Origin of the sequence: Thauera butanivorans NBRC 103042 (assembly GCF_001591165.1) — a bacterium.
GTDB lineage: Bacteria > Pseudomonadota > Gammaproteobacteria > Burkholderiales > Rhodocyclaceae > Thauera > Thauera butanivorans.
The window spans coordinates 1-55,081 of the sequence record NZ_BCUG01000023.1; the positions used below are offsets into that span (position 1 = coordinate 1).

The 55,081-nt window shown below is 66.9% G+C and carries 54 protein-coding genes, 1 tRNA gene and 1 pseudogene (1 of these 56 cut by a window edge); 37 read left to right on the forward strand and 19 right to left on the reverse strand.

Annotated elements, in window-relative coordinates; translation table 11 throughout:
- Positions 1–313: 313 nt before the first annotated feature.
- Positions 314–856 carry a cytochrome b gene (locus TBU01S_RS10990; RefSeq protein ID WP_068636695.1) on the reverse strand — a complete coding sequence of 181 codons (543 nt, stop codon included), beginning with the start codon at positions 854–856 and terminating at the stop codon, positions 314–316.
- A gap of 100 nt (positions 857–956) precedes the next feature.
- Positions 957–1,403, reverse strand: coding sequence for a cytochrome c-550 PedF (pedF, locus tag TBU01S_RS10995; protein ID WP_068636696.1), 447 nt, complete (start codon positions 1,401–1,403; stop codon positions 957–959).
- A 241-nt stretch (positions 1,404–1,644) separates the two neighbouring features.
- On the opposite strand from pedF, the gene TBU01S_RS11000 reads away from it, so the two are divergent.
- Positions 1,645–3,681 carry a sigma-54-dependent Fis family transcriptional regulator gene (locus tag TBU01S_RS11000; protein WP_068636697.1) on the forward strand — a complete coding sequence of 679 codons (2,037 nt, stop codon included), beginning with the start codon at positions 1,645–1,647 and terminating at the stop codon, positions 3,679–3,681.
- Between the two features lie 75 nt (positions 3,682–3,756).
- On the opposite strand, the gene leuA is transcribed toward TBU01S_RS11000, so the two are convergent.
- Positions 3,757–5,469, reverse strand: coding sequence for a 2-isopropylmalate synthase (gene leuA, locus TBU01S_RS11005; RefSeq protein WP_068636698.1), 1,713 nt, complete (start codon positions 5,467–5,469; stop codon positions 3,757–3,759).
- A 170-nt stretch (positions 5,470–5,639) separates the two neighbouring features.
- Between leuA and TBU01S_RS11010 the strand changes: the two genes are divergently transcribed.
- The 19 genes from TBU01S_RS11010 to TBU01S_RS11100 all read left to right on the forward strand — a co-directional run bounded on the left by TBU01S_RS11010 (position 5,640) and on the right by TBU01S_RS11100 (position 22,546).
- Positions 5,640–6,110 (forward strand): Lrp/AsnC family transcriptional regulator, encoded by a 471-nt coding sequence (locus TBU01S_RS11010; protein WP_174524532.1) that lies wholly within the window; start codon positions 5,640–5,642, stop codon positions 6,108–6,110.
- A gap of 83 nt (positions 6,111–6,193) precedes the next feature.
- Positions 6,194–6,955 carry a molybdate ABC transporter substrate-binding protein gene (gene modA / locus TBU01S_RS11015; protein ID WP_068636699.1) on the forward strand — a complete coding sequence of 254 codons (762 nt, stop codon included), beginning with the start codon at positions 6,194–6,196 and terminating at the stop codon, positions 6,953–6,955.
- A gap of 2 nt (positions 6,956–6,957) precedes the next feature.
- Positions 6,958–7,644 (forward strand): molybdate ABC transporter permease subunit, encoded by a 687-nt coding sequence (gene modB / locus TBU01S_RS11020; RefSeq protein WP_068636700.1) that lies wholly within the window; start codon positions 6,958–6,960, stop codon positions 7,642–7,644.
- An 8-nt stretch (positions 7,645–7,652) separates the two neighbouring features.
- Positions 7,653–8,747: a molybdenum ABC transporter ATP-binding protein gene (gene modC / locus TBU01S_RS11025; protein WP_245650900.1), complete on the forward strand. Its 1,095-nt coding sequence runs from the start codon at positions 7,653–7,655 to the stop codon at positions 8,745–8,747.
- 74 nt (positions 8,748–8,821) lie between these two features.
- Complete coding sequence (locus TBU01S_RS11030; RefSeq protein WP_068636701.1) at positions 8,822–9,931, forward strand: substrate-binding domain-containing protein; 1,110 nt, start codon at positions 8,822–8,824, stop codon at positions 9,929–9,931.
- 75 nt (positions 9,932–10,006) lie between these two features.
- Positions 10,007–10,804, forward strand: a complete 798-nt coding sequence (locus tag TBU01S_RS11035; protein WP_068636702.1) for an enoyl-CoA hydratase-related protein — start codon at positions 10,007–10,009, stop codon at positions 10,802–10,804.
- A gap of 141 nt (positions 10,805–10,945) precedes the next feature.
- Entirely contained in the window at positions 10,946–12,871 is a 1,926-nt protein-coding gene (gene mnmG / locus TBU01S_RS11040; protein WP_068636774.1) for a tRNA uridine-5-carboxymethylaminomethyl(34) synthesis enzyme MnmG, read from the forward strand.
- A complete protein-coding gene (rsmG, locus tag TBU01S_RS11045; protein ID WP_068636703.1) occupies positions 12,868–13,536 on the forward strand; it encodes a 16S rRNA (guanine(527)-N(7))-methyltransferase RsmG in 669 nt (222 codons plus the stop codon). The genes mnmG and rsmG overlap by 4 nt, the downstream gene beginning before the upstream one ends.
- 78 nt (positions 13,537–13,614) lie before the next feature.
- A complete protein-coding gene (locus TBU01S_RS11050; RefSeq protein WP_068636704.1) occupies positions 13,615–14,385 on the forward strand; it encodes a ParA family protein in 771 nt (256 codons plus the stop codon).
- Positions 14,386–14,399: 14 nt separating this feature from the next.
- Complete coding sequence (locus TBU01S_RS11055; RefSeq protein WP_068636705.1) at positions 14,400–15,251, forward strand: ParB/RepB/Spo0J family partition protein; 852 nt, start codon at positions 14,400–14,402, stop codon at positions 15,249–15,251.
- A 382-nt stretch (positions 15,252–15,633) separates the two neighbouring features.
- Positions 15,634–15,975 carry an ATP synthase subunit I gene (locus tag TBU01S_RS11060; RefSeq protein WP_068636706.1) on the forward strand — a complete coding sequence of 114 codons (342 nt, stop codon included), beginning with the start codon at positions 15,634–15,636 and terminating at the stop codon, positions 15,973–15,975.
- A 1-nt stretch (position 15,976) separates the two neighbouring features.
- A complete protein-coding gene (atpB, locus tag TBU01S_RS11065; RefSeq protein WP_068636707.1) occupies positions 15,977–16,822 on the forward strand; it encodes a F0F1 ATP synthase subunit A in 846 nt (281 codons plus the stop codon).
- A gap of 71 nt (positions 16,823–16,893) precedes the next feature.
- Complete coding sequence (gene atpE / locus TBU01S_RS11070; RefSeq protein ID WP_002925444.1) at positions 16,894–17,139, forward strand: F0F1 ATP synthase subunit C; 246 nt, start codon at positions 16,894–16,896, stop codon at positions 17,137–17,139.
- Between the two features lie 47 nt (positions 17,140–17,186).
- Positions 17,187–17,660 (forward strand): F0F1 ATP synthase subunit B, encoded by a 474-nt coding sequence (locus TBU01S_RS11075; protein ID WP_068636708.1) that lies wholly within the window; start codon positions 17,187–17,189, stop codon positions 17,658–17,660.
- A gap of 3 nt (positions 17,661–17,663) precedes the next feature.
- Positions 17,664–18,197 (forward strand): F0F1 ATP synthase subunit delta, encoded by a 534-nt coding sequence (locus TBU01S_RS11080; protein WP_068636709.1) that lies wholly within the window; start codon positions 17,664–17,666, stop codon positions 18,195–18,197.
- A gap of 13 nt (positions 18,198–18,210) precedes the next feature.
- Complete coding sequence (gene atpA, locus TBU01S_RS11085) at positions 18,211–19,749, forward strand: F0F1 ATP synthase subunit alpha (RefSeq protein ID WP_068636710.1); 1,539 nt, start codon at positions 18,211–18,213, stop codon at positions 19,747–19,749.
- A 21-nt stretch (positions 19,750–19,770) separates the two neighbouring features.
- Positions 19,771–20,640: a F0F1 ATP synthase subunit gamma gene (atpG, locus tag TBU01S_RS11090; RefSeq protein WP_068636711.1), complete on the forward strand. Its 870-nt coding sequence runs from the start codon at positions 19,771–19,773 to the stop codon at positions 20,638–20,640.
- A gap of 26 nt (positions 20,641–20,666) precedes the next feature.
- Positions 20,667–22,067: a F0F1 ATP synthase subunit beta gene (gene atpD / locus TBU01S_RS11095; RefSeq protein ID WP_068636712.1), complete on the forward strand. Its 1,401-nt coding sequence runs from the start codon at positions 20,667–20,669 to the stop codon at positions 22,065–22,067.
- Positions 22,068–22,120: 53 nt separating this feature from the next.
- A complete protein-coding gene (locus tag TBU01S_RS11100; protein ID WP_068636713.1) occupies positions 22,121–22,546 on the forward strand; it encodes a F0F1 ATP synthase subunit epsilon in 426 nt (141 codons plus the stop codon).
- A 104-nt stretch (positions 22,547–22,650) separates the two neighbouring features.
- Here the strand turns inward: TBU01S_RS11100 and TBU01S_RS11105 are convergent, their stop codons facing one another.
- The 4 genes from TBU01S_RS11105 to TBU01S_RS11120 form a co-directional block, all read right to left on the reverse strand.
- Positions 22,651–23,232 (reverse strand): ubiquinone biosynthesis accessory factor UbiJ, encoded by a 582-nt coding sequence (locus TBU01S_RS11105; protein WP_068636714.1) that lies wholly within the window; start codon positions 23,230–23,232, stop codon positions 22,651–22,653.
- Between the two features lie 87 nt (positions 23,233–23,319).
- Entirely contained in the window at positions 23,320–24,189 is an 870-nt protein-coding gene (locus TBU01S_RS11110; RefSeq protein ID WP_068636715.1) for a Tim44 domain-containing protein, read from the reverse strand.
- A gap of 22 nt (positions 24,190–24,211) precedes the next feature.
- The gene (ubiE, locus tag TBU01S_RS11115) at positions 24,212–24,949 is read right to left on the reverse strand and encodes a bifunctional demethylmenaquinone methyltransferase/2-methoxy-6-polyprenyl-1,4-benzoquinol methylase UbiE (RefSeq protein ID WP_068636716.1); all 738 of its coding nucleotides are present in this window, start codon (positions 24,947–24,949) and stop codon (positions 24,212–24,214) included.
- A 7-nt stretch (positions 24,950–24,956) separates the two neighbouring features.
- Positions 24,957–25,379 (reverse strand): gamma-butyrobetaine hydroxylase family protein, encoded by a 423-nt coding sequence (locus TBU01S_RS11120; protein ID WP_068636775.1) that lies wholly within the window; start codon positions 25,377–25,379, stop codon positions 24,957–24,959.
- A gap of 157 nt (positions 25,380–25,536) precedes the next feature.
- On the opposite strand from TBU01S_RS11120, the gene phoB reads away from it, so the two are divergent.
- Both phoB and phoR read left to right on the forward strand, forming a co-directional pair.
- Positions 25,537–26,247 (forward strand): phosphate regulon transcriptional regulator PhoB, encoded by a 711-nt coding sequence (gene phoB, locus TBU01S_RS11125; protein WP_068636717.1) that lies wholly within the window; start codon positions 25,537–25,539, stop codon positions 26,245–26,247.
- A gap of 22 nt (positions 26,248–26,269) precedes the next feature.
- Positions 26,270–27,589 (forward strand): phosphate regulon sensor histidine kinase PhoR, encoded by a 1,320-nt coding sequence (gene phoR / locus TBU01S_RS11130; protein WP_068636718.1) that lies wholly within the window; start codon positions 26,270–26,272, stop codon positions 27,587–27,589.
- Here phoR and TBU01S_RS11135 read toward each other — a convergent pair.
- The 7 genes from TBU01S_RS11135 to gatC all read right to left on the reverse strand — a co-directional run bounded on the left by TBU01S_RS11135 (position 27,586) and on the right by gatC (position 34,484).
- Positions 27,586–29,208 carry a cyclic-di-GMP receptor FimW-related protein gene (locus tag TBU01S_RS11135; RefSeq protein WP_068636719.1) on the reverse strand — a complete coding sequence of 541 codons (1,623 nt, stop codon included), beginning with the start codon at positions 29,206–29,208 and terminating at the stop codon, positions 27,586–27,588. The two genes, phoR and TBU01S_RS11135, sit on opposite strands and share 4 nt — an antisense overlap.
- 25 nt (positions 29,209–29,233) lie before the next feature.
- A complete protein-coding gene (locus tag TBU01S_RS11140; RefSeq protein ID WP_068636720.1) occupies positions 29,234–29,647 on the reverse strand; it encodes an HIT family protein in 414 nt (137 codons plus the stop codon).
- 41 nt (positions 29,648–29,688) lie between these two features.
- On the reverse strand, positions 29,689–30,546 hold the full coding sequence (locus TBU01S_RS11145; protein WP_068636721.1) for a class II glutamine amidotransferase: 858 nt from the start codon (positions 30,544–30,546) through the stop codon (positions 29,689–29,691).
- Positions 30,547–30,674: 128 nt separating this feature from the next.
- Positions 30,675–32,132 (reverse strand): Asp-tRNA(Asn)/Glu-tRNA(Gln) amidotransferase subunit GatB, encoded by a 1,458-nt coding sequence (gatB, locus tag TBU01S_RS11150; protein WP_068636722.1) that lies wholly within the window; start codon positions 32,130–32,132, stop codon positions 30,675–30,677.
- 34 nt (positions 32,133–32,166) lie between these two features.
- The gene (locus TBU01S_RS11155; RefSeq protein ID WP_245650901.1) at positions 32,167–32,664 is read right to left on the reverse strand and encodes a hypothetical protein; all 498 of its coding nucleotides are present in this window, start codon (positions 32,662–32,664) and stop codon (positions 32,167–32,169) included.
- Between the two features lie 16 nt (positions 32,665–32,680).
- Complete coding sequence (gene gatA, locus TBU01S_RS11160) at positions 32,681–34,153, reverse strand: Asp-tRNA(Asn)/Glu-tRNA(Gln) amidotransferase subunit GatA (RefSeq protein ID WP_068636724.1); 1,473 nt, start codon at positions 34,151–34,153, stop codon at positions 32,681–32,683.
- A 43-nt stretch (positions 34,154–34,196) separates the two neighbouring features.
- Positions 34,197–34,484: an Asp-tRNA(Asn)/Glu-tRNA(Gln) amidotransferase subunit GatC gene (gene gatC, locus TBU01S_RS11165; protein ID WP_068636725.1), complete on the reverse strand. Its 288-nt coding sequence runs from the start codon at positions 34,482–34,484 to the stop codon at positions 34,197–34,199.
- A 173-nt stretch (positions 34,485–34,657) separates the two neighbouring features.
- On the opposite strand from gatC, the gene TBU01S_RS11170 reads away from it, so the two are divergent.
- From TBU01S_RS11170 to TBU01S_RS11225, 12 genes are all read left to right on the forward strand, one after another.
- The gene (locus TBU01S_RS11170; RefSeq protein ID WP_068636726.1) at positions 34,658–35,701 is read left to right on the forward strand and encodes a rod shape-determining protein; all 1,044 of its coding nucleotides are present in this window, start codon (positions 34,658–34,660) and stop codon (positions 35,699–35,701) included.
- A gap of 85 nt (positions 35,702–35,786) precedes the next feature.
- Positions 35,787–36,659 (forward strand): rod shape-determining protein MreC, encoded by an 873-nt coding sequence (gene mreC, locus TBU01S_RS11175; RefSeq protein WP_068636727.1) that lies wholly within the window; start codon positions 35,787–35,789, stop codon positions 36,657–36,659.
- A gap of 3 nt (positions 36,660–36,662) precedes the next feature.
- Positions 36,663–37,184, forward strand: a complete 522-nt coding sequence (mreD, locus tag TBU01S_RS11180; protein ID WP_068636728.1) for a rod shape-determining protein MreD — start codon at positions 36,663–36,665, stop codon at positions 37,182–37,184.
- Between the two features lie 12 nt (positions 37,185–37,196).
- A complete protein-coding gene (gene mrdA / locus TBU01S_RS11185) occupies positions 37,197–39,155 on the forward strand; it encodes a penicillin-binding protein 2 (protein WP_068636729.1) in 1,959 nt (652 codons plus the stop codon).
- Complete coding sequence (gene rodA / locus TBU01S_RS11190) at positions 39,152–40,297, forward strand: rod shape-determining protein RodA (RefSeq protein ID WP_068636730.1); 1,146 nt, start codon at positions 39,152–39,154, stop codon at positions 40,295–40,297. Before mrdA ends, rodA begins: the two co-directional genes overlap by 4 nt.
- Before the next feature lie 17 nt (positions 40,298–40,314).
- Complete coding sequence (locus tag TBU01S_RS11195; RefSeq protein ID WP_068636731.1) at positions 40,315–41,505, forward strand: septal ring lytic transglycosylase RlpA family protein; 1,191 nt, start codon at positions 40,315–40,317, stop codon at positions 41,503–41,505.
- A gap of 131 nt (positions 41,506–41,636) precedes the next feature.
- A complete protein-coding gene (locus TBU01S_RS11200; protein ID WP_068636732.1) occupies positions 41,637–42,764 on the forward strand; it encodes a D-alanyl-D-alanine carboxypeptidase family protein in 1,128 nt (375 codons plus the stop codon).
- 11 nt (positions 42,765–42,775) lie between these two features.
- Positions 42,776–43,060, forward strand: a complete 285-nt coding sequence (locus tag TBU01S_RS11205; protein ID WP_068636733.1) for a YbeD family protein — start codon at positions 42,776–42,778, stop codon at positions 43,058–43,060.
- The gene (gene lipB, locus TBU01S_RS11210) at positions 43,057–43,728 is read left to right on the forward strand and encodes a lipoyl(octanoyl) transferase LipB (protein ID WP_068636734.1); all 672 of its coding nucleotides are present in this window, start codon (positions 43,057–43,059) and stop codon (positions 43,726–43,728) included. Before TBU01S_RS11205 ends, lipB begins: the two co-directional genes overlap by 4 nt.
- 59 nt (positions 43,729–43,787) lie before the next feature.
- Entirely contained in the window at positions 43,788–44,735 is a 948-nt protein-coding gene (lipA, locus tag TBU01S_RS11215) for a lipoyl synthase (RefSeq protein ID WP_068636735.1), read from the forward strand.
- Positions 44,736–45,032: 297 nt separating this feature from the next.
- Positions 45,033–45,899 carry a CheR family methyltransferase gene (locus tag TBU01S_RS11220; RefSeq protein WP_068636736.1) on the forward strand — a complete coding sequence of 289 codons (867 nt, stop codon included), beginning with the start codon at positions 45,033–45,035 and terminating at the stop codon, positions 45,897–45,899.
- A gap of 13 nt (positions 45,900–45,912) precedes the next feature.
- Positions 45,913–46,518, forward strand: a complete 606-nt coding sequence (locus TBU01S_RS11225) for a chemotaxis protein CheB (protein ID WP_068636776.1) — start codon at positions 45,913–45,915, stop codon at positions 46,516–46,518.
- Between the two features lie 15 nt (positions 46,519–46,533).
- Here the strand turns inward: TBU01S_RS11225 and TBU01S_RS11230 are convergent, their stop codons facing one another.
- The 3 genes from TBU01S_RS11230 to TBU01S_RS11240 form a co-directional block, all read right to left on the reverse strand.
- Positions 46,534–47,226, reverse strand: a complete 693-nt coding sequence (locus TBU01S_RS11230) for a pentapeptide repeat-containing protein (RefSeq protein WP_083953574.1) — start codon at positions 47,224–47,226, stop codon at positions 46,534–46,536.
- Between the two features lie 75 nt (positions 47,227–47,301).
- Positions 47,302–48,378, reverse strand: coding sequence for a response regulator (locus tag TBU01S_RS11235; RefSeq protein ID WP_068636737.1), 1,077 nt, complete (start codon positions 48,376–48,378; stop codon positions 47,302–47,304).
- On the reverse strand, positions 48,375–51,680 hold the full coding sequence (locus TBU01S_RS11240) for a PAS domain-containing hybrid sensor histidine kinase/response regulator (protein ID WP_169802966.1): 3,306 nt from the start codon (positions 51,678–51,680) through the stop codon (positions 48,375–48,377). The genes TBU01S_RS11235 and TBU01S_RS11240 overlap by 4 nt, the downstream gene beginning before the upstream one ends.
- A gap of 230 nt (positions 51,681–51,910) precedes the next feature.
- Here TBU01S_RS11240 and TBU01S_RS11245 point away from each other — a divergent pair, with 230 nt between their 5' ends.
- Complete coding sequence (locus TBU01S_RS11245) at positions 51,911–53,902, forward strand: UvrD-helicase domain-containing protein (RefSeq protein ID WP_068636739.1); 1,992 nt, start codon at positions 51,911–51,913, stop codon at positions 53,900–53,902.
- Positions 53,903–53,996: 94 nt separating this feature from the next.
- Here TBU01S_RS11245 and TBU01S_RS11250 read toward each other — a convergent pair whose 3' ends face one another.
- Entirely contained in the window at positions 53,997–54,434 is a 438-nt protein-coding gene (locus TBU01S_RS11250) for a c-type cytochrome (RefSeq protein ID WP_068636740.1), read from the reverse strand.
- A gap of 149 nt (positions 54,435–54,583) precedes the next feature.
- Between TBU01S_RS11250 and TBU01S_RS11255 the strand changes: the two genes are divergently transcribed.
- Positions 54,584–54,660: transfer RNA gene (locus TBU01S_RS11255), tRNA-Arg, on the forward strand.
- A gap of 129 nt (positions 54,661–54,789) precedes the next feature.
- On the opposite strand, the pseudogene TBU01S_RS25090 reads toward TBU01S_RS11255, so the two are convergent.
- A pseudogene (locus TBU01S_RS25090) lies at positions 54,790–54,951 on the reverse strand (helix-turn-helix domain-containing protein); the annotation flags it as partial.
- A 117-nt stretch (positions 54,952–55,068) separates the two neighbouring features.
- Between TBU01S_RS25090 and TBU01S_RS11260 the strand changes: the two are divergent.
- A protein-coding gene (locus TBU01S_RS11260) for a hypothetical protein (RefSeq protein ID WP_068636741.1) crosses the window boundary here: on the forward strand, positions 55,069–55,081 show its 5' end (the start). It continues 335 nt past the right edge of the window; only the first 13 of its 348 coding nucleotides appear in the window; it begins with the start codon at positions 55,069–55,071; its stop codon lies off the right edge, out of view.

The following is a 55,081-nucleotide window of genomic DNA, read 5'->3' on the forward strand; positions in this document are numbered from 1 at the left end:
TGGATCAGGCCCCAAACGCCGCTTGCAGGGCGGCGCGGGGGCCAGGCGTTCTCCCCCATCTCACGGAAGTGAGTTCCGGGCGGCCTTCGGGCCGCCCCTTTTTTGCCTTGAAGCAAGTCCAGGTGATGTCGAACGGCACTGGCGGGACCGGCGGCGGGAACCCGAAAATGGCCAGCGAGTGGATTCCGGCCGGCGTGACGAACCGGGTGCGGCAGCGTGCGTGACGGAAAGCACCTGCTCCGCTTTGGAACAGGTGCTTCATCATGGGACAGTGGCAGGCTCATGCGCCATGCTGGCGGGCTGAAGCCCGGGTTCAGCGGCGGCCGCTGCCGTGGCGGCCCGGCAGCATTCTCGGCAACACCGGCACGCCTTGCAGCCAGTGCAGGATCACGGCGCCGACGTGCATCACGATCAGCACCAGCAGCGTCCACGCGAACAGGCTGTGGGCGGCGCCGAACAACGCGTTCAGGGCTTCGTCCGGCCAGCCTGCCTTTGGAATGACGTAGCCGAAGAAGCGCATCGGGTACTTGGTGAAGCTGCTCGACAGATAGCCGCTCAAGGGCGTCAGCACGAGCAGCAGGTAGACGGCACGATGGCCGTAGCGCGCGAGGCGCTGCTGCAGCGTGCTCAGGCGCTCGTCCGCCGGTGGCGGATGCCGCCTGCGCCAGGCCAGGCGCAGCAGGAGCAACAGGAAGGCGGTGATGCCGAGCGACTTGTGCAGGGCGATCGTGGAACTGCGCTCGGGCCCGCTGGGCAGACCATCGATGGACAGGCCGATGAAGATCAGGACGGCGATCAGAATCGCGTGGACCCAGTGCAGCGCGATTGCGCCCGGGTCATAGCGTGCGGGGATCATGGGGGGCGTCTCCTTGTGACGACGCCCCCTGCCGCGGATCGGGCGGCAGGGGGCGGCTGGGGCGCACGGCGAATGTCCGGGCGGCGAGGCCCGGTCACGATCACTCTTCGGCGACGGTCTCCAGCCAGGCGCGAATCGCCCACATGGCCTCCTGGGACAGGATACCCTCGAACGGCGGCATATAGACCCGGCCGTCGCGGGTGGCGCCGTGGCGGATGCGCTGCATGAAGATTTCGTCGCCCTCGGCGTCGTTCGGCAGGGAGCGCAAGTCGGGCGCGATGCCGCCCGAGACGGCGCCGAGGCCGTGACAGCGGGCGCAGTTCTGGTTGAATGCCGAGTCGCCGATGCGGATGGCGTCCTTGTCTTCGCTGTAGGGGTTGCGCTCCAGCCAGGCGTCGCCGAGCGGCTTCAGGGCGGAGACGTCGACGGCCTGGGGAACGACGTCGCCGTGCGCGCAGGCCAGCGACGCGCTGCCGGCGAGCAGCAGTGCGAGCGCTGCCTTGCGCAGGGGCTGGAATCTCGTCTCCTCGTTGTATTTGCTTTTCACTTTGCAGTTCCTCATGACTGGTGTCGGGATGTATCGATTTCGATGCACCGGCGGATCCGGTTGATGGGAACTCTGCAAGCGGTGTGCCATGGCGGCTTGCGCCGTTGTGTGGCAAGGAACTTGCTCTCACACAGGGCATGGCCCCGGCGGCGGTTGCTGCAATTCGAGGCAGGTGCTAAGTTTTGGGACAGCCCGCATCAAAAAAATATGACCGAGCGGGAAAACGAGGAGGAGACAGGCAATGGGCCAGCTTTTGCCCGCCGACGGACGCGAGTTGCGCGTGACCGAGGCGCGACGGCGGTTTTTCGAGGAAGGGGCTTGCCCGGACGGCGAACTGCCGAACGAGGTTCTGCGCTCGTGGCTGCGTTGCCGTGATGCAGGCGTCGACTATCTGGCCAATGGCCGCGGCGACCCCGAAGGCCGCAGCGAACTTGCCGAAGCCCGCGAGCGCAGCGAACTGCTGCTGAACAACGCCAGCGGTGTCATGGAGCATGTGTACGAGCAGATCCGCGCCTCGGGCAGCATGGTCATCCTGGCCGACGACCGTGGCGTGATCCTGCACAGCCTCGGCGATCCGGAATTCGTCGGCCGCGCGCAGCGCATCGCGCTGCAGCCCGGTGCCTCGTGGAGCGAAGGTGCGCGCGGCACCAACGCGGTCGGCACCACGTTGATCGAAGCGGCGCCGGTCGAAGTCATCGGCGCGGAGCATTTCCTCGACCGCAACGGTTTCCTGGCCTGCAGCGCTGCCCCGGTGTTCAGTCCGGAAGGCACGATCGCAGGTGTGCTGGACATCTCCGGCGACAGCCGCAACCCCCAGCGCCACACGCTCGGCCTCGTCAGGCTCGCTGCGCAGATGCTGGAAAAGCGCCTGTTCGAGATTCAGTACGCGCGCGAGATCCTGGTGGCGATCCACAGCCGGCCGGAATGCATCGGCGGCCTGCAGGAGGGCCTGCTGGCAGTGACCCAGGACGGGCGCGTGGTCGGCGCCAACGGCATTGCCCGTGCGCTGCTGCGGCAATTGCCCGTCTGTCCCGAAGGCATCGGCTTTTCCAATGTGTTCCGGGTCTCGTTCGGTGTCTTCATGGACCGTTGCGCGCGCGATCCGCATGCGCTCCAGGCGCTGGAGCCACGCGCGGGCGAGCGTCTCTTTTCGCGTCTGCGCGCGGCGGGGCCGCTGCTCGGCATGTCCCGTGCCGGCACGCGCGACGACGAGGCGGGTGCTGCTGCGCGCGTCCAGTCCGCGCGCAGCGCCAGGCCCTGTGACCGGCGCACGGGCGAAATCACGCTGGACTGCCTGGCAACCGGCGACCCGCGGCTGCAGCTCGCGCTCGATCGCGCCGCACGGATCAGCGGCAAGGACATCCCGTTGCTGGTCCAGGGCGAGTCGGGCGTGGGCAAGGAGCTTTTCGCCCGCGCCTTCCACTTCTCCGGCCCGCGTGCCGAGGGGCCCTTCGTCGCGCTCAACTGCGCCGCGATTCCCGAGAGCCTGATCGAATCCGAACTGTTCGGCTACGTCGGCGGCGCCTTCACCGGTGCCCGGCGCGAAGGCGCGATCGGCAGGATCCAGCAGGCCCATGGCGGCACGCTGTTCCTCGACGAGATCGGCGACATGCCGCTGGGCATGCAGGCGCGGCTGCTGCGCGTGCTGCAGGAGCGCTGCGTGACGCCGATCGGCGGCCAGCGCCAGATTCCGGTCGATATCTCGCTGGTCTGCGCCACCCACCGCATGCTGCGCGATGCGGTCAAGGCGGGCACTTTCCGCGAGGATCTGTACTACCGGGTCAACGGCCTGACCATCACCGTACCGCCGCTGCGCGAGCGCTCCGACATCCGCTCCATCGTTGCCAAGATCCTCGAAACCGAACTGGCCGAGTCACCGCGGGCCGGCCAGGTGCGCATCAGCGAGCAGGTGCTGGAGTTCATCGAACGCTATCCCTGGCCGGGCAACGTCCGCCAGCTGCAGAACGTGATCCGGGTGGCGGCCGCGCTGCTCGACGACGACGAAGCCGAGATCCTGCCGGTCCACCTGCCCGAGGAACTGTTCGGCGCCGATCCGATGGACGACGCCGAAAGCGGCCGCCCGCAGGCGGCCGCCGCACCGCAGCCCGCGGCCGAAGCGCCTGCCGAGCCGTCCGCGCAGGCGCGCAGTCTGGGCGAGATCGAGCTGGAGGTGATCGCTGCGGTGATGCGCGAAGTCAGCGGCAACGTCTCGGCCGCCGCGCGCCGGCTCGGCATCAGCCGCAACACGCTCTACCGCAAGATTGGCCGCATGCATTGAACCCGGACCGTTGACGAAGCGAAGCCGGCCTCGTGGGCCGGCTTCGCGGTTGATGGAGACGAGGCGGGCTGGCCGTCAGGCGGCGCGTGCTGCCGGTTCGGTGTCGAATGCCGGCTGCAGGCGATTGACGCCGCTGACGATGGCGCGGATCGAGGCGGTGATGATGTTGCCGTCGATGCCGACGCCGTAGCGGTCGCCGCCGTTGTCGCCGGCCTGCATCAGTTCGACGAAGGCGCAGGCCTGGGCATTGCCGCCGTCCTCGCTCGCGGTGATCGAGCGTTCCTCGTAGCTGCGCACCTGCACGTCGATGCCGGCGCCGCGCAGTGCGTGCACCGCGGCGTCGATCGGGCCGTTGCCTTCGCCGACGAGCAGGTGGCGGGTGCCGCCGGTCTCGACCACGAGGCGGATGCCCTGGGCTGCGCCGTGCTCGAACAGGTGGTGCTCGACGTAGCGCACCGGCGAAGCGGAATCGACGTAGGTGCTGCGGAAGAGCTCCCACAAGGCCTCGGCCGACATCTCGCCGCCGGTGGCGTCCGTCACCTGCTGCACTTCGCGCGAGAATTCCACCTGGAGCCGGCGCGGCATGACGATGCCGTACTCGGTCTCGAGCAGGTAGGCGATGCCGCCCTTGCCCGACTGGCTGTTGACGCGGATCACCGAGTCGTAATTGCGGCCGACGTCGGCGGGGTCGATCGGGAGGTAGGGCACGTTCCACTGGGCGCCGGCCTTTTGGGCGGCGAATCCCTTCTTGATGGCGTCCTGGTGGGAGCCGGAGAAGGCAGTGAACACGAGATCCCCCACATAGGGGTGGCGTGGGTGGATGGGCAACTGGTTGCAGTATTCGACGGTGCGGGCGATGGCGTTGATGTCGGAGAAGTCGAGCTCCGGATGCACGCCCTGGGTATAGAGGTTGAGCGCGAGGGTGACGAGGTCGACGTTGCCGGTGCGCTCGCCGTTGCCGAACAGGCAGCCTTCGACGCGGTCGGCGCCGGCCATGATGCCGAGTTCGGCCGCGGCGACGCCGGTGCCGCGGTCGTTGTGCGGGTGGAGGCTGAGCACGACGCTGTCGCGGCGGGCGAGCTTGCGGTGCATCCACTCGATCTGGTCGGCGTAGATGTTGGGCGTCGATACTTCGACCGTGGCCGGGAGGTTGAGGATGACCTTGTCGTCCGGCGTCGCGCCCCATTCGGCGGTGACGGCATCGCAGATTTCCCTGGCGAAGTCGAGTTCGGTGGCGGTGAAGGTCTCCGGGCTGTATTCGAGCGAGATGCGGGTGCCGCATTCGGCTTCGATCTCGGCAGCGATCTGCTTGATGAGGCGTACCGCCGATACGGCGAGCTCGACGACCTGCGGCCTGTCCATGCCGAACACCACTTCGCGGAAGGTCGGCGAGGTGGCGTTGTAGACGTGGACGATGGCGCGCCTGGCGCCGCGCACCGAATCCATGGTGCGGCGGATGAGGTCTTCGCGCGCCTGGGTGAGCACCTGAATGGTGACGTCCTCGGGCACGTGGCCGCCTTCGATGAGATGGCGGACGAAGTCGAAGTCGGTCTGCGACGCGGCCGGGAAGCCGACTTCGATTTCCTTGAAGCCGATGTCGCAGACGGTGCGGAACATGCGCATCTTGCGCTCGACGCTCATCGGCTCGAACAGCGCCTGGTTGCCGTCGCGCAGGTCGGTGCTCATCCAGATCGGCGCCTTGTCGATGGTCTTGCCCGGCCATTGGCGGTCGGCAAGCTGGACGGCGGGAAAGGGACGGTACTTGGCGGCGGGGTTCTGAAGCATCATGGCGCGGTCCTCGTGGGCGTGGCGTGATTCGATGGACGAAAGTTTACGCGCCATGCAGCGGCAGACGATTGCGTTGTTGCGGTGCGGAAGCGGCTTTTCCGGAGAAATGATTCACAAATTGATGATTAAGTGAAATGATCTGCCGAACCGGGCAGATTCAGGAGCCGATCATGCAACTCGACCGCTACGACCGCCAGATTCTGGAAGTGCTGCAACAGGACGGCCGCATCAGCAACCAGGACCTCGCCGACCGCATCAGCCTGTCGCCTTCGTCCTGCCTGCGGCGGCTGCGGGCGCTGGAGGAGTCCGGCCTGATCCTCGGCTACCGAGCGCTGCTCGACGCGAAAAAGCTCGGCCTGTCGCTGATGGCCTTGATCCACATCTCGATGGACCGCCACACCCCCGAGCGTTTCACGCACTTCGAAAGCGAGGTGGCGAAGATTCCGCAGGTGCTGGAATGCCTGCTGATCACCGGCCAGGATGCCGACTACCAGTTGAAGGTGATCGTCTCCGACATGGACGGCTACCAGGAACTGCTGCTCAACCGCATCACCCGCATCCCCGGCGTCACCGGCGTGCATTCGAGCTTCGTGCTGCGGCGGGTGATCGACAACACCGCGATTCCGGTGCACGCAGGTTGAGTGCAGCTCCCGGAGCACGATTTCCCATGTCCTGGGAGGATTGCTAGAATCGCTATTCAAATTTGGAATAGCGAGTTCCACCCATGAAACCCCACGCCTCCGCCCCCGCTGTCTCCATCCTTTTTGCCGGCCTCTTCCTCTGCGCGCCGCTGCACGCTGCCGACCTCAGCGTGGCGGTGGCGGCGAACTTCACTGCGCCGATGCAGAAGATCGCCGAAGTCTTCGAGAAGGACACCGGCCACAAGCTCGTGCTGTCCTTCGGTTCGACCGGCAAGTTCTACGCGCAGATCAAGAACGGGGCGCCTTTCGAGGTACTGTTCGCCGCCGACGACGAAACGCCCGCCCGTCTGGAGCGTGAAGGCGATGGCGTGGCGGGCACCCGCTTCACCTACGCCATCGGCAAGCTGGTGCTGTGGAGCAAGCAGGCCGGCCTGGTCGACGATCAGGGCGAGGTCCTGCGCAAGGGTAGGTTCGAGCGCATCGCGCTGGCCGATCCCAGGCTCGCACCCTACGGCGCCGCCGCGATGCAGACGCTGAACAAGCTCGGCCTGGCCGACAGCCTGGCCAGCAAGTTCGTGCAGGGCGAGAACATCGGCCAGACCTACCAGTTCGTTGCCACGCAGAACGCGCCGCTGGGCTTCGTCGCGCTTTCGCAGGTGTATGCCGACGGCCGCGTCACCGAAGGTTCGGCCTGGATCGTGCCGGGCGAACTGTACGAGCCGATCCGCCAGGACGTGCTGGTACTGGCCAAGGGCAAGGACAATGCCGCCGCGGCCGCGCTGATGGACTACATGAAGGGTGATACTGCCAGGGACATCATCCGGTCCTACGGCTACGCGCTCTGAGCATGGCGGTGCTCGACGACGGTGCCTGGCAGGCGATCCGGCTCACGCTCGAACTGGCGAGCCTGACGACGGTACTGCTGTTGATCATTGCGACGCCGCTGGCATGGTGGCTGTCGCAGACGCGCTCGAAGTGGCGGGCGCCGATCGGTGCCCTCGTCACGCTGCCGCTGGTGCTGCCGCCGACCGTGCTGGGCTTCTACCTGCTGGTGCTGATGGGGCCGCAGGGTCCGCTCGGGCAACTGACCCTGGCGCTGGGCTGGGGCACGCTGTCCTTCACTTTCACCGGGCTGCTGATCGGTTCGATCGTGTTCTCGCTGCCTTTCGCGGTGCAGCCGATCCAGCACGCCTTCGAGGCCATCGGCCCGCGGCCGCTCGAAGCGGCCGCCACGCTGCGCGCCAGCCCGCTCGACGCCTTCTTCACCGTCGCGCTGCCGCTGGCGCGGCCCGGCCTGCTGACCGCCTCCATCCTCAGCTTTGCCCACACGGTCGGCGAGTTCGGCGTGGTGCTGATGATCGGCGGCAACATTCCGGGCCAGACCCGCGTGGTGTCCACCCAGATCTACGGCCACGTCGAGGCGATGGAATACGCCCAGGCGCACTGGCTGGCGGGCGGCATGGTGGCGTTCTCGTTCGTGATCCTGCTGAGCCTGTCCCTGCTCAGGCGCAGTGGCGGGGGTTTCATGCGATGAGCGCGGAGATGGAAGCCGGTGCGGACATGAACCGGGTGCGGCTTGCCCTGGCGCGGTCGGAATTTGCCGTCGACGTCGATCTGGATCTGCCGGCGCGCGGCATCACGGTGCTGTTCGGCGCTTCGGGTTCGGGCAAGACCACCGTGCTGCGCTGCGTCGCGGGGCTGGAGCGTGCGAGCGAGGGCTTCGTCCGCATCGGCGGCGAAGTCTGGCAGGACGATGCGAACGGCGTGTTCCTGCCGACCTGGCGCAGGTCGCTCGGCTACGTGTTCCAGGAATCCAGCCTGTTCGAGCACCTGGATGCGCGGCGCAACCTCGAATACGGCCTGCGCCGCGCCAGGATGCCGGGCGGCAGGGAGGCGCTGGAGGAGGCGATCGAACTGCTCGGCATCCGCGCGCTGCTGGCGCGCCGGCCCGCCCAGCTGTCCGGCGGCGAGCGCCAGCGCGTGGCCATCGCCCGCGCCTTGGCGACGCGTCCGCGCCTGCTGCTGCTGGACGAGCCGCTGGCCTCGCTCGACCTGCCGCGCCGGCGCGAGATCATGCCCTGGCTCGAGCGCCTGCGCGACCAGCTTGCCGTGCCGATGCTGTACGTCACCCATTCGGTGGACGAACTGAGCCGGCTGGCCGACCAGGTCGTGGTGCTGGAGCAGGGACGGACGTTGGCGGTGGGACCGGTCGGCGAGGTGCTGGCGCAGGGTGACCTGCCGGTGCTGGCCGGCGAAGACGCGGCGGCGGTGATCGAAGGCGTCGTCGGCGAGCGCGATGCGCACTGGCACCTCGCCCGCGTGCGGCTCGACGGCGAGGACGGCATCTTCGTGCGCGACGGCGGGCAGGCGGTGGGCGCGCGGGTCCGCATGCGCGTGCTGGCGCGCGACGTCAGCCTGGCGCTGGAGGAGCCGCAGCGCAGCAGCATCCAGAACCGCCTGCACGGCATCGTCGAAGCGGTGATGGAGGACGTTCATCCGTCGCAGGCACTGGTGCGGATCCGTTGCGGCGGCCAGGCGCTGATTTCGCGCCTGACCTGCAAGTCGGTGGAGGAATTGCGGATACGGCCGGGGCTGCCGGTGTGGGCGCTGGTCAAGTCGGCGGCGGTCATAGCCTGACCATGTTCGACAGGGCAGCAGCCACGGTCGGGAGAGCGGAAGGCGGCGCGCCGCCCGTCCGCGGTACGGGAAACATGCACAGAGTCAGCCTCAACTACACGCTTGGCGCCGATGCGGCACCCGCGCTGGTACGCAACCCGCTGCTCGATCTGCTGCAGGCGGTCAGTGAGCGGGGGTCGATCTCGGCTGCCGCGCGCCAGCTCGACCTGTCCTACCGTCACGTCTGGGGCGAGCTGAAACGCTGGGATGCGGAGTTCGGCCAGCCGCTGATCCACTGGGAGAAAGGCCATGCGGCCCGCCTCACCGACTTCGGTGCCAAGCTGCTGTGGGCGGAGCGCCGGGCGCAGGCGAGGCTGCTGCCGCAGATCGAGGCACTGCGCGCCGACATCGAGCGCGCCTTCGCCATCGCCTTCGACGATTCCGCCCATGTGCTGACCTTCTTCGCCAGCCACGACGAAGCCCTGATCGCGCTCGGCGAGCAGGCGCGCGCCCGGCGGCTGCATCTGGACATCCGCTTCACCGGCAGCGTCGATGCCATCCGCGCGCTGAACGAAGGCCGCTGCGAGATGGCGGGCTTCCATACCCGGATCAAGCCGGCGCGTGGTTCGCTGTCGCAGCGCACCTACAAACCGCTGCTGCAGCCGGGGCGCAACAAGCTGATCGGCTTCGCCCGCCGCACGCAGGGCCTGATCGTGGCGCCGGGCAATCCGCTCGGCCTGCGGACGGTGGACGACCTCACCCGGCGCGGCGTGCGTTTCGTCAATCGTGCGCTTGGCACCGGCACGCGCGTGCTGTTCGACGAATTGCTGGCCGACGCTGGCATCGCGCCCGCATCGGTACGCGGCCACGAGCGCGTCGAACCCTCGCATGCAGCGGTCGCGCATGCGATCGTGACCGGCATGGCCGACGCCGGCTTCGGCATCGAGGCCAATGCCCGGGTGCGTGGCCTGGATTTCGTGCCGCTGGTCGAGGAGCACTATTTCCTCGCCTGTCTCAAGAGCAGCCTCGAGCAGCCCGCCGCCCAGGCGCTGCTGGCCCTGCTGCGCATGGAGGAATGGCAGCGCCATCTGTCCGCCCTGCCCGGCTATGCGCCGATGAGCAGCGGCGACGTGCTGCCGATGACCCGCGTGCTGCCGTGGTGGCGCTTCCGCACGCCGCGCGCGGCGAAGCCATCGGCCGCCTGACACGGGTGGACCCGATGCGGCCGATCCGCGCATCATCACGGCTTCGAGCCACGATGAAGCCAAGGAGACTGCCTGATGGACCTGCCGATCCTGACCGACGCCCTGCTGACTGTCGATGACCGCGTCGCCACGCTGACTTTCGACCGCGACGACTTGCGCAATGCCCTGACCGGCTCGGCGCTGATCGACGACATCTGCGCCGTCGCCGAATGGATGAACCGCTGCGACGAGGTGTCGGTGCTGGTGATGACCGGTGCCGGCGCGGCTTTCTCGTCCGGCGGCAACGTCAAGGACATGGCTGAGCGCGGCGGCGATTTCGCCGGCGAGGTTGCCGAAGTCGCCACCCGCTACCGCCGCGGCATCCAGCGCATTCCGCTGGCGATGCAGGCGCTGGAAGTGCCGGTCATCGCCGCGGTGAACGGCCCGGCGATCGGCGCCGGCTTCGATCTCGCCAACATGGCGGACATCCGCATCGCATCGACGAAAGCCAAATTCGGCGAGACTTTCCTCAACCTCGGCATCATCCCCGGCGACGGCGGCGCCTGGTTCATGCAGCGCCTGATCGGCTACCAGCAGGCTTTCGAGCTGACGCTGTCGGGCCGCATCATCGACGCTGAAGAGGCGAAACGGCTGGGCATCGTGCTGGACGTGGTCGAGCCGGACGAACTGCTGCCGCGCGCGCAAGCGCTAGCCGCCCGCTTCGCCGCCCAGCCGCCGAAAGCCCTGCGCCTGACCAAGCGGCTGATGAAGATGGCGCAGCGCATGGAGTTGAAGGACTTCCTCGACCTGTGCGCGGTTTTCCAGGGCATGTGCCACAACGAGGCTGAGCATCTGGAGGCGGTCGGTCGCATGCTGGCCGCGCAGCGGCGCTGAGTGGCGAACAAGGTCGGGGATCGAATAACCCGCTGTTTGGAATGCGGAATTCCGTGAAACATGGGGGCGAAACCTAGCCCTTCCGGCGTCGACGGCGTAGAATTCCACCCCTTGTTCACGCCTTGCAGCATGGAGCGCATCATGCTCTACCCCACTCGTTTCGATGTCATCGTCGTCGGCGGCGGCCACGCCGGGACCGAGGCCGCGCTGGCCGCGGCGCGCATGGGCGCGAAGACCTTGCTGCTCACCCACAACATCGAGACGCTGGGGGCGATGAGCTGCAACCCGTCGATCGGCGGCATCGGCAAGGGTCATCTGGTCAAGGAAGTCGATGCGCTCGGCGGCGCGATGGCGGCGGCCACCGACGAGGGCGGCATCCAGTTCCGCATCCTGAACGCTTCGAAGGGGCCGGCGGTGCGCGCCACCCGTGCCCAGGCCGACCGCGTGCTGTACAAGGCGGCGATCCGTAAGCGGCTGGAGAACCAGCCCAATCTGTGGCTGTTCCAGCAGGCGGTGGATGACCTGACCGTGGTTGGCGACCGCGTCACCGGCGTGGTGACGCAGATCGGCCTGCGCTTCGAGGCGCCGGCCGTGGTGCTGACCGCCGGCACCTTCCTGAACGGCCTGGTGCATGTGGGCTTGCAGAACTACGCCGCCGGCCGTGCCGGCGACCCGCCGGCAGTGTCGCTCGGCGCGCGGCTGAAGGAACTCGCCCTGCCGCAAGGCCGGCTGAAGACCGGCACGCCGCCGCGGCTGGATGCGCGCACGATCGATTTTTCGGTGATGACCGAGCAGCCGGGCGACGATCCGGTGCCGGTGTTCTCCTTCCTCGGCCGCGCCGAGCAGCATCCGCGCCAGCTGCCGTGCTGGATGACGCAGACCAACGTCTGCACGCACGACGTCATTCGCGCCAATCTCGACCGCTCGCCGATGTATTCGGGCGTCATCGAGGGCGTGGGCCCGCGCTACTGTCCGTCAATCGAGGACAAGATCCATCGCTTCGCCGACAAGGACAGCCACAACATCTTCCTCGAGCCGGAAGGCCTGGAAACGCACGAGATCTACCCCAACGGCATCTCGACCTCGCTGCCCTTCGACGTGCAGCTGCAGATCGTGCGTTCGATCCGCGGTCTGGAAAACGCCCACATCCTGCGCCCGGGCTATGCGATCGAGTATGACTATTTCGATCCGCGCAATCTCAAGGCCAGCCTCGAGACCAAGTCGATCGGCGGTCTGTTCTTCGCCGGCCAGATCAACGGCACCACCGGCTACGAGGAAGCCGCCGCGCAAGGCTTGCTGGCCGGCGCCAATGCCGCGCTGCAGGTGCAGGGCCGCGAAGCCTGGTGTCCGCGCCGCGACGAAGCCTATCTGGGCGTGCTGGTGGACGACCTGATCACGCGTGGGGTGTCCGAGCCCTACCGCATGTTCACCTCGCGCGCCGAATATCGTCTGAGCCTGCGCGAGGACAACGCCGACCTGCGTCTGACCGAGAAGGGGCGCGAACTCGGCCTGGTCGACGATGTGCGCTGGGAGGCCTTCTGCCGCAAGCGTGAGGCGATCGAGCGTGGCAGTGCGCAGCTGAAAGCGGCCTGGGCGCGGCCCGAGGCGATTCCGGCCGAAGACCAGCAGCGCGTGCTGGGCAAGCCGCTGGAGCGCGAGCAGCGCTATTTCGAGCTGCTGCGCCGGCCGGAGACCAGCTATGCCTCGCTGATAAGCCTGCCCGGTGCGCCGGAAGCGGCCGAGACCGACCCGCAGGTGATCGAGCAGATCGAGATCGCCGCCAAGTACCAGGGCTACATCGACCGCCAGCAGGAAGAAGTGGCGAAGCAGGCGCAGGCCGAAGCCACCCGCCTGCCGGCGGACCTCGACTACGCCGACGTGCGCGGGCTGTCGAAGGAAGTGCAGCAGAAGCTGAACCTGCACCGGCCCGAGACCATCGGCCAGGCCGGCCGCATCCAGGGCGTGACGCCGGCGGCGATCTCGCTGCTGCTGGTGTGGCTGAAGCGCCGCGACCTGGCGGCACGGACGAGCAGTGCCGATGTCGCGGCGCGGAGGCCGGCAGCATGAGCGGACGGCTGCAGGCTCATGCCGCTCAGCTGGCCGAAGGTATTGCCGAGCTCGGCCTGGTGCTGGCCGATGAGACGGTCGAGCGCCTGCTCGCTTTCGGCGAGCTGCTGCTGAAGTGGAACAAGGTCTACAACCTGACCGCGATCCGCAACCCGCAGGAAGTCATCACCCACCATTTGCTCGATTCGCTGGCGGTGCTGCCGCAGCTGCCGACCGCCGGCTGCCTGGCCGACATCGGTTCGGGCGGCGGGTTGCCGGGCGTGGTGCTGGCAATCGTGAATCCCGGGCTGATCGTCAGTTCGATCGAGACCGTCGGCAAGAAGGCGAGCTTCCAGCAGCAGGCGAAGATCGAGCTCGGCCTCGGCAACTTCAGCGTGTTCAACAAGCGCGTGGAGCAACTGCGGGCCGAAGACCTGCCGGGCGGCGCGGCCGACGGCGTGATTTCGCGGGCCTTCTCCAGCCTGGCCGACTTCGTGAGCCTGTCCGGCCATCTCGTCGCCGGCGGTGGTGCACTGTACGCGATGAAAGGTGTTCATCCGGCCGGCGAGATCGCGGCCCTGCCTGCGGGCTGGCTTGCAAGCGAGGTGCGCGCACTGACGGTGCCGGGGCTGGATGCCGAGCGCCATCTGGTCGTCATCCGCCGTGCCGTGGATGGCGTGGGCTGATGCGTCGCAACATTGAAGTACACTCGGGGCTCCGCGCCATGCGCACAGCCCCTGCAAACGGAACAGCCTGATTCGACCATGGCCAAGATATTCTGCGTCGCCAACCAGAAAGGCGGGGTGGGCAAGACCACCACCTGCGTCAACCTCGCCGCCGCGCTGCAACTGGCCGGCCAGCGCACGCTGCTGATCGACCTCGATCCGCAGGGCAACGCGACGATGGGCAGCGGCATCGACAAGCGCGGCCTGAAGGCGTCGATCTACCAGTTGCTGGTGGGCCTGGAAGACCTCGCCGGCGTGCGCGTCACCTCGCCGACCGGCGGCTACGACGTGCTGCCCGCCAACCGCGACCTTGCCGGCGCCGAAGTCGAGCTGGTCGATCTCGAGCAGCGCGAGAAGCGGCTGCGCAATGCGCTGGCGCCCTTCGACGCCGACTACGACTTCGTCCTCATCGACTGTCCGCCCTCGCTGTCGATGCTGACGCTGAATGGCCTGTGCTGCGCCAACGGCGTGATCATCCCGATGCAGTGCGAGTACTACGCGCTCGAGGGGCTGTCCGACCTGGTCAATACGATCAAGAAGGTACATGCCAACCTCAACCGCGATCTCAAGATCATCGGCCTGCTGCGGGTGATGTTCGACCCGCGCATGACGCTGCAGCAGCAGGTTTCCGCCCAGCTCGAAGGGCATTTCGGCGACAAGGTGTTCCGCGCCATCGTGCCGCGCAACGTGCGCCTGGCCGAAGCGCCCAGCCACGGCATGCCGGGCGTGGTGTTCGACCGGGCGGCCAAGGGCGCGCAGGCCTACATGGCTTTCGCGCGCGAGATGATCGAACGCGCCAGGACCTTCTGAATCCGGACACGACCATGAACAAACCCAGACTCAAGGGCCTCGGCCGCGGACTCGATGCGCTGCTGGCGGCCAACCAGGACGACGAACCCGAGAAGGGCGAGCTGCAGACCCTGCCCACGATCGCGCTGCAGCCGGGCAAGTACCAGCCGCGCACGCGCATGGATCCGGGTTCGCTCGAGGAGCTGGCGGCTTCGATCAAGGCGCAGGGCGTCATGCAGCCGATCATGGTGCGTCCGGTGGGCGAGGACAGCTACGAGATCATCGCCGGCGAGCGCCGCTGGCGCGCCTCGCAGATCGCCGGCCTGGCCGAGGTGCCCTGCCTGGTGCGCGAGATCCCGGACGAAGCGGCGCTGGCGATGTCGCTGATCGAGAACATCCAGCGCGAGGATCTGAATCCGCTCGAGGAAGCCGGCGGCATCCAGCGCCTGATCGACGAGTTCGACATGACCCACCAGCAGGCCGCCGATGCGGTCGGCCGTTCGCGGCCGGCGGCGTCGAACCTGCTGCGCCTGCTCAATCTCGCCAGGCCGGTGCAGGAGCTGCTGATGGCCGGCGACATCGACATGGGCCATGCGCGTGCGCTGCTGCCGCTCGACGGCGCCAGCCAGATCCAGCTCGCCAACCAGGTTGCCGCCCGCCAGCTGTCGGTGCGCGACACCGAGCGCCTGGTGCAGCAGATCCTGAACCCCCGCCAGAAGAAGCCCGCGCATCAGCCGGACCGCGACCTGCTGCGGCTGGAAGAAGAGATCGCCGACAGCATCGGCGCTTCGGTGAAGATCCGGGCCAACAAGAAAGGCGCTGGCGAAGTCACGATCCGCTTCGGCAGCCTGGACCAGCTCGACGGCCTGCTCGGACGCTTGCGCTGACCGGGGTACGCAAGCAAGGCCCCCACGCTCCGCGGGCCGCAAGAGGGGCGGTTTTGCACAGCCGGCCCGTTCCGCAGGCGCGGAGCAGTGCTCCGCGAAACCCCTGATCCACCCTCCGAGGGAGCGCTTTTGCCTTGGGACGGTCCGGCGGCAAAAAGCCGCGTGGGGCCGGGCTGTGCGGTGGCGCGATGGCGGATGGGAGGGGGCCTTCGACGTCCTCGCAGACACACACGACAGTCGAATGAAGCGGATAATTTCTATAAGATATACGACAGTTGACGGGGGCGTTTGCTGCAATGCAACTAAAGTTTGACTTTGCTGTGGATAACCCCTAGTATTCGCGGGATTTTTCGGCGGTCTCCGGCTGCCGGCATGACAATCGATGCTAAAAGCCGTTCTACTGCAGTTGTGCGCAACGATCCTCGCGGTGGCTGTTTCCGCTGCGCTGTTCGGGGTGCGGGGTGCGATCTCTGCGGCGGGTGGCGGGTTGGCGTGCGTGTTGCCGAGCTGGATGTTCGCTGTGCGTCTTGCTGCGATTTCACGCAAGGCAGGCACGGCGAGCGTGGCCGCTTTCGTCGCGGGCGAACTGATCAAGGTCGCCTCGATCGTGGGATTACTGGTGCTGGTGTGGGCCCTGTATCCGCAGCTCCACTGGGGAGCGATGCTGATCGGCCTGATCCTGGCGCTCAAGGCGAACTTATTTGCATTTTTGGTGAAGACCTGACATGGCTGGCAACGCTCCCACCGCATCCGAATACGTAATCCACCACCTCGGACACTTCAACAACACCGGACATCCGCAAGAGAGCATCGTCAATTGGGGGGTCATCAACCTCGATTCGATGTTCTTTTCGATCGCGCTGGGTCTGCTCACCGTCTTCATCCTGTGGCTGGCCGCCCGCAAGGCGACTTCCGGCGTGCCCGGGCGTTTCCAGGGCATCGTCGAGCTGCTGGTCGAGATGGTGGCCGACCAGGCCAAGGGCATCGTGCATAGCGCCGAGTCACGCAAGTTCGTCGCCCCGCTGGCGCTGACCGTGTTCGTCTGGATCTTCCTGATGAATGCGATGGACCTGCTGCCGGTCGATCTGATCCCGATGCTCTGGACCGGCGCCTATTCCGCTGCCGGCGGCGATCCGGCCCACGCCTACATGCGCATCGTCGCGACCGCCGACCTGTCGGCCGCGCTGGGCCTGTCGATCGGCGTGCTGCTGCTCTGCCTGTACTACAACGTCAAGATCAAGGGCGTCTCGGGCTGGGTGCACGAACTCTTCACCGCGCCCTTCGGCAGCCACCCGCTGCTGTATCCGGTGAACTTCGCCATGCAGATCATCGAGTTCCTGGCCAAGACCGTGTCCCACGGCATGCGGTTGTTCGGCAACATGTATGCCGGCGAACTGGTGTTCATCCTGATTGCGCTGCTGGGCGGCACGGCCACCGTGTTCGGTTTTGCCGGCCACGTGATCGCCGGCACCATCTGGGCGATCTTCCACATCCTGATCATCACGCTCCAGGCCTTCATCTTCATGATGCTGACCCTGGTGTATGTCGGTCAGGCGCACGAAAGCCACTAAGAACAAGTTTCGGCTTCATCTTCAACGTAGTACCTGGTTTTTAAACTCACCTTCCCCACTAAGGAGTTGTCATGGAAAACGTTCTGGGTTTTGTTGCTCTGGCTGCTGGTCTGATCATTGGTCTGGGTGCCATCGGTGCTTGTATCGGTATCGGCATCATGGGTTCCAAGTACCTCGAAGCTTCCGCTCGCCAGCCTGAACTGATGAACGCCCTGCAGACCAAGATGTTCCTGCTGGCCGGTCTGATCGACGCCGCGTTCCTGATCGGTGTCGGTATCGCCATGATGTTCGCCTTCGCCAACCCGTTCCAGCTCTGATCGGTTCGAGTTCATCCTTTTTTGAACCAACCTGAGGGCCAAGAACCGTGAATTTGAACGCAACCCTGATAGCCCAGCTCGTTGTGTTCTTCATTCTGGCGTGGTTCACGATGAAATTCGTGTGGCCGCCCATCGTGAAGGCACTGGACGAGCGTGCGAAGAAAATCGCCGACGGGCTGGCAGCTGCGGACAAGGCCAAGGCCGATCTGGCGCTCGCCGAGAAGAAGGTCGTCGAGGAACTGCGCAAGGCTCGCGAATCCGCGGGCGATGTGCGTGCCTCCGCTGAAAAGCAGGCGAGCCAGCTTGTCGATGAAGCCCGTGCCGAAGCCGCCCGCATCATTGCGGCCGCCCGCGAAGCTGCCGAGACCGAAGCCGGTGCTGCAGCCCAGCGCGCCAAGGAAGCGCTGCGCGACCAGGTCGCCAGCCTGGCCGTTGCCGGTGCCGAGAAGATTCTGCGCCGCGAAATCAACGCCCAGGTGCACAGCGAACTGCTTGCCAACCTGAAACAGGAACTGCAATAAGTCATGGCCGAGAACGTCACCATCGCGCGCCCCTATGCGGATGCCGCCTTCGAGCTGGCTCGCGGGGCAGGTGCGCTGGGGCCTTGGTCGGAAGCACTGGATCGGCTCGCCGCCCTGGCGGCCGATCCGGACATGCGGGCCTGCATCTCCGATCCCAATCTCAGCGCCGATCAGCTCGTGAAGCTGGTGCTGGATGTGGCCGGAACCCTGTCCGCTGAACAGCAGAACTTCGTCCGCATCCTCGTGGATAACGAACGTCTGCAGGTGCTTCCCGAGATCCGTGACCTGTTCGTTGCACTGAAGAACGAACACGAAGGTGTCCTCGAGGCTGAAATCGCCTCTGCCTTCCCCCTCGACGATGCGACCTTGGTATCGCTCAAGTCCGACCTCGAAGCCCGCTTCAAGGCGAAACTGAACATCCAGGTCCATATCGATCCCGCCCTCATCGGTGGGGTCCGCATCGCCGTCGGCGACGAAGTCATCGACGCCTCGGTACGCGGCAAGCTCGCGAACATGGCCGCTGCGCTAAAGAACTAGGAGCATAAAAGCTATGCAACTCAACCCCTCTGAAATCAGTGATCTGATTAAGAGCCGGATCCAGAACCTGCAGCTCGCCGCCACGTCGCGCAACGAGGGCACGGTGGTCTCCGTCACCGACGGCATCTGCCGCGTCCACGGCCTGACCGACGTGATGCAGGGCGAAATGCTGGAATTCCCCGGCAACACCTTCGGCATGGCGCTCAACCTCGAGCGCGATTCCGTCGGCGCCGTGGTGCTCGGCGAGTACGAGCACATCACCGAAGGCGACACCGTCAAGGCCACCGGCCGCATTCTCGAAGTGCCCGTCGGCCCCGAGCTGGTCGGTCGCGTCGTCAATGCGCTGGGCCAGCCGATCGACGGCAAGGGCCCGATCAACGCCAAGCTGACCGACAAGATCGAGAAGGTCGCGCCGGGCGTCATCGCGCGTAAGTCGGTGTCGCAGCCGGTGCAGACCGGCCTGAAGTCGGTCGACTCCATGGTGCCGATCGGCCGCGGCCAGCGCGAGCTGATCATCGGCGACCGCCAGACCGGCAAGACCGCCGTGGCCGTCGACGCCATCATCAACCAGAAAGGCCAGGACATGTTCTGCGTCTACGTGGCGATCGGCCAGAAGGCTTCGACCGTTGCCAACGTGGTGCGCAAGCTGGAAGAGAACGGCGCGATGGAATACACCATCGTCGTCGCCGCGACCGCTTCCGAATCCGCCGCCATGCAGTACCTGTCGGCCTACGCCGGCTGCACCATGGGCGAGTACTTCCGCGACCGTGGCCAGGACGCGCTGATCGTCTATGACGATCTGACCAAGCAGGCCTGGGCCTATCGCCAGGTTTCGCTGCTGCTGCGCCGCCCGCCGGGCCGCGAAGCCTACCCGGGTGACGTGTTCTACCTGCACTCCCGCCTGCTCGAGCGCGCCGCGCGCGTGAACGAAGACTACGTCGAGAAATTCACCAATGGCGAAGTCAAGGGCCGGACCGGTTCGCTGACCGCACTGCCGGTCATCGAGACCCAGGCCGGCGACGTGTCCGCCTTCGTGCCGACCAACGTCATCTCGATCACCGACGGCCAGATCTTCCTCGAGACCGACCTCTTCAACGCCGGTATCCGTCCCGCGATCAACGCCGGTATCTCGGTGTCCCGCGTCGGTGGTGCCGCGCAGACCAAGGTCGTCAAGAAGCTGTCCGGCGGTATTCGTACCGACCTGGCGCAGTATCGCGAACTCGCTGCGTTCGCCCAGTTCGCTTCCGACCTGGACGATGCCACCCGCAAGCAGCTCGAACGCGGCCGCCGAGTCACCGAACTGATGAAGCAGGCCCAGTATTCGCCGATGTCGATCGCCGACATGGCCGTCGTGCTGTACGCGGTGAACAACGGCTATTTCGACGACGTCGATGTCAGCCGTGTGCTGCCGTTCGAAGCCGCGCTGCTGCAGTTCGTCAAGACCAAGCAGGCCGATCTGGTCTCCTCGATCCTGAGCAAGAAGGAACTCGACGCCGAAGGCGAAAAGACCCTGGCTGCCGCGATCGCCGAGTTCAAGAAGAGCTGGGCCTGAGGCCGGCGAGGGAGACGGAATATGGCAAGCGGTAAGGAAATCCGTACCAAGATCAAGAGCGTGCAAAACACGCGCAAGATCACCAAGGCCATGGAGATGGTGGCTGCATCCAAGATGCGCAAGGCGCAGGACCGGATGCGGGCCGCCCGTCCCTTTGCCGAGAAGATCCGCCGACTCGCCGCGAACCTGTCCCAGGCCAATGTGACCGACTACAAGCACCCCTTCCTGGTTCACAAGAGCCAGGTCAAGCGGGTGGGGCTGATCCTGGTGACCACCGACAAGGGTTTGTGCGGTGGTCTCAACACCAACGTCCAGCGCATCGCCCTCAACGCGATGAAGGACTGGGAGTCCTCGGGCGTGACCGAGATCCGTGCCTGCGCCATCGGCAACAAGGGTCTGGGTTTCATGCAGCGGATGGGCGCCAAGGTGGTGTCGAACGTCACCCAGCTGGGTGACACGCCGCACCTGGAGAAGCTGATCGGTCCGGTCAAGATCATGCTCGACGCGTTCCAGAACGACGAGCTCGATGCGGTCTACCTGGTCTACACCCGCTTCATCAACACGATGAAGCAGGAACCGGTGCTCGAGCAGTTGCTGCCGCTCACCGGTGAAAAGCTGGGTACGCCGGACAGTTCGTGGGATTACCTCTACGAGCCGGATCCGCAGGTCGTCATCGACGAACTGCTGGTTCGCTACGTCGAGGCGCTGGTCTATCAGGCCGTGGCCGAGAACATGGCATCCGAACAGAGCGCGCGCATGGTGGCAATGAAGGCCGCTTCCGACAATGCCAAGAACGTGATTGGCGAACTGCAGCTGGTCTACAACAAGACCCGCCAGGCCGCGATCACCAAGGAGCTGTCGGAAATCGTCGGCGGCGCCGCCGCGGTGTAAGGCATTATTGATTTAAGGATATGACGATGAGTCAAGGTACGATCGTTCAGTGCATCGGCGCGGTGGTGGACATCCAGTTCCCGCGTGAAGCGATGCCCAAGGTGTATGACGCCCTGAAGCTCGAGGACGCTGCCGATTCCTTTGCCGAGCCTGGCCTGACCTTCGAGGTCCAGCAGCAGCTCGGCGACGGCGTGGTGCGGACCATCGCGCTGGGTTCTTCCGACGGCCTGCGCCGTGGCATGAAGGTTTCGGGCACCGGCAAGCCGATCTCGGTGCCGGTCGGCCACGGCACGCTGGGCCGCATCATGGACGTGCTGGGCCGCCCGATCGACGAAGCCGGCCCGATCGAAACCGACGAGCTGCGCGCCATTCACCAGAAGGCGCCGAAGTTCGACGAGCTGTCGCCGTCGGTCGAGCTGCTCGAAACCGGCATCAAGGTCATCGACCTGATCTGCCCGTTCGCCAAGGGCGGCAAGGTGGGTCTGTTCGGCGGCGCCGGTGTCGGCAAGACCGTGAACATGATGGAGCTGATCAACAACATCGCCAAGCAGCACAGCGGTCTGTCGGTGTTCGCTGGTGTGGGTGAGCGTACCCGTGAGGGCAACGACTTCTACCACGAGATGAAGGACTCCAACGTTCTGGACAAGGTCGCGATGGTGTTCGGTCAGATGAACGAACCCCCGGGCAACCGTCTGCGTGTGGCGCTGACCGGCCTGACCATGGCCGAGCGTTTCCGCGACGAAGGCCGCGACATCCTGTTCTTCGTGGACAACATCTACCGCTACACCCTGGCCGGTACCGAAGTGTCCGCGCTGCTGGGCCGGATGCCTTCCGCGGTGGGCTACCAGCCGACGCTGGCGGAAGAAATGGGCCGCCTGCAGGAGCGCATCACCTCGACCAAGGTCGGTTCCATCACTTCGATCCAGGCGGTGTATGTGCCGGCGGATGACTTGACCGACCCGTCGCCCGCCACTACCTTCCTGCACTTGGACTCCACCGTCGTGCTGTCGCGTGACATCGCCGCGCTGGGTATCTACCCCGCCGTCGATCCGCTCGACTCCACCTCGCGCCAGCTCGACCCGCTGGTCGTGGGCGAAGAGCACTACGGCGTTGCCCGCCAGGTCCAGCAGACCCTGCAGAAGTACAAGGAACTGCGCGACATCATCGCGATTCTGGGCATGGACGAACTGTCGCCGGAAGACAAGCTCGCCGTGGCCCGTGCGCGCAAGATCCAGCGCTTCCTGTCGCAGCCCTTCCACGTCGCGGAAGTGTTCACCGGCTCGCCGGGCAAGTACGTCTCGCTGAAGGACACGATCAAGGGTTTCAAGATGATCGTCGGCGGCGAACTGGACAACCTGCCGGAACAGGCTTTCTACATGGTCGGCAACATCGACGAGGCCATCGAGAAGGCGAAGAAGCTGCAGTAATTCGTCCGCCCGCGCGGTGCTTCGGTGCCGCGCGGATTTGAAAAGGAAACACTATGGCTATGACGGTTCATGTCGACATCGTCAGTGCGGAAGAGCAGATCTTCTCCGGGCTGGCCGAATTCGTCGCGCTGCCTGGCGAGGCGGGTGAACTCGGCATTCTGCCCGGCCACATGCCGCTGATGACCCGGATCAAACCGGGGGCGGTGCGGGTCAAGGTTCCGAATCAGGCGGAAGAAGAGCTTGTGTTCGTTGCCGGTGGTTTGCTCGAGGTTCAGCCGGGTCTGGTGACGGTGCTTGCCGACACCGCGATCCGCGGCAAGGATCTGGACGAGGCGAAGGCGCTGGAAGCCAAGAAGAAGGCTGAAGAGGCAATGGCCAACCAGACCGCGCGTCTGGATTATGCCAAGGCCCAGGCCGAGCTCATGGAAGCCGTGGCGCAGCTTGCCGCGATCCAGCGTCTGCGCAAGCGCGGTCACTGATCGCTTCTCCATCCTGCCTGAAGGCGGGACGGAAATGAAAAAGCAGCTCCTTGGGGCTGCTTTTTTTCGATCCATGCTTCGGAAAGAAAGGGCTTTCCCGTGATTCAGCGGCCTTGCTCTAGCCGTGAAATGCGCTTGTCGAGTCGCCCGATGGCGTCGCGCAAGGCGACGATGTCCTGCGCCAGCGGAGGAAGTGCGCCGTGCGGCACGAGCAGTGAGGCCTCTTCGGTTAGGTACTCGGCGACGTTGCCACCTGCGCGCTCGAGAGAGCGGCGGCTTTCGCCGACCAGTTGCTTGCCGCCTTCGACCAGACGGTGGGCGGCAATGTCGCCGAACAGCCGGGAGAGGTCTTCTTCCGCATCCCAGCGGAGGTGGCGGAAGACGAAGCCCAGGGCATCGGCGAGTTCGGCATTGCCTTCGATGCGCACGTGGCGCATCGCCGTTTCCAGGCCATCGACCAGCAGCTTCGGCAGGTCGGATGCGGCAAGTACCAGCAATACCTCAGGCTCGTTCTCGCCGGACCATGCAGCCAGATAGCCTTCGGCGGACACCGAGAAATCGAGCTCCAGCAGCGGCGTGACGGCGAGCCGGGCCGTGCGGCCGGCATGTGGAAGCAGGCGCGTGCGCGCCCAGCCGGATTGCGACAGCAAATGGTTGGTGGCGGACAGGAAAGCGCTGGACAGCATGGTGGCCGGGCGTGGAGAAGTGGGCGGAAAAATATGAGCCGAAAGCAAAACGGGGAGGCCTGAGCCTCCCCGTCCATGCCCCGATGTTCAGTCGACCTGCTGGATGCCGGCGATGAGCCAGCCGCCCTGGCCCTTGATCGGCTTGGTCAGGTGCCAGATTTCGTCGAAGGCCTCCGGTGCGGCGCCTTCCGCTTCACGCAGCAGACCGTTGAAGCGGACGCTGACGACGTAGCGCTCGCTGTCCTGCTCGACATCGACGACGTCGGCGTTCAGTTCGACGACATCGGTGCGCTGGGCAGCGGCGCCGCGCTCGTTGAGCTGCATGCAGATTTCGGCGAAGACTTCCGGCGTGGTGAATTCACGCAGATCGTCCAGGTTGCCGGCATCGTTGGCGGCCTGCAGGCGAATGAAGTTCAGTTTGGCCTGGCGGGCGAAGCCCTGCACATCGAAGCCTTCGGCAAGCGCCTTGTCGAGGCCCGACGCGGCCGCGGCTTGCGGCGCGGACGACATCGGCGGCATCGGGTTCAGCGGCCGTGCGTTCGCGCCCGCACCAGTGCCTGCCCCCGCGTATTGCAGGTTCTGGCTTTGCTGGTTGTTGGCGTTGCGGCGGAACAGCAGGCGGAAGATGAAGAAGGCTGCGGCTGCGAGCAGCAGGATCATCATGAACGAGGCCATTTCCTCGCCGAGGCCGAGGTGGGAGAACAGCGCGGCCAGCCCCAGCCCGGCGGCGAGGCCGGCGATGGGGCCCATCCAGGAGCGCTTCTGACCGGCAGCGGCCGCGCCGGCGGGCGGGGTGTTCTGGGTTGCGGCGGGTTGGCGGGGGGCTTGCTGGGGCGTCGCATTGCGCTTCATGCCGAAGCTGCTGCCGCCGCCAAGGCGCTTGGCTTCGGCTTCGGGGGCGCCGATGAAGCCGAATGAAAAGATGGCGACGATCAGGGTGAGGATCAGATTCTTCATCGTTGGTGGGTCTCCTGGGTTTTCAAAGCTTGTAGCCGCGATGCAGGGCAACCACCCCTGCACTGAGGTTGAAGTAATCGACACGCGAAAGGCCGGCTTGTTCCATCATGCCCTTCAATTCTTCCTGTCCGGGATGCATGCGGATGGATTCCGCCAGGTAGCGGTAGCTTTCGGCGTCGTTTGCCACCTGCTTGCCCATCCAGGGCAGCAGTTTGAACGAGTATAGATCGTAGATCGGCGACAGCGGCTTCCATACGCGCGAGAACTCGAGCACCAGCAGGCGGCCGCCGGGGCGCAGCACACGGCGCATCTCGGCCAGCGCGGCGTCCTTGTGAGTCATGTTGCGCAGGCCGAAGGCGACGGTCACGCAGTCGAACCAGTCGTCCGGGAAGGGCAGCTTCTCGGCATTGCACTGTGCGCTCGGCATGGCGTAGCCATGGTCGATCATGCGGTCGCGGCCGCGCGACAGCATGGCGTGGTTGATGTCCGTCAGCCACACCTGCCCCTTGGCGCCGACCTTGCGTGCGAAGGCCAGCGACAGGTCGGCCGTGCCGCCGGCGACGTCGAGCACGCGATCGCCTTCGCGCACGCCGGAAACCTGGATGGTGAAATGCTTCCACAGGCGATGGAGGCCGAACGACATCAGGTCGTTCATCACGTCGTACTTCTGCGCGACCGAGGAGAACACCTCGGCCACCTTCTTTTCCTTGGCTTCCTCGGCAACCGTCTGGAAGCCGAAGTGCGTCGTCTTGTCGCTCATGATCGTCTCAGTGATGATGTCCGCAACCACTCTTCGGCGCCGGCGGCGGCACCTTGGCGGGATCGCGGCTGCCGCCGGCCCGGGCAAGGCGGTCGAGGTAGGTCTGCCACAATGCGTCCTGCTGCTGGCCGATCGTGTAGAGATAGTCCCAGGAGTACAGGCCGCTGTCGTGGCCGTCGGAGAACACCGGGCGGATCGCGTAGTTGCCCACCGGCTGCAGGTCGACCACGTCGACGTTGCGCTTGCCCTGCTGCAGGGTCTCCTGCCCCGGACCGTGTCCGCGGACTTCGGCCGAGGGCGAATGGACGCGCAGGAATTCGAAGGGCAAGGTGAAACGGCTACCGTCGTCGAAGGCGATCTCAAGCCGTTTCGACTGGCTGTGCAGCGTGATTTCGGTGGGAAGCGGGGTGTTCCGATCCAGTCCGGCCATGGCCAAAGCCTCGCATTCGGGGGCCACAATCATACCCGAATCGTCATCGTCCGGCCCTGTGCCGCGGCCGCGCGCGGTATTGCAGGCCGATGACGTGTCATCAAAACGTCAAACAGCTGCAATAGACTGTGCCCGTCAATAGCAGGGAATCGACAGCATGCCAGCGAACATCTTGCTCGTGGAAGACGAACCGGCGATCCAGGAACTGATCGCCGCCAACCTCAATCGCGCCGGCCATCACGTGGTCCGTGCCGCCGATGCCGAGTCGGCCCAGCGCATCGTGCGCGAAGCGCTGCCCGACCTGATCCTGCTCGACTGGATGCTGCCGGGGGCCTCGGGCATCGAGTTCGCCCGCCGCCTGCGTGCCGACGAGCGCACGCGTGCGATCCCGATCATCATGCTCACCGCCCGCGGCGAGGAGCAGGACAAGGTCACCGGGCTGGAGACCGGCGCCGACGACTACATCACCAAGCCTTTCAGCCCGCGCGAGCTGGTCGCGCGAATCAAGGCCGTGCTGCGCCGGCGGGCGCCGCAGACCACCGAGGACGCCGTCGAACTGGGTGGGCTGCGGCTCGATCCGGGCACTCACCGCGTGACTGCGGAAGGCAAGGTGCTGACCCTGGGACCGACCGAGTTCCGCCTGTTGCACTTCCTCATGACGCACCCGGAGCGGGTGCATTCGCGCGCGCAACTGCTCGACCAGGTGTGGGGCGACCACGTCTTCGTCGAGGAACGGACGGTGGACGTGCATATCCGTCGTCTGCGCTCGGTGCTCGAACCGGATGGCTTCGATGCGCTGGTCCAGACCGTTCGCGGCAGCGGCTATCGCTTCTCGACCCAGACGCCGCAGGTGCCGGCCGCGCGGTGATCGACGCCGACGTGGAATCAGCGTGATCCATCGCCCTCTTCGCTACATCACCGTCGGCATCGGCGTGCCGGTGGCCGCCGTGCTGGCACTGGCGTTGCTGGCCGGCCACTACCGCGGCAGCGACGCCGCGCTTGCCCTGGTGGTGCTGGGCTTGCTGGCCATCGCCATCCTGCTCGTGCGCCATGTACGCATGCTGGTGGAATGGGCGCGCCAGCCTGTCGGCAGTATGCCGCCGCAGGTCGAAGGCCTGTGGGGCAGCGTGTTCGACGAACTGGAGGACCGCTTCCGGCGCGAACTCGAGGTGCGCGACAAGCTGTCGGAGGAGCTGGGCCGTTTCCAGCAGGCGGCGCAGGCGATGCCGGACGGCCTGCTCTACCTGGCCGAGGACGGCAGCATCGAATGGCTCAACGTGATGGCCGAGCAGCATTTCGGCCTCGATCGCCGCCGCGACCTGCGGGTGCCGGTCACCAACCTGGTCCGCCAGCCCGACTTCGTCGCCTATCTGCAGGCCGACCGCCATGCCGAGCCGCTGATCATGCATTCGCTGGGGCGCAGGGAAAGGGCGCTGCAGGTGCAGATCATCCGTTTCGCCGGCAACCGGCGCATGGTGCTGTCGCGTGACATCTCCAAGTTGCAGCGCCTGGAAAACATGCGCCGGGACTTCGTCGCCAACGTGTCGCACGAGATGCGCACGCCGTTGACCGTCGTCGGCGGTTTCCTCGAGACCCTGATCGACGGCCTCGACGACTTCAGCCGCGACGAGGTGCTGCATTTCCTGTCGCTGGCGCACGAGCAGTCGAGCCGCATGCGGCATCTGATCGAGGACCTGCTGGCACTGTCGGCGCTCGAGACGGGGGCGCCGGCGCCGCTGGAGGAGCGGGTGGATGTGCCTGCGCTGATGCAGACCGTGCAGCGCGAGGCCGAATCGCTGTCGGCGGGCCGCCATACCGTCACGCTGGTGCTCGAAGGCGGCGGCGAGCTCAGGGGAAGCGCCAGGGAACTGCACAGCGCGTTCTCCAACCTTGCCACCAACGCGGTCCGCTACACGCCGGCGGGCGGGCACGTCGAACTGGGCTGGCGCGTCGATGCCGAGGGCGGCGAATACTGGGTCAGGGACGACGGCATCGGCATCGATCCCGAGCACATCCCGCGCCTGACCGAGCGCTTCTACCGCGTGGACCGCGGCCGTTCGCGCGAGACTGGCGGCACCGGCCTCGGCCTGGCCATCGTCAAGCACATCCTGAACCGCCACCAGGCTGTGCTCCGCGTCGACAGCGAGCCAGGCAAGGGCAGCCGTTTTTCGATGCGTTTCCCGCCGGCCAGGATCGGCGACGACAGCTAGCCGGGCACCCTGTCGGGCGTGACCGCCAGCTCCGCCTCGAAAGCGCACAGATCGTAGTTCGTGCCGCGCCGGATCAGGCGCTGCAGGCAGATCTGGCGCGCCGTGCCTTCATGGTGGATTTCCACCCGCTGTCCGGCGGCATACCACTGCGATGGCAGCACGATGCAGGCAGGGATCTTGAGCGCGCTCGCCTCGGGCAGCAGGAAACCCTGCTGCCACGGCGCACGTCCGCTCCCGAGGACTGCCTGGCGTACCGAAACCATGCGGGGCATGCCGGGCAGCACTTCGATGCCGGCTTCGAGCGTGCCGTCTTCGCGGTACATCAGCCAGCTCAGGTCGCCGAGCAGGAAATGCGCGCTGTCCGGCGGGCGGATGCCGACGAGCTGGTGGTGGGCGATGCGCTCCCCGGCCGTGCGGCGCTGGATCCGGAAGCCGGCGACGGACTGGTCCAGGATCGTCCACTGCTCGTAATCCAGCCCGAGGCGCTCGGCGTCGCGCTGGTGGCGCGCCTGTTCATGCTCGGGCGTATCGACCTTCGGTACCTGTCCGCCGAAGGCCAGCAGGGAGATGTCCTCGCGCAGGCGGTGCAGCGGGCTGTCGGTGCGCGGCTGGCGGAACACCACGCCTTCGATGGCGAAACCGATGGTCAGCCAGTCGGCACTCAATTGCAGCATGCCGTCGGCACGCCGGCGCGGGAAGCGGCGGCCGGCCGTGCCGCGCCCCCAGGGCCGGTACAGCGACAGCAGCAGACGGACGCTGGCGTCGGTGGGGCAGTCCTCGCCCAGCCCCAGCGAAGCCGGCTTTGCGCCCCGCTTGAACTGCGCGAGCACGGCCTGGATCTGGTTGGCGAGCGTGCTGCCGTCGAAGCGCAGCCGTGCCGGCGCTTGCGGGACCAGGCCCAGCGGGCGCAAGCCGACGTCGCCATGGATATCCACGCCATAGTCGGTAGGCTTGGTGTTTTCATCGGCTGCGGCGAGATCGCAGTAGGGCGCGAAGCGCTGCGCCCAGCGGATGACCCAGTTCAGTTCGCGTTCGCTGCGGCCGTACGGGTTGGCGAGGTCGGTCAGCAGGATGGCGACGTAGGCCTCCAGCACGCTCTGCGCGTGCCATACCTCGTTGAGCGGATCGGGGACGCGGATGCGGTGGATGCCCGCCTGGCTCGCATCCGCATGGCTGGCATGGATTTCCGCCCAGCAGCCCGGCGGCACCTCGCGCCGCGCGCGGAAATATTCGAACAGGGTCATGCCGGCGTAGTAGGTGCGGCGCTGGGCCAGCAGTGCGCGCTGGTCGTGCAGCGTGCCGGCCGCCGCATCGAGCCGGGCGATCTGCGCATAGGAGCGGGACAGGTTGCGCCACAGTCCGAGCACCCGCTGCAGCGAGGCGTTTTCCTCGCTGTCGGGCGGCAGCGGCAGGCTGGCGTAGCGGCGCGCGATGTCGTCCTGGCTGCAGGCGACGATCTCGCGCGCGGTTTCGAGCACTTCGAGGTGCTGGTTGGGCGCCGGCGCCGCATGCAGCAGGGTCTCGATCATGTCGGTCAGCAAGGCATGCGTGCGCGGGATGTCCGTCGGGTGCAGCTTCTGCAGCAGGTCGAGGCAGACGGCCGGATTGGAGAAGTCCATGGCGGGAGGCGTGGGGAAAGGTGGATCAGGCCTGGGCGGCGAGGGCGCTGTCGATGGCGCGCGCCAGCGCGACCGGGTCGGCAGCGGCATGGACGGCGCCCTGGCGCTGCGCTGGCCCCCAGACCGATTCCGGGAAGTGGCGGTCGTCGCGATAGCGCGGAATCACGTGCCAGTGCAGGTGCGGCACCATGTTGCCGAAGCTGGCGAGGTTGATCTTGTCCGGGTGCAGCAGGGTGCGCAGCGCGGTTTCGGTGGCCAGCACGACGTCGAGCAGGTGGCGCCGGTCTGCCGGCAGCAGGTCGCTCATCTCGGCGACGTGCTCGTTCCAGATCACGCGGCAGAAGCCGGGGTGGGCGTCGTCATCGACGCGAATGACGCGGCAGCGCCCGTCCTCCCAGATGATCTGCTCGGCGGATGCGGGGCACAGCGGACAATCCATGGCGATCCTCGACGGCTTGAATGGCGGGAAACCGCGGAACTCTAGCGGCTCCGCGTGGCCGGGGCGAGGAATTGTTGCTCACAATCGGCATCGCGCCGCGGATAGTCCTGCGCCACCGTGCGGGTTTCGGCCATGTCGACCCGTTCGCCGTCATGGAAGGCGAACAGGTTGCCGGGCGGGATCTGCGTCCAGGCCTCGTTGTCGGTCAGCGGCGTGGTGGCGATCACCGCAACCCGGTCGGACGGCGTCGTGACCTGGTTGAAGTCGACGGTGACGTCCTCGTCGGCCAGATGGGCCACCGGGAAGGGCGCCTTGCGGACGATGTAGCACAGCCGCGACGAACAGTGCGCGAACAGGCGCTTGCCGTCCGACAGCAGGAAGTTGAATTCGCCGAGGCTGCCGACTTCGAGCGCCAGCTCGCGCAGGGCGGCATGCAGTTCGGCAGTGTCCTGCGTGCCTTGCGGAAAACGCTGGGCCAGGCGGTCGAGGATGCAGCAGAAAGCGAGTTCGGAGTCGGTGTTGCCGACCGGCTGGAAGCGGCCGGACAGCCTGGGGGCGAAGCCTTTCAGGTTGCCGTTGTGGGCGAAAATCCAGTAGCGCCCCCACAGCTCGCGCTGGAAGGGATGGGTGTTCTCGAGCCCGACGACGCCCTGCGTCGCCTTGCGGATGTGGGCGATGACGTTGAGCGAATGGATCGGGTAGTGCTTGACCAGTTCGGCGACCGGCGAATCCGCGCTCGGGCTGGGGTCGAGGAACACGCGCACCCCGGCGCCTTCGAAGAACGCGATGCCCCAGCCGTCCCGGTGGTGGTCGGTGAGGCCGCCGCGGGCGCGGAAGCCGGCGAAGGAGAAACAGATATCGGTCGGCACATTGCAGTTCATGCCGAGCAACTGGCACATCGGGGTCTCCGCGATGTCGGTACTGGAAACGGCAGTATAGCGAAGCGGGGGCGGCCGGTGGTCGCACGGGCCGTCGCGCGGGGAGCGGCCTGCCGCCGCTTCCCGTCTTCAGGCGCCGGGCTCGTGCTTCAGCCGAGCTTCTTCTTCAGCAACTCGTTGACCTGCGCCGGGCTGGCCTTGCCCTTGCTGGCCTTCATGACCTGGCCGACCAGCGCGTTGAAGGCCTTTTCCTTGCCGGCGCGGAACTCGTCCACCGACTTCTGGTTGGCAGCCAGCACCTCGTCGATCATCGCTTCGATCGCGCCGCTGTCGGTGACCTGCTTCAGGCCCTGCTTGTCGATGACCTCGTCGGCGCTGGCGCCCTCGCCGTTCCACAGCGCCTCGAACACCTTCTTGCCGATGGCGTTGGAGATGGTGTTGTCGGCGATGCGTGTCACCAGGCCGGCAAGCTGGGCGGCCGACACCGGCGAGGCGGCGATGTCGAGCTCGGCCTTGTTCAGGCGCGCGGCGAGGTCGCCCATGATCCAGTTGGCGCAGGGTTTCGCCAGCGCCGTGCCGGCGGCCGTCACCGTCGCCTGGTAGAAATCGGCGACTTCCTTGGAGGCCGTCAGCGTGGTGGCGTCGTAGGCGGACAGGCCCCACTCGTCCATGAAGCGGGCCTTCATCGCGCCCGGCAGTTCGGGCATCCCGGCCTGCACGCGCGCCTTCCAGTCAGGCGAGACCACCAGCGGCAGCAGGTCGGGGTCGGGGAAGTAGCGGTAGTCGTGGGCGTCTTCCTTGCTGCGCATCATGCGCGTCTCGCCGCTGTCGGGGTCGAACAGCACGGTGGCCTGCTGCACGCGGCCGCCGTCCTCGAGGGTGTCGATCTGCCACTGCACCTCGAAGTCGATCGCCTGCTGCAGGAAGCGGAAGGAGTTCAGGTTCTTGATCTCGCGGCGGGTGCCGAATTCGGTCGCGCCCTTCCTGCGCACCGACACGTTGGCGTCGCAGCGGAAGGAGCCTTCCTGCATGTTGCCGTCGCAGATGTCGATCCAGCGCACCAGCGCATGCAGCGAGCGGGCGTAGGCCACGGCTTCGGCCGAGGAGCGCATGTCGGGCTCGGAGACGATTTCGAGCAGCGGCGTGCCGGCGCGGTTCAGGTCGATGCCGGTCATGCCGTGGAAGTCCTCGTGCAGGCTCTTGCCGGCGTCTTCCTCCAGGTGGGCGCGGGTCAGGCGCACGGTCTTCTCGTAGGCCTGCTCACCTTCGCCGACGCGGATCGTGATCGCGCCGCCCTGCACCACCGGCAGGTCCATCTGGCTGATCTGGTAGCCCTTCGGCAGGTCGGGGTAGAAGTAGTTCTTGCGCGCGAACACGCTCTTTTCCGCGACGTGGGCGCCGATCGCCAGGCCGAAGCGGATCGCACGCTCGACCGCGCCGCGGTTCAGCACCGGCAGCACGCCCGGCAGCGCGATGTCCACCGCGCTGGCCTGCACGTTGGGCTCGGCGCCGAAGGCGGTGCTGGCACCGGAAAAGATCTTGCTGGCGGTGTTGAGCTGGGCATGGACTTCCAGCCCGATCACGACTTCCCAATCCGTTCTGCTCATGGTCGTTTCTCTTGTTGCGGTTCGCGGCGCAGGCTCAATGGCACTGGCCGCTGGTCCGATCGACGATGATCGGCCATACGTAGTCGAAGGTGCCGCGGCTGCAGCGCCGCGCGCAATCGGAAAAGCCCACCGTCACCTGGTTGCCCTGCTCCCAGATGTTGACCGTGCAGCCGTCCTTGGCGCGCAGCTCCACGCTCGGCATGCGGCGCGTCTGGGTGAAGGGGCCGTCGAAGCGGCAATTGCCGCGGCGGGGGATGTCCACCGTGGCGCTGAAGCGCTTGACGTCGGCGTGGCTGATGTCGAGCACCGCGGTCGCGGTGTAGCCGGTCTCGTCGCGGAAGCGGCAGTCGGCCTGGACGTCGAGCGGGCGCACCGGCATCGGCTTCAGGCGGCCGGGGCGTTCGCTCGGCCGTGTTTCGCTTTCGGCCGGCCCCGGTGCCTGCCACGGCGGCGTGGCACAGGAAGCGAGCAGGCCGGCCGCGGCTGCGGCCAGACCGGCACGCAGCCGCCGGCGCGGCGGGATCGGGGGCACGAAAGGCATCATCGGCTCAAGCCGCGATCGCCGGCCGGCGCGTATGCCAGTCGGTCGCCTGCTGGAAGCGGTGGGCGGCGTTCAGCAGGCGGGCTTCGCTGAAGTAGTCGCCGATCAGTTGCAGGCCCACCGGCAGGCCGTCGCCGCCGAAGCCGCAGGGCTGCGACAGGCCGGGCAGGCCGGCGAGGTTGACCGCGAGGGTGAAGATGTCCGACAGGTACATCTGCACCGGGTCGTCCGCCATCTGGCCCAGCGCCCAGGCGGTGGTCGGCGTGGTCGGGCCGGCGATGAGGTCGCAGTGCTGCAGCGCGGCCTGGAAGTCCTGCGCGATCAGCCGGCGCAGGCGCTGCGCCTGCAGGTAGTAGGCGTCGTAATAGCCGTGCGACAGCACGTAGGTGCCGACCAGGATGCGGCGCTTGACTTCGGCGCCGAAGCCTTCGGCGCGGGTCTTGCCGTACATGTCGGCGAGGTCGCCATATTCCGCCGCGCGGTGGCCGTAGCGCACGCCGTCGAAGCGCGACAGGTTGCTGGAGCACTCGGCCGGCGCGATCACGTAATAGGCGGGAATCGCCAGCTTGGCGTTGGGCAGCGACACTTCGACCGTGGTGGCGCCGAGCGCGCGGTACTGCTCGATCGCGGCCTCGACCGCGGCGCGTACGTCCTGGGCCATGCCTTCGGCGAAGAATTCGCGCGGCAGGCCGATGCGCAGGCCTTCGAGCGGCCGTGCCGCAGCCGGCGCGGCGAGCGCGGCGGCGTAGTCCTCGGCCGGACGCTCCAGGCTGGTCGAGTCGCGCGGGTCGAAGCCGGTCATCGCCGACAGCAGCAGCGCGCAGTCCTCGGCGCTGGCGCCGAAGGCGCCGCCCTGGTCGAGCGAGGAGGCGTAGGCGATCATGCCGTAGCGGCTGACCACGCCGTAGGTCGGCTTGATGCCGGTGATGCCGCAGAAGGCCGCCGGCTGGCGCACCGAGCCGCCGGTGTCGGTGCCGGTGGCGATCGGGGCCAGGCGCGCCGCCACCGCCGCGGCCGAACCACCGGACGAACCGCCTGGCACGCGCTCGGGATTCCACGGGTTCTTCACCGCGCCGTAGAAGGAGCTTTCGTTGGACGAGCCCATCGCGAACTCGTCCATGTTGGTCTTGCCCAGGCTGATTGCGCCGGTGGCCTTGAGCAGGCTGACGACGTGGGCGTCGTAGGGGCTGACGAAGTTCGACAGCATCTTCGAGCCGCAGGTGGTCAGCACGCCTTCGGTGCAGAACACGTCCTTGTGGGCGAGCGGGATGCCGGTCAGCGCACCGGCCTGGCCGGCGGCGATGCGCGTGTCGGCGGCGCGGGCAGCGGCCAGCGCGCCGTCGCGGTCGACGGTGATGAAGGCGTTGAGCTGCGGGTCGAGCGCGTCGATGCGGTCGAGGAACAGGGTCGCGAGCTCGACGCTGGAAATCTGCCGGGCGTCGAGCGCGCGGCGCAGTTCCGGAAGGGAAGCGTGGATCATGTGTTCGGCAAGCCAGGTGAAGGCGCGCCAGGCGCGCCGCGGATCATTCGATGACTTTCGGGACCAGGTACAGCCCGGCCTCGGTCTGCGGCGCGACCTGCTGGAAGGCGGCGCGCCTGTCCTGTTCGGTGACGAGATCCTCGCGCAGGCGGGTGGCGAGCTCCTGCGGATGGCTCATGGGTTCGACGCCGGCGGTGTCGACCGCCTGCATCTGCTCGATGAGGCCGAAGATGCCGTTCAGCTTGTCGCGGGTGGCGTCGATTTCGGCATCGGAAAGGGCGATGCGCGCGAGGCGGGCGAGGTGCCCGACTTGTTCATTTGAAAGCGACATGAGGTAACAAAACCTGCTGAATCCACAAAGGTTTGTAGGTTATCATAATCGTCTTTGCCCCGCCGGGGCTGCGCCATCGGGCGGTAGCGGGCGGGGCACTCGCGTTGCGGTGCATCATGCCTTCGTCCGGTGCGCCACGCGACTCAACCATTCCACCGGTTTCGGAAGGCCCCATGTTCGGTTTCCTGCGCTCCTATTTCTCCAACGATCTCGCGATCGACCTCGGCACCGCCAATACACTGATCTACGTGCGCGGCAAGGGCATCGTGCTCGACGAACCCTCGGTGGTGGCGATCCGTACCGAAGGCGGTCCCAACGCCAAGCGCTCGATCCAGGCCGTCGGCCACACCGCCAAGCAGATGCTGGGCAAGACGCCCGGCAACATCACCGCCATCCGGCCGATGAAGGACGGCGTGATCGCCGACTTCGTCGTCACCGAGCAGATGATCAAGCAGTTCATCAAGAAGGTGCATGATTCGCGCCTGCTGTCGCCTTCGCCGCGCATCATCATCTGCGTGCCCTGCGGCTCCACCCAGGTCGAGCGCCGCGCGATTCGCGATGCGGCGCTGGCAGCCGGCGCCTCGCAGGTGTTCCTGATCGAGGAGCCGATGGCCGCGGCGATCGGTGCCGGCCTGCCAGTGTCGGATGCGACCGGCTCGATGGTGGTGGACATCGGCGGCGGCACCACCGAAGTCGGCGTGATCTCGCTCGGCGGCATCGTCTATTCGGGCAGCATCCGCGTCGGCGGCGACAAGTTCGACGAGGCCATCGTCAATTACATCCGCCGCAACTACGGCATGCTGATCGGCGAGACCACCGCCGAGAAGATCAAGAAGGAAATCGGCTCGGCCTTCCCCGGCTCCGAAGTGCGCGAAATGGAAGTCAAGGGCCGCAACCTGGCCGAAGGCATTCCGCGCAGCTTCACGGTCTCGTCCAACGAGATCCTCGAAGCGCTGGCCGAGCCGCTCAACCAGATCGTCTCCGCGGTCAAGATCGGTCTGGAGCAGACGCCGCCCGAACTCGGCGCCGACATCGCCGAGCGCGGCCTGATGATGACCGGCGGCGGCGCGCTGGTGCGCGACCTCGACCGCCTGCTGATGGAGGAGACCGGCCTGCCGGTGGTCGTCGCCGAAGAGCCGCTGACCTGCGTCGCGCGTGGCTGCGGCATGGCGCTCGACAAGATGGACAAGCTCGCGGCGATCTTCACCTCCGAGTGAGCCGTTGCCCCGGCCTTGCCGCCGGGGCGTGCGTTCGTCATCGTCCACGCCATCGTTCTCGATCCGGTGGCTCCTGGTTTCCCGGATGTCTCTCGTCGGCCACAAGACCCCTCCGATCTTCAAGCGCGGACTGACGCCGGTCACGCGCCTGTCGGTGTTCGTCGCCATCTGCCTGGTGCTGCTGGTGGCGGACCTGCGTTTCCGCTACCTGGAGGTCGTGCGCAATGCCTTGTCGGTGGTGACTTATCCGCTGCAGATGGCCGCCGCCAAGCCGGCCGACTTCGTGCGCAACGCCTCGCGCTATTTCGCCACCCTGGTCGAAGTCCAGCTCGAGAACGCCGAGCTGCGCCGTGACCACCTGACGACCGGCGAGCGCCTGCTGCGCTTCGAGCTGCTCGAAAAGGAAAACGCCCAGCTGCGCGAACTGCTCGGCATGTCGCAGCGCATCGACGTCAAGAGCGTCGCCGCCGACATCCTCTACAACGCGCCCGACCCCTTCGCCCGCAAGGTCATCCTCGACCGCGGCGCGCAGCAGGGTGTCGAAGCCGGGCTGGCGGTGATCGACGCCAAAGGCGTGGTCGGCCAGGTCACGCGCGTGCACCCGGTGCAGTCCGAAGTCACCCTGCTCACCGACCGCAACCAGTCGATCCCGGTCAGCGTGCTGCGCAACGGCGTGCGCGGCGTGCTGTTCGGCACCGGCCGCGGCCGCCTGGAAATGCGCTTCGTGCTGGCCGACGCCGACATCCGCGAAGGCGACCGGCTCGTCACTTCCGGCCTCGACGGCATCTTCGTGCCCGGCCTGCCGGTGGCGGACGTGACCATGGTCGACCGCAGCTCCGACGCCTTCGCCCGCATCGATTGCGAGCCGCTGGCGGACATCGACACCAGCGTGCAGGTGCTGGTGATCGGCCGCACCGCCTACCCGCCGCCTCCGCCGGCACCGGACCAGGAGCGCTGAACGATGCAGCCGACCAACCGTTCCAGCCGCATCCTGCTGCCGGTCAAGCTGTGGTTCGTCTATCTCAGCCTGATCGTCGCGCTGGGACTCGAATACATCCCGACCGGGCGGACGCCCGGCATTCCCGACTGGGTGGCGCTGGTGCTGGCGATCTGGTGCGTGCGCGAGCCGCAGCGCATCGGCATGGGCGCGGGCTTCGTGCTCGGCCTGCTGGTGGACGTCGGCCAGGGTGCGGCGATGGGCCAGCATGCGCTGGCCTACGTGGTGCTGGCCTATCTGGCCAACGGCGCGGCGCGGCGCGTGATGTGGTTCCCCTTGCTGCAGCAGGCGCTGCATTTCCTGCCCTTGTTCGTGCTGACCCAGGCGCTGATGCTGGCGGTGCGCCTGCTGGCCGGCGCCGAGTTTCCGGGCTGGTCGTACTTCCTCTCCAGCCTGAGCAGCACTGCGCTGTGGGCGCCGCTGTCGATGCTGCTGCTGCTGCCGCAGTACCAGCCGGTCGACCGCGACGACAACCGGCCGATCTGAGACTTGCGGCGGATGACGGAGATTCGTTCCACCGCCCGGGAACTCGCCCGCTTCCGCCTGCGGGTGGTGGTGGCGCTGCTGTTCGTCTGCGTCTGCCTGGGGCTGCTGGCGGCGCGCTTCCACTACCTGCAGGTGGTGCGCCACGACTACTACCTGACGCGGGCCGAGGACAACCGCATCGCGCTGCTGCCGAAAGTGCCGCATCGCGGCACCATCGTCGACCGCAACGGCGTCGTGCTGGCGCGCAACTACGCCACCTACACGCTGGAGATCACGCCGTCGCAGGTCAAGGACATCCAGGGCACGCTGGACGAACTCGCCACCCTGGTGGCGATCGAGCCGCGCGAGCGCCGGCGCTTCATGAAGCTGCTGGAGGAAAGCCGCAGCTTCGAGAGCGTGCCGGTGCGCAGCCGTCTCAGCGACGAGGAAGTCGCCCGCGTGGTGTCGCAGCGCTACCGCCTGCCGGGCGTCGACGTGAAGGCGCGGCTGCTGCGCGACTATCCGCAGGGCACGGTGGGGGCGCACGTCGTCGGCTACATCGGCCGCATCAACCAGCGCGACGTCGAGCGCATCGAGGAAGCGGGCGAAACCGCCAACTACCGCGGCACCCAGCACATCGGCAAGGCCGGGCTGGAGCAGTTCTACGAATCCGAGCTGCACGGCACCACCGGCATCGAGCAGGTCGAAGTCAATGCCGGCGGGCGGGCGGTGCGCGCGCTGTCGAGCATGCCGCCGACGCCGGGCAACGACCTCGAGCTGACGCTGGACATCGAGCTGCAGCGCGTGGCCGAAAAAGCCTTCGGCGAGCGCCGCGGCGCACTGGTGGCGATCGAGCCGGCCACCGGCGGCGTGCTGGCGCTGGTATCGACGCCGAGCTTCGATCCCAACCTGTTCGTCGATGGCATCTCCACCCAGGACTGGAAGGCGCTCAACGAGTCGCCAGACCATCCGCTGCTGAACCGTGCGATCTATTCGGCCTACCCGCCGGGCTCCACGTTCAAGCCCTTCATGGCGCTGGCCGGGCTGGAGACGGGCAAGCGCACGCCGGGGCAGGCGATCGCCGACTTCGGTTATTTCACCCTCGGCAACCACCGTTTCATGGACGACAAGATCGGCGGCCACGGCATGGTCGACCTGCACAAGTCCATCGTGGTGTCGTGCAACACCTACTATTACCAGCTCGCCCATGAGCTCGGCATCGACAACATCGCCAGGTTCATGGCGCCGTTCGGCTTCGGTTCGCGCACCGGCATCGACCTGCCGGGCGAGGCCAGCGGCGTGCTGCCCTCGCCGGAATGGAAGCGCCAGCGCTTCCGCCGCACCGAACAGCAGCAGTGGTTCGCCGGCGAGACGATCTCGGTCGGCATCGGCCAGGGCTACAATGCCTTCACGCCGCTGCAACTGGCCAATGCGCTGGCAGCGCTGGTCAACGACGGCAAGCTGTACCGGCCGCACATCGTGCGCTACGTCGTCGATTCGCGCACCGGGCAGCGGCGTGCGGTCGAGCCCGAGCCGCTGCGCGAGATTCCGCTCAAGGCGGGCAACATCAAGGCGGTGCGCGACGGCATGGTCGGCGTGAATGTCAGCGGCACCGGCAAGCGTGCCTTCCAGGGGGCGGAATACTCCTCGGGTGGCAAGACCGGCACCGCGCAGGTGTTCTCGCTGCGCGGCCAGCGCTACGTCGAGGGGCGGGTGCGCGAGCGCCTGCGCGATCATTCCTGGTTCGTCGCCTATGCGCCGGCCGAGGCGCCGCGCATCGCGCTCGCGGTGCTGGTCGAGAACGGCGGCTTCGGCGCGCAGTCGGCGGCGCCGATCGCGCGCCAGGTGATGGACTATTACCTGCTGCACCAGCAAGCGGGCGAACCGGCGGCAGAGGATGCCGTCGCCGGCGAACTCGAAGGCGGCGAGCAGGCCGAAGCGGCCCCGGCCGATGCCGCAGCGGCCGAAGCGCCGGCAGGGAGCCTGCGATGAGCAACTGGCGTTTCAACCCGCTCGCGCTCGTGCGCGCCTTCCTTCGGCCGATCGACCCGATCCTGCTGCTGCTGCTGGCGGTGCTGCTCGGCTATGCCTGGGTGCTGATGCAGAGCGCCTCGCCCGAGCGCCTGGACAACCAGGCACTGCATTTCGCCATCGCGCTGGCGGCGATGTGGGCGATGGCCTGGCTGACGCCCGTGCATCTGCTGCGGCTCGCGCTGCCGCTGTATGCGCTCGGGGTGGTGCTGCTGATCGGGGTCGATCTGTTCGGCGAGATTTCGAAAGGCGCGCGGCGCTGGCTCGACATCGGCATCACCCGCATCCAGCCGTCCGAGATCATGAAGATCTCGATGCCGCTGATGCTGGCCTGGTATTTCCACCAGCGCGAAGGCCAGACCCGCTTCGTCGATTTCCTCGTCGCCGGTGCGCTGCTGGTGGTGCCGGTCGGTCTGATCCTGATCCAGCCCGATCTCGGCACCAGCCTGCTGGTCGCCGCTTCCGGCCTGTACGTGATCTATTTCGCCGGCCTGTCGTGGAAGCTGATCGTGCCGCTGGTCGTCGCGCTGGTCATCGGCCTGGGTTCCATCGTCGCCTTCGGCGACACGCTGTGCCAGCCCGAAGTCGATTGGCAGGTGCTGCGCGAGTACCAGAAGCAGCGCGTGTGCACCCTGCTCGACCCGACGCGCGATCCGCTCGGCAAGGGCTTCCACATCATCCAGTCCACCATCGCCATCGGTTCGGGGGGCGTGTCGGGCAAGGGCTGGATGGAAGGTACCCAGACCCATCTCGCCTTCCTGCCCGAGCGCCATACCGACTTCATCTTCGCCGTGCTGGCCGAGGAGTTCGGCCTGATCGGCGCCGTCGTGCTGCTGGCGACCTACCTGCTGCTGATCGTGCGCGGCTTCGTCATCGCGGCCTTCGCGCCCACGCATGCCTCGCGCCTGCTCGCCGGCGCGATCACGATGATCTTCTTCACCTATGCCTTCGTGAACATGGGCATGGTCAGCGGCATCCTGCCTGTCGTAGGGGTGCCGCTGCCCTTCATCAGCTACGGGGGAACCGCGCTCGTCACGCTGTGTCTGGGCGTGGGTATCCTGATGAGCATCCAGCGCAGCCGGCTGACGGCGCGCAAGGCTTGAACGACCGAGGAGCGCCGATGAAATCCGATTCTGCCCGGGCCGATGCTCGCAGCGTCCACACCCCGGCCATGCGGCGACCGCGCTGCCGCGGGCTGGCTGGCGTGGCCGTGCTGGCATTTGCCGCCGTGCTGCTGTCGGCCTGCGGTTCCGCGCCGAAGCGCGGTGAAGGCAGCGCCGCGGCCGAACCGCCTGCGGCGAGTGCGGCGAAGCCCGCCGGCCGCGGCGGCGGCTATTACAAGGACGACGGCCCGGACGAGGTGCCGCCCGACAACCTCGATGCCATTCCCGACGCCGAGCCCCGCCTCGAGCCGCTGCACCGCTTCGCCAACCGGCCCTACAACGTCTTCGGCAAGGGCTACGTGCCCGCCACCGAGCTGCGGCCTCACCGCGAACGCGGACGAGCGAGCTGGTATGGCCGCCGCTTCCACGGCAAGCCCACGTCCAGCGGCGAACCCTACGACATGTATGCGATGACCGCCGCGCACCCGACGCTGCCGATCCCGAGCTACGTGCGCGTCACGCATGTGGCCAGCGGGCGTTCGGTGGTGGTGCGGATCAACGACCGCGGCCCCTTCCACAAGGGCCGCATCATCGACCTGTCCTACACCGCGGCCCACAAGCTGGGCTACATCAACGCCGGCAGCGCGGAAGTCGAAGTCGAGCAGATCCTGCCGGACGAACTGCCGCTGCTTGCGGCGGCGAGGCCGGTGCCGCCGGTACGCGGCCGCCAGGCCCAGGCCATCGAAGCCGCAGCGGCGCCGACGACGGCTCCGGCCGAAGTGGTGGACGCTGCGCCGCGCACCCTGCCCCCGCTGGCGCCGCCGCGCGTGGAGGCAGGCACTGCGGCCGCTGCCACCGGGCAGAGCGCCGCCGCGCGTGTGGTGGCTGCGGCAGCCGGCGCTGCAGCGGTCGAGACTGCTGCAGTCGCTGCGACGGAAGTTGGCGACGGCCTGGTGCCGCACATCGCCTCGGCCAGTGCCGGCATCTTCCTGCAGCTCGGCGCCTTCACTTCGCGCGCGAACGCCGAAGGCTTCAAGGCTTCGGTTGCGGATGAAGTCGGTGAACATGCGGAGCGCCTCGAACTGTTCGCCGACGGCGAGCGTTTCCGCCTGCATGCCGGTCCCTACGACACGGTCGATGCGGCGCGGGCGGCGGCCGAGAGAATGGGGGCGGCGCTCAAGCTCAAGCCATTCGTGATCGTGCGCTGAACGGCCGCTGCCGGCTGCTGCGCTGCCGCAGCGGGTTGAAACAAGGCCTTTCGCTTTTGGTCCGCAGCCGGGGTGGCACTTATAATCCGGCGTTCCCGCCAGCTTTTTCCCTCTTCTTTCCGGGTTCCCTCATGCGTTTCGTCCTTGCCGTCCTGATTTCACTGTTTTCCTTTGCCGCGCTGGCGCAGTCCGTGCCGCCGCCGGCGCTGGCCGCCAATACCTGGGTGCTGGTCGACCATGCCACCGGGCAGGTGCTCGTCGACAAGGATGCCGACACCCGCATCGAGCCGGCTTCGCTGACCAAGCTGATGACGGCCTACCTGACTTTCAGCGCACTGAGGGCAGGCACGCTGACGCCGGACCAGGTGGTGCCGGTGTCGACCAAGGCCTGGCGCATGGAAGGTTCGCGCATGTTCATCGAGCCGAACAAGCCGGTGACCGTCGATGAGCTGATCCGCGGCGTGATCGTGCAGTCGGGCAACGACGCCTGCGTGGCGCTGTCCGAGGCGATCGCCGGCAGCGAGGAAGCCTTCGCCGCGCTGATGAACCGCGAAGCCCAGCGCCTGGGCATGACCAACACCAACTTCACCAACTCCACCGGCCTGCCCGATCCGCAGCTCTACACCACCGCGCGCGACCTGGCCATCCTGGCGAGCGCGATCGTGCGCGACTTCCCCGAGTTCTACAACCTGTACTCGCTGAAGGAGTTCACCTACAACGGCATCAAGCAGCCCAACCGCAACCGCCTGCTGTACATGGACGCCACCGTCGACGGCATGAAGACCGGCCACACCAGCACCGCCGGCTACTGCCTGGTGTCGACCGCGCAGCGCGGAAGCCGCCGCCTGATCTCGGTCGTGCTCGGCGCCGCTTCCGACACCGTGCGGGCGCAGGAGTCGCTGAAGCTGCTGAACTTCGGCTTCCAGTTCTACGACACGGTCAAGCTCTACTCGGCAGACGAGGCGCTGTCGCAGTTCCGCGTCTGGAAGGGCGAGGACAACGAGGTGGCGGTCGGCTTCACCCGCGATTTCGTCATGTCGCTGCCCAAGGAGGTGGCGCAGAACGTCGCCGTGTCGCTGGAGAGCCGCCAGCCGCTGATCGCGCCGCTGGAGAAGGGCCAGCCGGTTGGCACGCTGAAGCTGAGCGTCGACGGCAAGTCGCTGGGCGAATATCCGGTGGTCGCGCTCAAGGACGTGCCGGTGGCCGGCTTCTTCGGCCGCCTGTGGGACGCGATCGTGCTGTTCTTCAAGAACCTCTGAGCGAATACGCCATGAGCGAACACAGCGGTGCGCAGCCGCGCCAGACCCTGATCGAATACCCCTGCGACTTTCCGATCAAGGCCATGGGCGCGCGGGTGGACGGCTTCGCCCAGGCAGTGATCGAAGTGGTGCTGCGCCACGCGCCGGACTTCGAGCCCGCCGGCGCCGAGATGCGGCCGTCGAGCAAGGGCAACTACCTGGCGGTGACCTGTACCTTCCGCGCCACCTCGCAGCAGCAGGTCGATGCGCTGTACCGCGAGCTGACTTCGCACCCGCTGGTCAAGGTGGTGCTGTGATCGTCAAGCGCCTCGGCCTGGTGGACTACGCGCCGGCGCTGGAAGCGATGCGCGTGTTCACCGCCGGGCGCACGGACGGCACGCCGGACGAGATCTGGCTGCTGCAGCATCCGCCGGTCTATACCCTGGGACAGGCCGGCAAGGCCGAGCACCTGCTGTGCAACCCGGCGGGCATCCCGCTGGTGCAGATCGACCGTGGTGGCCAGATCACCTACCACGGCCCGGGCCAGCTCGTCGCCTACCTGCTGATCGACCTGCCGCGGCGGCGCCTGAAGGTGCGCGAACTGGTCCATCTGATGGAGCAGGCGATCATCGACACCCTGGCCGAGTACGGCCTCGCCGCCGAGCGCAAGGACGGCGCGCCCGGCGTCTACATCGCCGGCGACAAGATCGCCGCGCTCGGCCTGCGGGTCAAGAACGGCTGCAGCTATCACGGCCTGGCGATCAACGTCGATGCCGACCTGACGCCCTTCGGCTGGATCAATCCCTGCGGCTACGAGGGCCTCAAGACCATCCGCATGAAGGATTTCGGCGTGGATGACGGCGTCGAAGCCGTCGGCGAGCGCCTGCTGGCCCATCTGCAGCGCCTGCTGCCGCCGATCGAAGCGCGGGCTGATGCGCACAATCAGCCTGAACGGGCTGCGCAAGAGGCGCCGGCGGGGCCATAATCGCGCTCATCTACCAAGAGCGCCACACCACACAGAGAGCGGACAACATGGAAAACCCGGTGGAAACCCCCGCCCGCAAACAGCGCGGCGCCGCAAAGACGGCGCGGATCCCGATCAAGATCGTCCCCGCCGAGCGCCTGCAGAAGCCTGACTGGATCCGCATCCGGCTCGGCGCCGGCCAGGAAGCCGAGCGCTTCAACGAGATCAAGGCCACGCTGCGCGAGCACAAGCTGCACACCGTGTGCGAGGAAGCGTCCTGCCCCAACATCCACGAATGCTTCGGCAAGGGCACGGCCACCTTCATGATCATGGGCGACATCTGCACCCGCCGCTGTCCCTTCTGTGACGTCGGCCACGGCCGCCCCGAGCCGCTGAACGCCGACGAGCCGCGCGACCTCGCCAAGACCATCGCCGCGATGCGGCTGAAGTACGTCGTGATCACCTCGGTCGACCGCGACGACCTGCGCGACGGCGGCGCCCAGCACTTCGTCGAGTGCATCCGCGAGACCCGCAGCGCCTCGCCGGCGACGACGATCGAAGTGCTGGTGCCCGACTTCCGCGGCCGCATGGAAGTTGCCCTCGACATCTTCGACCAGGCGCCGCCCGACGTCATGAACCACAACCTCGAGACCGTGCCGCGGCTGTACAAGCAGGCCCGCCCGGGTTCCGACTATGCCTATTCGCTCGAACTGCTGCGCCAGTTCAAGGCCCGCCACCCGGACGTGCTGACCAAGTCCGGCCTGATGGTCGGCCTCGGCGAGACCGACGAGGAAATCCTCGAAGTCATGCGCGACATGCGCGCCCACGACGTCGACATGCTGACCATCGGCCAGTACCTGCAGCCCTCCGGCGGCCACCTGCCGGTACTGCGCTATGTGCACCCGGACACCTTCAAGATGTTCGAGACCGAAGCGCTGAAGATGGGTTTCCGCAACGCGGCCTGCGGTCCGATGGTCCGGTCGAGCTATTGGGCGGATCAGCAGGCGCATGGTGCAGGGGTCGTGTGATTTCCATCGATAGCAGCCGATGCACGGCGCTCGCTGCGAGCTCGATGCAAAGCCAGCGTTCCGCGCGTGATTCGCAGCTCCAGGCGGCGTAATCACACTCGGCTGCAAGACCTGCCGCCCCCAGTCCGGCATCGCCGCCGCTGGGGGTTCGGCATTTTCAGGTGCCGGCGAAACTGCGTCGAACGACGCTGGCATGGAAAAAACGCTGTGGACAGGGAAGAACTCACAGGCTGCATGCGGCGGAACGTCGACAATCGGAGCCTTGCCGTGCATGCGCGCGGCGCAGGCTGAGGGCGGATGGAGATGTTTTCGAGCGAGGCTGGCGTCAGGACTGGCCAGGTCCAGTCGATACGGGAGTTTTCGTTCTCCGAACGGGAGTTCGAACGTGCGCGCAAGCTGATCCACCGGCTGGCGGGCATTGCGATGACCGACATGAAGCAGGACATGGTGTACGGCCGGCTGGTGCGCTGCCTGCGGGCGAAAGGGCTGAAGAGCTTCGAGGCGTATCTCGATCTGGTCGAAGCCGACCGCGGGCGGGAACGCCAGGCCTTCATCAATGCGCTGACGACCAATCTGACCTCCTTCTTCCGCGAACCGCACCATTTCCCGATACTCGCCGAGCACGCCCGCAACCGTGGCGGCGCGGGGGCCTACCGGGTGTGGTGCGCGGCGTCCTCGACCGGCGAGGAGCCGTACTCGATCGCGATCACGCTGGCCGAGGCGCTGCCTGCGGCCCGCGTCGAGATCGTCGCCTCGGACGTGGATACCCAGGTGCTGGAAAGCGCACGGCGCGGCGTCTATGCTGAAGCGCGGGTGCGCGAGCTTGCGCCCGATCGCCTGCGACGCTTCTTCCAGCCGGCACCCGGTGCCGGGCAGGGCATGCTGCAGGTGCGCCCCGAACTGTCCGCCCGCATCGACTTCAGGCACATCAATCTGCTCGATGCCGACTGGGGGCTGCGTGGCCAGTTCGATGCCATTTTCTGCCGCAACGTGATGATTTATTTCGACAAGAGTACCCAGCGCCGCATCATCGAGCGTTTTCGTCCGCTGCTGCGCCCCGAGGGCTTGCTGATATGCGGCCATTCCGAAAGCCTGCAGAATCATTCCGATCTGTTCCGCAGCCTGGGGCGTACCACTTATGCACCTGTCCTCCGGCCGGCCTGAGGCGGGCGCCGCGATGGCCTTGCGCCAACCGCTGGCATTCAACGACAGACTGATCGCCATCGGTGCGTCGACCGGCGGCACCGAGGCCATCCGCGAAGTGCTGGCCGGGCTGCCGGCCGGGTTGCCGGGCATCGTCATTGCCCAGCACATGCCCGAACGCTTCACCCGTTCCTTTGCCGAGCGCCTCGACCGGACCTGCGCCTTGGTGGTCAAGGAGGCGGTGCATGGCGAGCGCATCCTGCCGGGCCATGCCTATGTGGCGCCGGGGCACTCCCATCTTGCGGTCATCCGCAGCGGCGGCCATTACCTGGCAGAAGTCTCGGGAAGTGCGCCGGTCAACCGCCATCGGCCTTCGGTGGATGTGCTGTTCCAGGCGGTTGCCCGGGTGGCGGGACGCAATGCGGTCGGCGTGCTGCTGACCGGCATGGGCAAGGATGGCGCTGCCGGCCTGCTCGAGATGCGCCGCGCGGGGGCCTTCACCATTGCGCAGGACGAGGCTTCGTGCGTGGTCTATGGCATGCCGCGCGAAGCGGCGGAAATCGGCGCGGCTTGCGAAGTGCTGGATCTGCGCGCGATTCCTGCGCGCATCGTCGGTGAGCTGCGCCAGACGGTGCGCTGAGGGGCGGAGAAGGTTTCAGGGGCAGCCGGTGCAGCCGTCAGTCTGGGCATTGAGGAAGATCGCCTGATCGAGATTGGCGCCGCTGAGATCGGCGTCGACCAGCACCGCGCGGGTCAGGATCGCACCCTGCAGGTTGGCGCCGGCGAGCGAGGCGCCCTTGAGCTTGGCGGCGCGCAGGTTGGCGCGCTGCAGATCGGCCCTGTCCAGCTTCGCGCCTTCGAGCCGGGCGTTGGTCAGGTCGGCGTTCGCCAGCCGGGCGCCGCTGAGATCGGCCGCCGTCAGCACGGCGTTCTGCAGCACGGCGTTGCGCAGATCGGCCTCGACCAGCGTGGCATTGGCGGCCCGCGCGTTGCGCAGGTTGATGCGCGCCATCGATGCGCCATTGAAGTTGGTGCCGGTGACGTCGGTGCTGGAGAAGTTCGCCTCGCTCAGCGTTGCGCCGCTGAGGTCCGCGCCCGACAGATCGGAGCGGGTGAATTGCGAATTGGCCAGATTGACGCCGGCGAGCTGGGCGCCGTTCAGATTGGCATTGGTGCACAAGGTGCCGCGGCGGATGTCGCAGCCGCCGACGCTGCCGGTGCGCTGGGCCTGGGCGGCGAAGGACTGGGCCAGCATGGCGATGGCGAAGAAGCAGGCGAGAGGCGCATGCAGGTGCGGCCGGCTGAGGTGTGGCCGGCGCAGGAGTGGGGCGGTTGCGAGCAATTTCATCAAAGGGTTCCGCGGGAGCATGGTGCGAGTGGATTGTCGGTGAGCAGGCGCCGGCTGTCACTCCCGCCGTTGCGCTCAGATGGGAATGTGCGGACCGGCTTCGGTGTCGTCCAGCTTGCCGTGGGAGTCGGCGAAGCGTTCGCGAATCCGGATCATTCGAGGCAGGGCACGGCGGAAAGGTTCGATCAGGCCGGGATCGAAGCGCGAACCCGCTCCCGCTTCGATGTAGGCCACGGCATCCTCTACGCTCCACGTCGGCTTGTAGGGACGGCCCGTCAGCAGGGCGTCGAAGACGTCGGCGATCGTGGCGATGCGGGCCAGCAGCGGAATCTCCTCGCCGGCCAGGCCGCGAGGGTAGCCGGAGCCGTCCCAGTGCTCGTGGTGACAGAGGGCGATCTCGCGCGCGGCAGCCAGCAGTTCGTCGCTGTGCGTGCCGATGATTTCCGCGCCGATTTCCGGGTGGCACATCATCATCGCCCACTCTTCCTCGTTCAGCGGTCCGTTCTTGAGCAGCACGGTGTCGCGGATGCCGATCTTGCCGATGTCGTGCATCGGCGAGGCGTGGTAGAGCGTCTGCACGACTTTTTCGTCCAGTCCTACCGCCTCGCCGATCAGGCGGCAGTAGTGGCTCATGCGGATGATGTGGTTGCCGGTTTCGCCGTCGCGGAATTCGGCCGCGCGGCCGAGCCGGTGGATGATCTGCTGGCGGGTGTTGAGCAGGTCGAGCGTGCGCGCGTGGATCTGGCGGGCGAGTTCGCGATTCTGGTCGTAGAGCGCGAGGTGGGTGCGGACACGGGCCAGCACGATGGCGGGGCTGACGGGCTTGGTGATGTAGTCGACGGCACCGAGCGCGAGGCCGTAGGCTTCGTCTTCGGTTTCGTTCAGCGCGGTGACGAAGATGACTGGGATGTCGCGGGTTTCCGGGCGTGCCTTCAGGCGCCGGCATACTTCGTGGCCGTCGATGTCCGGCATCCGGACGTCGAGCAGGATCAGATCCGGGTGCGGCGGCGTGGCGGCGATCTTCAGCGCCCGTTCGCCGCCGGGTGCGACACGGGTGCGATAGTGCGGCGAGAGAATGCGCCCGAGGATGTCGATGTTGTCCGGTACGTCATCGACCAGGAGAAGGGTGCTTCGCGGAGGGGCTTCGCTCATGGCTGGATGCTTTCGGGCGTGGGGGGCGGGTCGGCGAGAGCCGGGCAAGCCTGGCGCAGGGCGTCGAGGCAGTCGAGCGCTTCGTCGAAGCGGTACAGGGCAACGAGTTCGCGGAGTCGTTCGATGCGCTCCGGCTGCTCCAGGCTGTCGAGGGCGGCGGCGAGGGAGTCGAGGTGGCGGCCGCTCTCGCCGTCATCCGCGAGCAGCAGGTTTTCCAGTTGCTGCAGGCCGGCCCGGAGTGCGTCGAGCCAGGCAGGCGTTGCGGCGGCTGTCGTATCGGCGACGGTGCCGGCGGGCGCGTGGCGGGCGAGCGCTGCCCGGATGCCGCTGCCCAGTGTGGCGAGCGCGCCGGCCAGTCCGTGCAGGGCGGCCTCGGCGTCCTGGCCGTTGCGCAAGCGGCTGTCGATGTCGGCGGCGCGGGCGGCGAGGGCTTCCGCGCCGATGTTGCCGGCGAGGCCTTTCAGCGTATGGGCGATGCGCGCGGCGGTGTCCCTGTCGCCTGCGGCAAGCGCTTGCGAAATCCGCGCCGGGGCGTCGCACTGGGTGTCGCAGAAGCGGCGCAGCAAGGTGTGCAGCAGTTCGGCGTCGCCCCCGAGGCGCTGCAGCGCGGTGTCGAGTTGCAGGCCGGGAACGGCGGGCAGCGCGATGGTGTCGCTGCGGGGATCGGGCGTGCCGTCCGGCAGCGCCTGCTGGCGGGCGCGGGGCCCGATCCATTGATGCAGGCGGATGAACAGCTGCTGCACGTCGATCGGCTTGGAGATGTGATCGTTCATCCCTGCCGCCAGGCAGCGTTCCCGGTCGCCGCTCATGGCATTGGCCGTCATTGCGATGATCGGCAGCCGGGCGCAGTCTTCCATCGCGCGGATGCGGTGCGTGGCCTCGAAGCCGTCCATGACCGGCATCTGGCAGTCCATCAGCACGCCGTCGTATCGGCTGCGGGCGATCAGCGCCAGCGCCTCCGCACCGTTGTTGGCGACATCGACATGGATGCCGCTGCGGCCGAGGATGTCGACGCTCATCTCCTGGTTCATCGTGTTGTCCTCGACCAGCAGCAGACGGGCGCCGCGGAGCGCGCGCTGCGCTTCGAGAAAGTCGGCCTGCATCGCCTTCTTGCGCGGCTGGTGCGTGTCTGCTGCGCCGAAGGCGGCGAGAATGCAGTCGAGCAGCGTGGAAGGCGTGACCGGTTTCTCCAGCAGGCCGGCGACCGGCAGGTCGCCGAGGCGTGCGTGCAGTTCTTCCCGGCTGAAGGCGGTCACCATGACGAAGCAGGGCGTTTCGCCGATGCCGGGGTGGGCGCGGATCTGGCGGATGGCTTCGACGCCGCTGGTGCCGGGCATCATCCAGTCCATCAGCACCAGCCGGTAGGGCCGGCCCGCCGCACAGGCGCTTTCGAGCATCGCGATTGCGCCGGCGGCGTCGGCAGCGGTGTCGGCATCGAATTTCAGTGCATGGAGCATGCCTTGCAGGATGTCCCGCGCATTGGGGTTGTCGTCCACGACCAGCACGCGCATGCCGAGAATGTCCTCGCTGCCGATCTCGAGCCTGCGTTGCCGGTTCTGCAGACGGAACGGGGCACGGAAATGGAAGGTGCTGCCGATGCCCAGCTCGGAATCGACGCCGAGCTCGCCACCCATCAGCTCCACCAGACGCTTGCAGATCGCCAGCCCCAGGCCGGTGCCGCCGTACTTGCGCGAGGTGGATGAGTCGGCCTGGGTGAAGGCCTGGAACAGGTGCTGGCGCTGTTCCTCGTCGATGCCGATGCCGGTGTCGTGGACGGCGAAGCAGAGCCAGACGCTGTCGTCCAGGCTTCGTTCCCGGCGGATGGTGATGGTGATCTCGCCCTGCGTGGTGAACTTGAGCGCATTGCCCAGCAGGTTGTTGAGCACCTGGCCGAGCCGCAGCGGGTCGCCGCGCAGGCTGGTCGGCACGTCGACGCCGATGTCGAACAGCAGTTCCAGGCCGCGGTTCTGTGCTCTGGCGGTGCCGAGGGCGGCAAGATTGGCGAGCACGTCTTCGAGGAAGAAGTCGGTCTCCTCGAACTGCAGCTTGCCCGCTTCGATCTTCGAGAAATCGAGAATGTCGTTGATGATGCCGAGCAGGGTTGCCGAGGCCGCATGGATCTTCTCCAGGTAGTTGCGCTGGCGCGGGCTCAGCGGGCTGTCGAGGGCGAGGTGCGCCATGCCCATGATGACGTTCATCGGCGTGCGGATCTCGTGGCTCATGTTGGCGAGGAAATCGGACTTGAGCCGCGTCGCTTCCTCGGCCAGCAGCTTGGCCTCCACCTGAACCTGTTCCGCCTGCTTCTGTGCGCTGATGTCGATCAGCGCGCCCACCAGACCGGCAGTCCTGCCGTCGCTGCCGCGGTGGCCGCTCAGGCTGTAGAGCACGTCGTGCACCCTGCCGTCGGCGTAGGGCAGGCGCATTTCGGCAGTGAAGGTGCCGCCTTCGCGCAGCACGCGCTCGTTGGCTTCGTGGTAGGCCAGGCGGTCCTCGGCAGGTAGCTGCATGAACTGCAGCACGCTCTTGCCCAGCAGCGTTTCCCGCTCGATGCCGAATGAATCGAGGAAGGCCTGGTTGAAACCGAGGTAGCGGCCTTTGCCGTCCTTGAAGAACATCGGATGCGGCAGGGTGTTGAGCAGCGTGCGCTGGAAGGTGAGCTGGTCGGCAATGGTCTGCTCGTAGGCCTTGTGCTGGGTGACGTCGCGCACCGTGACGCAGGTGCAGGCCGGCCCGCCACCCTGGTCGGGCAAATGGGTGAGGCCAAGTTCGACGGGAAATTCACTGCCGTCGTGCCGGGCTGCGCGGAAGCTGCCGGCGGCCTTGCCGAGATGGAGGTGGCCGTCGGCACAAGCGTTGAAGCGCGCACGCATGGCGGCATGGCGCGGGCGGATGTCCGTGGGCACGAGCTCGTCGACGCCGAGGCCGACCAGGCTGCCGGCCGGATAGCCGAACAGCTCGTGTGCCTTCGGGTTGGCGATGATGATGGTGCCGCCGGCATCGACGATGAGCATGCCGTCCGGAGAAAACTCGATGATCTGGCGGTACCAGGTTTCGGTGTGGCCGGATTGTTCGCGCTCGGCATCGGTCCTGCAGGCGGCGCGGCGATGGAAAAACTGCATGGACGCTGCGAGCATGCCCATGCCGGCCAGGACCAGGACGATCGAACCGAGTACGCCGTACTGCCCGTGAGCGAGCAGGAAGCCCAGCAGCACGCTCGACGTGGCCGCCGTCAGCAGGATGGCCGGTCCTCCGGTGAATCTCGAGCGATCGGGCATGGGTTTCAATGTGGCGTTCTTGTCCATGACAAAGTATTGCGGGGCTGCGGCCATCCCGTATTTGCGCTTCAGGCATGCGCATGTTTCCGGCCGCTTCGCAATGAAGCTCGTTCGCGGATGAATGCCCAACGTGGGGAGTTTAGTGTGCCGGGGTCCTGCTTGCCATCCCCGGCGCCGGTCCGGCCGGGCGGCATCCCGTGCCCGTTCGGCTAGAATGGCCGGCCGCCGTGCCCTCGCCTCCTGCGCCTGCCGAATCGATGTCCGCTCTCCTCAACGCGCCGCAGCGCGAAGCAATCCGTTATCTCGACGGCCCCTGCCTGGTGCTGGCCGGCGCGGGCAGCGGCAAGACGCGGGTGATCACCCACAAGATCGCCCACCTGATCGACGAATGCGGGCTGAGCCCCGCCAACATCGCCGCGATCACCTTCACCAACAAGGCGGCGAAGGAAATGCAGGAGCGCGTCGCCCATCTGATGGGCGGGCGGGCGCCGAAGGGCCTGACCGTGTGCACCTTCCATGCGCTGGGCGTGCGCATCATCCGCCAGGAAGCCGTGCATTGCGGCCTGAAGCCGCAGTTCTCCATCCTCGATGCGTCCGACACGGTGCAGATCGTCGCCGACGTCGCCGGCGACAGCGACAAGGGCATCGCCAAGCAGATGCAGTGGCAGATCTCGTCGTGGAAGAACGCGATGATCACCCCCGAAGAGGCCGCGCAGCTTGCCGACAACGAGATCGCCTCGGTCGCGGCGAAGCTGTACAAGGAGTACGAACGCACCTTGCGCGCCTACCAGGCGGTGGATTTCGACGACCTGATCTCGCTGCCGGTGCGCCTGTTCGACGAGCACCCCGAAGTACGCGAGCGCTGGCAGAACAGGCTGCGCTATCTGTTGGTGGATGAATACCAGGACACCAACCGCGCCCAGTATCGGCTGCTGCGCCTGCTGTCGGGCGTGCGCGGCGCCTTCACCGCGGTGGGCGACGACGACCAGGCCATCTACGCCTGGCGCGGTGCCGACGTCGAGAACCTGCGGCTGCTGCAGCAGGACTACCCGAAGCTGAAAGTCATCAAGCTGGAGCAGAACTACCGCTCGTCGCGCCGCATCCTCGAAGCCGCCAACACCGTCATCGCCAACAACGAGAAGCTGTTCGAAAAGCGCCTGTGGTCCGAGCACGGCGTCGGCGAACAGATCGTCGTCACCAACTGCCGCGATGCCGAGCACGAGGCCGAATGGGTGGCGACCAAGCTGTCCGCGCACAAGTTCGAGAATCGCACCCGGTTCAAGGACTACGCCATCCTGTACCGCGGCAACCACCAGGCCCGCATCATCGAGCAACAGTTGCGCAACAACCGCATTCCCTACGTGATGTCGGGCGGGCAGAGCTTTTTCGACAAGGCCGAGATCCGCGACCTGATCGCCTGGCTGCGGCTGATGGTCAACGAGGACGACGACCTCGCCTTCATCCGTGCCATCACCACCCCGCGCCGTGGGGTCGGTGCTGCCACGCTGGAAGCGCTCGGTGCCTATGCCGGCCAGCGCCACGTCAGCCTGTTCGCCGCGGTGTTCGAGGAAGGGCTGACCCAGCACCTGAACGCCAAGCAGCTCGGCGGCGTGCAGGAATTCGCCGGCTTCATCAACCGCCTGCAGTACCGCGCGCCGCGCGAGCCCGCCGCGCAACTGCTGGAAGACCTGCTCGGCGCGATCGGCTACGAAGCTTGGCTGTTCGAGCACTGCGACACGCGCGAGGCGGAATCCAAGTGGAACAACGTGCGCGATTTCGTCGGCTGGCTGGGCAGGAAGGGCGAGGAAGACGGCAAGAACCTGATCGAGCTGACCCAGACCATCGCGCTGATGTCCATGCTCGACAAGGAAGACCCGGATTTCGACGGCGTGCAACTGGCCACGCTGCACGCCTCAAAGGGCCTGGAGTTTCCGCATGTGTTCCTGATCGGCGTCGAGGAAGGCCTGCTGCCGCACCAGAGCAGCATCGACGAGGACAAGATCGAGGAAGAGCGCCGGCTGATGTACGTCGGCATCACCCGCGCCCAGCGCAGCCTCAACGTCACCTGGTGCGAGCGGCGCAAGTCCGGCCGCGAATTCCGCCCCTGCGAGCCGAGCCGCTTCATCGCTGAGATGGGCGGCGATGTCCGCATCAACGACCGCAAGACCGCGGCACCGGTATCGAAGGAGGAAGGCCAGGCGCGACTGGCCAGTCTGCGGGCGATGTTCGAGTCGCGGGCGAAGGACTGAGGGCGGGCAGCACGGCCCATGGCAGACACGAAAAAGGCAGCCGAAGCTGCCTTTCCGGAGTGCCTGCTGCCCTGACGGGCAGCACAAGCGAAACTTACTCGACCGGGGGTTCGGTGTAGCTCGCACCGGCGCTGTTGGCCAGGAAGGCCACCGCGCGCTTCACTTCGGTGTCGGTCAGGTCGCTGCCGCCGCCGCGCGGGGGCATCGCACCCTTGCCGGCGATGGCCGAAGCGGTCAGGCCGTCGAGGCCCATTGCCAGGCGGGAACCCCAGTCGCCCGCATCGCCGGTCTTCGGCGCACCGACCAGGCCGGCTTCGTGGCAGGCGGCACAGGTGGCCTTGTAGATCTGCTCGCCAGTGCGGGAGCCCGGTGCGATCTTGACGGCCTGGATCTCGACCCGTGCGACGGGCTGGATCAGGGTGGCGGTCAGCTCGGGGTCGACCGAACTCTGATTGCCACAGCCGGCCAGCCCGGCGGCTGCGATCATGGCGACAGGCATTGCGAAGCGGGTGAGAGCGCGATGGTTCGACATGCTCGGGTCCTTTGACTTGTGTTATGGCGCAAGGCGAAAGCACGAATTATAGCCATGTAAAAACCATCGTGGCAGCGCGGCATGGACTTCGCGGACAAACACGGCTATGCTTGCGACCCTTGTGCGGGTAGCGATCCGCGCAAGCCCCCGCGCCCGTAGCTCAGCTGGATAGAGTACTGCCCTCCGAAGGCAGGGGTCGGACGTTCGAATCGTCTCGGGCGCGCCATATTCCAAGCGGTCCTCCAGTTCTCTGGCGGGCCGCTTTTGCTTTGTGCTCCCAGAACGCGCGCTTGGCCGCGTCCTTCTCCCGCTCGGCGTTCGCCTGGGCGATGACGGTCATCTCATCGATACCGAGCAATTCCGCCAGACGGGCGGCGGTGTAGTCGTCGATTACCCGTTCCCCTTGGTCGTATCGCGTAAGAGCTGCTCGGCTCAATCCGAGCGCGCGCGCCAGTTCGGCGTTCGTTTCGGCTTCTAGCTTTCTCTTCGCTGCCTTCAGGTAGTCCTGTGTGTTCATGGTTCTCTCCGTCGGAACGGGTGGAACATATCGGTGCTGTTACCGCTTGACAACACTGTTACCAGATGGTTACGTTTGCGCCGCTGTTACTTGAAACCGTTGTCATAGGGGAACGTCATGAGTGCAAACG

Excerpts from the sequence above, each read along its gene's own strand:
- gatB (WP_068636722.1), bottom strand. The coding sequence starts at position 32,132 with ATGAGCAGAACGGATTGGGAAGTCGTGATCGGGCTGGAAGTCCATGCC.
- TBU01S_RS11050 (WP_068636704.1), top strand. The coding sequence starts at position 13,615 with ATGGCCAAGATATTCTGCGTCGCCAACCAGAAAGGCGGGGTGGGCAAG.
- TBU01S_RS11225 (WP_068636776.1), top strand. The coding sequence starts at position 45,913 with ATGGCCTTGCGCCAACCGCTGGCATTCAACGACAGACTGATCGCCATC.
- TBU01S_RS11035 (WP_068636702.1), top strand. The coding sequence starts at position 10,007 with ATGGACCTGCCGATCCTGACCGACGCCCTGCTGACTGTCGATGACCGC.
- TBU01S_RS11245 (WP_068636739.1), top strand. The coding sequence starts at position 51,911 with ATGTCCGCTCTCCTCAACGCGCCGCAGCGCGAAGCAATCCGTTATCTC.
- phoB (WP_068636717.1), top strand. The coding sequence starts at position 25,537 with ATGCCAGCGAACATCTTGCTCGTGGAAGACGAACCGGCGATCCAGGAA.
- atpE (WP_002925444.1), top strand. The coding sequence starts at position 16,894 with ATGGAAAACGTTCTGGGTTTTGTTGCTCTGGCTGCTGGTCTGATCATT.
- TBU01S_RS11030 (WP_068636701.1), top strand. The coding sequence starts at position 8,822 with ATGCACAGAGTCAGCCTCAACTACACGCTTGGCGCCGATGCGGCACCC.
- TBU01S_RS11010 (WP_174524532.1), top strand. The coding sequence starts at position 5,640 with ATGCAACTCGACCGCTACGACCGCCAGATTCTGGAAGTGCTGCAACAG.
- gatA (WP_068636724.1), bottom strand. The coding sequence starts at position 34,153 with ATGATCCACGCTTCCCTTCCGGAACTGCGCCGCGCGCTCGACGCCCGG.
- mreD (WP_068636728.1), top strand. The coding sequence starts at position 36,663 with ATGCAGCCGACCAACCGTTCCAGCCGCATCCTGCTGCCGGTCAAGCTG.
- TBU01S_RS11230 (WP_083953574.1), bottom strand. The coding sequence starts at position 47,226 with ATGAAATTGCTCGCAACCGCCCCACTCCTGCGCCGGCCACACCTCAGC.
- TBU01S_RS11145 (WP_068636721.1), bottom strand. The coding sequence starts at position 30,546 with ATGTGCCAGTTGCTCGGCATGAACTGCAATGTGCCGACCGATATCTGT.
- gatC (WP_068636725.1), bottom strand. The coding sequence starts at position 34,484 with ATGTCGCTTTCAAATGAACAAGTCGGGCACCTCGCCCGCCTCGCGCGC.
- TBU01S_RS11240 (WP_169802966.1), bottom strand. The coding sequence starts at position 51,680 with ATGGACAAGAACGCCACATTGAAACCCATGCCCGATCGCTCGAGATTC.
- TBU01S_RS11120 (WP_068636775.1), bottom strand. The coding sequence starts at position 25,379 with ATGGCCGGACTGGATCGGAACACCCCGCTTCCCACCGAAATCACGCTG.
- TBU01S_RS11105 (WP_068636714.1), bottom strand. The coding sequence starts at position 23,232 with ATGCTGTCCAGCGCTTTCCTGTCCGCCACCAACCATTTGCTGTCGCAA.
- TBU01S_RS11060 (WP_068636706.1), top strand. The coding sequence starts at position 15,634 with ATGCTAAAAGCCGTTCTACTGCAGTTGTGCGCAACGATCCTCGCGGTG.
- rsmG (WP_068636703.1), top strand. The coding sequence starts at position 12,868 with ATGAGCGGACGGCTGCAGGCTCATGCCGCTCAGCTGGCCGAAGGTATT.
- mrdA (WP_068636729.1), top strand. The coding sequence starts at position 37,197 with ATGACGGAGATTCGTTCCACCGCCCGGGAACTCGCCCGCTTCCGCCTG.
- TBU01S_RS11235 (WP_068636737.1), bottom strand. The coding sequence starts at position 48,378 with ATGAGCGAAGCCCCTCCGCGAAGCACCCTTCTCCTGGTCGATGACGTA.
- atpA (WP_068636710.1), top strand. The coding sequence starts at position 18,211 with ATGCAACTCAACCCCTCTGAAATCAGTGATCTGATTAAGAGCCGGATC.
- leuA (WP_068636698.1), bottom strand. The coding sequence starts at position 5,469 with ATGATGCTTCAGAACCCCGCCGCCAAGTACCGTCCCTTTCCCGCCGTC.
- TBU01S_RS11055 (WP_068636705.1), top strand. The coding sequence starts at position 14,400 with ATGAACAAACCCAGACTCAAGGGCCTCGGCCGCGGACTCGATGCGCTG.
- mreC (WP_068636727.1), top strand. The coding sequence starts at position 35,787 with ATGTCTCTCGTCGGCCACAAGACCCCTCCGATCTTCAAGCGCGGACTG.
- atpG (WP_068636711.1), top strand. The coding sequence starts at position 19,771 with ATGGCAAGCGGTAAGGAAATCCGTACCAAGATCAAGAGCGTGCAAAAC.
- atpB (WP_068636707.1), top strand. The coding sequence starts at position 15,977 with ATGGCTGGCAACGCTCCCACCGCATCCGAATACGTAATCCACCACCTC.
- TBU01S_RS11250 (WP_068636740.1), bottom strand. The coding sequence starts at position 54,434 with ATGTCGAACCATCGCGCTCTCACCCGCTTCGCAATGCCTGTCGCCATG.
- TBU01S_RS11195 (WP_068636731.1), top strand. The coding sequence starts at position 40,315 with ATGAAATCCGATTCTGCCCGGGCCGATGCTCGCAGCGTCCACACCCCG.
- modB (WP_068636700.1), top strand. The coding sequence starts at position 6,958 with ATGGCGGTGCTCGACGACGGTGCCTGGCAGGCGATCCGGCTCACGCTC.
- TBU01S_RS11220 (WP_068636736.1), top strand. The coding sequence starts at position 45,033 with ATGGAGATGTTTTCGAGCGAGGCTGGCGTCAGGACTGGCCAGGTCCAG.
- TBU01S_RS11000 (WP_068636697.1), top strand. The coding sequence starts at position 1,645 with ATGGGCCAGCTTTTGCCCGCCGACGGACGCGAGTTGCGCGTGACCGAG.
- rodA (WP_068636730.1), top strand. The coding sequence starts at position 39,152 with ATGAGCAACTGGCGTTTCAACCCGCTCGCGCTCGTGCGCGCCTTCCTT.
- modC (WP_245650900.1), top strand. The coding sequence starts at position 7,653 with ATGGAAGCCGGTGCGGACATGAACCGGGTGCGGCTTGCCCTGGCGCGG.
- TBU01S_RS11080 (WP_068636709.1), top strand. The coding sequence starts at position 17,664 with ATGGCCGAGAACGTCACCATCGCGCGCCCCTATGCGGATGCCGCCTTC.
- TBU01S_RS11135 (WP_068636719.1), bottom strand. The coding sequence starts at position 29,208 with ATGGACTTCTCCAATCCGGCCGTCTGCCTCGACCTGCTGCAGAAGCTG.
- TBU01S_RS11170 (WP_068636726.1), top strand. The coding sequence starts at position 34,658 with ATGTTCGGTTTCCTGCGCTCCTATTTCTCCAACGATCTCGCGATCGAC.
- mnmG (WP_068636774.1), top strand. The coding sequence starts at position 10,946 with ATGCTCTACCCCACTCGTTTCGATGTCATCGTCGTCGGCGGCGGCCAC.
- TBU01S_RS11140 (WP_068636720.1), bottom strand. The coding sequence starts at position 29,647 with ATGGATTGTCCGCTGTGCCCCGCATCCGCCGAGCAGATCATCTGGGAG.
- ubiE (WP_068636716.1), bottom strand. The coding sequence starts at position 24,949 with ATGAGCGACAAGACGACGCACTTCGGCTTCCAGACGGTTGCCGAGGAA.
- TBU01S_RS11200 (WP_068636732.1), top strand. The coding sequence starts at position 41,637 with ATGCGTTTCGTCCTTGCCGTCCTGATTTCACTGTTTTCCTTTGCCGCG.
- modA (WP_068636699.1), top strand. The coding sequence starts at position 6,194 with ATGAAACCCCACGCCTCCGCCCCCGCTGTCTCCATCCTTTTTGCCGGC.
- TBU01S_RS11205 (WP_068636733.1), top strand. The coding sequence starts at position 42,776 with ATGAGCGAACACAGCGGTGCGCAGCCGCGCCAGACCCTGATCGAATAC.
- atpD (WP_068636712.1), top strand. The coding sequence starts at position 20,667 with ATGAGTCAAGGTACGATCGTTCAGTGCATCGGCGCGGTGGTGGACATC.
- TBU01S_RS11100 (WP_068636713.1), top strand. The coding sequence starts at position 22,121 with ATGGCTATGACGGTTCATGTCGACATCGTCAGTGCGGAAGAGCAGATC.
- TBU01S_RS11110 (WP_068636715.1), bottom strand. The coding sequence starts at position 24,189 with ATGAAGAATCTGATCCTCACCCTGATCGTCGCCATCTTTTCATTCGGC.
- TBU01S_RS10990 (WP_068636695.1), bottom strand. The coding sequence starts at position 856 with ATGATCCCCGCACGCTATGACCCGGGCGCAATCGCGCTGCACTGGGTC.